Annotated in this window: 55 protein-coding genes, 1 tRNA gene and 1 pseudogene (2 of these 57 only partly in view); 26 read left to right on the top strand and 31 right to left on the bottom strand. The window is 72.6% G+C overall.

Going from position 1 to position 54723, the window contains the following annotated elements:
• Positions 1 to 303, top strand: partial view of a DUF5685 family protein gene (locus ACZ4M8_RS18655; RefSeq protein WP_467608592.1) — the 3' portion only. The gene continues 1128 nt to the left of window position 1, outside the view; only the last 303 of its 1431 coding nucleotides appear in the window; the start codon falls outside the window, past its left edge; its stop codon occupies positions 301 to 303.
• 112 nt (positions 304 to 415) lie between these two features.
• Here the strand turns inward: ACZ4M8_RS18655 and ACZ4M8_RS18660 are convergent, their stop codons facing one another.
• On the bottom strand, positions 416 to 964 hold the full coding sequence (locus tag ACZ4M8_RS18660; RefSeq protein ID WP_467608594.1) for a SigE family RNA polymerase sigma factor: 549 nt from the start codon (positions 962 to 964) through the stop codon (positions 416 to 418).
• A gap of 544 nt (positions 965 to 1508) precedes the next feature.
• On the opposite strand from ACZ4M8_RS18660, the gene ACZ4M8_RS18665 reads away from it, so the two are divergent.
• The 7 genes from ACZ4M8_RS18665 to ACZ4M8_RS18695 all read left to right on the top strand — a co-directional run bounded on the left by ACZ4M8_RS18665 (position 1509) and on the right by ACZ4M8_RS18695 (position 10829).
• Complete coding sequence (locus ACZ4M8_RS18665) at positions 1509 to 3206, top strand: hypothetical protein (RefSeq protein ID WP_467608597.1); 1698 nt, start codon at positions 1509 to 1511, stop codon at positions 3204 to 3206.
• Positions 3207 to 3404: 198 nt separating this feature from the next.
• Complete coding sequence (locus tag ACZ4M8_RS18670) at positions 3405 to 5300, top strand: amino acid adenylation domain-containing protein (RefSeq protein WP_467608600.1); 1896 nt, start codon at positions 3405 to 3407, stop codon at positions 5298 to 5300.
• Positions 5297 to 6241 (top strand): chlorinating enzyme, encoded by a 945-nt coding sequence (locus tag ACZ4M8_RS18675; protein ID WP_467608602.1) that lies wholly within the window; start codon positions 5297 to 5299, stop codon positions 6239 to 6241. The genes ACZ4M8_RS18670 and ACZ4M8_RS18675 overlap by 4 nt, the downstream gene beginning before the upstream one ends.
• Positions 6234 to 7493, top strand: coding sequence for an alpha/beta fold hydrolase (locus ACZ4M8_RS18680; protein WP_467608605.1), 1260 nt, complete (start codon positions 6234 to 6236; stop codon positions 7491 to 7493). The genes ACZ4M8_RS18675 and ACZ4M8_RS18680 overlap by 8 nt, the downstream gene beginning before the upstream one ends.
• Entirely contained in the window at positions 7490 to 8902 is a 1413-nt protein-coding gene (locus tag ACZ4M8_RS18685; protein ID WP_467608608.1) for an FkbM family methyltransferase, read from the top strand. The genes ACZ4M8_RS18680 and ACZ4M8_RS18685 overlap by 4 nt, the downstream gene beginning before the upstream one ends.
• The gene (locus ACZ4M8_RS18690) at positions 8902 to 9729 is read left to right on the top strand and encodes a thioesterase II family protein (RefSeq protein WP_467608611.1); all 828 of its coding nucleotides are present in this window, start codon (positions 8902 to 8904) and stop codon (positions 9727 to 9729) included. Before ACZ4M8_RS18685 ends, ACZ4M8_RS18690 begins: the two co-directional genes overlap by 1 nt.
• Entirely contained in the window at positions 9666 to 10829 is a 1164-nt protein-coding gene (locus tag ACZ4M8_RS18695; protein ID WP_467608613.1) for an acyl-CoA dehydrogenase family protein, read from the top strand. The genes ACZ4M8_RS18690 and ACZ4M8_RS18695 overlap by 64 nt, the downstream gene beginning before the upstream one ends.
• Positions 10830 to 11206: 377 nt before the next feature.
• Here the strand turns inward: ACZ4M8_RS18695 and ACZ4M8_RS18700 are convergent, their stop codons facing one another.
• From ACZ4M8_RS18700 to ACZ4M8_RS18720, 5 genes are all read right to left on the bottom strand, one after another.
• Complete coding sequence (locus ACZ4M8_RS18700; RefSeq protein WP_467608616.1) at positions 11207 to 12235, bottom strand: protein-L-isoaspartate O-methyltransferase family protein; 1029 nt, start codon at positions 12233 to 12235, stop codon at positions 11207 to 11209.
• Positions 12236 to 12321: 86 nt separating this feature from the next.
• The gene (locus ACZ4M8_RS18705) at positions 12322 to 12753 is read right to left on the bottom strand and encodes a lasso peptide biosynthesis B2 protein (RefSeq protein WP_467608619.1); all 432 of its coding nucleotides are present in this window, start codon (positions 12751 to 12753) and stop codon (positions 12322 to 12324) included.
• A 5-nt stretch (positions 12754 to 12758) separates the two neighbouring features.
• A complete protein-coding gene (locus ACZ4M8_RS18710; RefSeq protein WP_467608622.1) occupies positions 12759 to 13052 on the bottom strand; it encodes a PqqD family protein in 294 nt (97 codons plus the stop codon).
• A complete protein-coding gene (locus ACZ4M8_RS18715; RefSeq protein ID WP_467608626.1) occupies positions 13036 to 14871 on the bottom strand; it encodes an albusnodin/ikarugamycin family macrolactam cyclase in 1836 nt (611 codons plus the stop codon). The genes ACZ4M8_RS18710 and ACZ4M8_RS18715 overlap by 17 nt, the downstream gene beginning before the upstream one ends.
• Before the next feature lie 151 nt (positions 14872 to 15022).
• Positions 15023 to 15151, bottom strand: coding sequence for a lasso RiPP family leader peptide-containing protein (locus ACZ4M8_RS18720; protein ID WP_450957831.1), 129 nt, complete (start codon positions 15149 to 15151; stop codon positions 15023 to 15025).
• A 197-nt stretch (positions 15152 to 15348) separates the two neighbouring features.
• On the opposite strand from ACZ4M8_RS18720, the gene ACZ4M8_RS18725 reads away from it, so the two are divergent.
• Positions 15349 to 16722, top strand: coding sequence for a hypothetical protein (locus ACZ4M8_RS18725; protein WP_467608628.1), 1374 nt, complete (start codon positions 15349 to 15351; stop codon positions 16720 to 16722).
• Between the two features lie 62 nt (positions 16723 to 16784).
• On the opposite strand, the gene ACZ4M8_RS18730 is transcribed toward ACZ4M8_RS18725, so the two are convergent.
• Entirely contained in the window at positions 16785 to 17006 is a 222-nt protein-coding gene (locus tag ACZ4M8_RS18730) for a DUF397 domain-containing protein (RefSeq protein WP_467608630.1), read from the bottom strand.
• Positions 17003 to 17806 carry a helix-turn-helix domain-containing protein gene (locus ACZ4M8_RS18735; RefSeq protein WP_467608632.1) on the bottom strand — a complete coding sequence of 268 codons (804 nt, stop codon included), beginning with the start codon at positions 17804 to 17806 and terminating at the stop codon, positions 17003 to 17005. Before ACZ4M8_RS18735 ends, ACZ4M8_RS18730 begins: the two co-directional genes overlap by 4 nt.
• Positions 17807 to 17958: 152 nt before the next feature.
• Between ACZ4M8_RS18735 and ACZ4M8_RS18740 the strand changes: the two genes are divergently transcribed.
• The 3 genes from ACZ4M8_RS18740 to ACZ4M8_RS18750 are packed head-to-tail and all read left to right on the top strand — an operon-like array spanning position 17959 to position 18559.
• Complete coding sequence (locus ACZ4M8_RS18740; RefSeq protein WP_467608635.1) at positions 17959 to 18159, top strand: hypothetical protein; 201 nt, start codon at positions 17959 to 17961, stop codon at positions 18157 to 18159.
• Positions 18156 to 18362 (top strand): hypothetical protein, encoded by a 207-nt coding sequence (locus ACZ4M8_RS18745; protein ID WP_467608638.1) that lies wholly within the window; start codon positions 18156 to 18158, stop codon positions 18360 to 18362. The genes ACZ4M8_RS18740 and ACZ4M8_RS18745 overlap by 4 nt, the downstream gene beginning before the upstream one ends.
• On the top strand, positions 18359 to 18559 hold the full coding sequence (locus tag ACZ4M8_RS18750) for a hypothetical protein (RefSeq protein WP_467608639.1): 201 nt from the start codon (positions 18359 to 18361) through the stop codon (positions 18557 to 18559). The genes ACZ4M8_RS18745 and ACZ4M8_RS18750 overlap by 4 nt, the downstream gene beginning before the upstream one ends.
• Before the next feature lie 66 nt (positions 18560 to 18625).
• Here ACZ4M8_RS18750 and ACZ4M8_RS18755 read toward each other — a convergent pair whose 3' ends face one another.
• The 6 genes from ACZ4M8_RS18755 to ACZ4M8_RS18780 all read right to left on the bottom strand — a co-directional run bounded on the left by ACZ4M8_RS18755 (position 18626) and on the right by ACZ4M8_RS18780 (position 24345).
• Positions 18626 to 19810 carry a lipid-transfer protein gene (locus ACZ4M8_RS18755; protein WP_467608642.1) on the bottom strand — a complete coding sequence of 395 codons (1185 nt, stop codon included), beginning with the start codon at positions 19808 to 19810 and terminating at the stop codon, positions 18626 to 18628.
• Positions 19807 to 20253 (bottom strand): MaoC family dehydratase, encoded by a 447-nt coding sequence (locus ACZ4M8_RS18760; protein ID WP_467608645.1) that lies wholly within the window; start codon positions 20251 to 20253, stop codon positions 19807 to 19809. The genes ACZ4M8_RS18755 and ACZ4M8_RS18760 overlap by 4 nt, the downstream gene beginning before the upstream one ends.
• Entirely contained in the window at positions 20250 to 21449 is a 1200-nt protein-coding gene (locus ACZ4M8_RS18765; RefSeq protein WP_467608647.1) for an acyl-CoA dehydrogenase family protein, read from the bottom strand. The genes ACZ4M8_RS18760 and ACZ4M8_RS18765 overlap by 4 nt, the downstream gene beginning before the upstream one ends.
• A 1-nt stretch (position 21450) precedes the next feature.
• Positions 21451 to 22434, bottom strand: coding sequence for a bifunctional MaoC family dehydratase N-terminal/OB-fold nucleic acid binding domain-containing protein (locus tag ACZ4M8_RS18770; protein ID WP_467608650.1), 984 nt, complete (start codon positions 22432 to 22434; stop codon positions 21451 to 21453).
• Positions 22431 to 23588 (bottom strand): acyl-CoA dehydrogenase family protein, encoded by a 1158-nt coding sequence (locus ACZ4M8_RS18775; RefSeq protein ID WP_467608652.1) that lies wholly within the window; start codon positions 23586 to 23588, stop codon positions 22431 to 22433. The genes ACZ4M8_RS18770 and ACZ4M8_RS18775 overlap by 4 nt, the downstream gene beginning before the upstream one ends.
• A 187-nt stretch (positions 23589 to 23775) precedes the next feature.
• Positions 23776 to 24345 (bottom strand): GNAT family N-acetyltransferase, encoded by a 570-nt coding sequence (locus ACZ4M8_RS18780; protein ID WP_467608654.1) that lies wholly within the window; start codon positions 24343 to 24345, stop codon positions 23776 to 23778.
• A gap of 409 nt (positions 24346 to 24754) precedes the next feature.
• Between ACZ4M8_RS18780 and ACZ4M8_RS18785 the strand changes: the two genes are divergently transcribed.
• On the top strand, positions 24755 to 25075 hold the full coding sequence (locus tag ACZ4M8_RS18785) for a hypothetical protein (protein WP_467608656.1): 321 nt from the start codon (positions 24755 to 24757) through the stop codon (positions 25073 to 25075).
• Positions 25076 to 25171: 96 nt separating this feature from the next.
• Positions 25172 to 25432, top strand: a complete 261-nt coding sequence (locus tag ACZ4M8_RS18790; RefSeq protein ID WP_450959556.1) for a hypothetical protein — start codon at positions 25172 to 25174, stop codon at positions 25430 to 25432.
• A gap of 76 nt (positions 25433 to 25508) precedes the next feature.
• On the opposite strand, the gene ACZ4M8_RS18795 is transcribed toward ACZ4M8_RS18790, so the two are convergent.
• The gene (locus ACZ4M8_RS18795; protein ID WP_467609152.1) at positions 25509 to 27092 is read right to left on the bottom strand and encodes an MFS transporter; all 1584 of its coding nucleotides are present in this window, start codon (positions 27090 to 27092) and stop codon (positions 25509 to 25511) included.
• A gap of 420 nt (positions 27093 to 27512) precedes the next feature.
• Here ACZ4M8_RS18795 and ACZ4M8_RS18800 point away from each other — a divergent pair, with 420 nt between their 5' ends.
• Positions 27513 to 27941: a helix-turn-helix domain-containing protein gene (locus ACZ4M8_RS18800; protein WP_467608659.1), complete on the top strand. Its 429-nt coding sequence runs from the start codon at positions 27513 to 27515 to the stop codon at positions 27939 to 27941.
• Positions 27942 to 28029: 88 nt separating this feature from the next.
• Here ACZ4M8_RS18800 and ACZ4M8_RS18805 read toward each other — a convergent pair whose 3' ends face one another.
• From ACZ4M8_RS18805 to ACZ4M8_RS18825, 5 genes are all read right to left on the bottom strand, one after another.
• On the bottom strand, positions 28030 to 28632 hold the full coding sequence (locus tag ACZ4M8_RS18805; protein WP_467608661.1) for a ClpP family protease: 603 nt from the start codon (positions 28630 to 28632) through the stop codon (positions 28030 to 28032).
• A 1-nt stretch (position 28633) separates the two neighbouring features.
• Positions 28634 to 29272, bottom strand: coding sequence for a ClpP family protease (locus tag ACZ4M8_RS18810; protein WP_467608665.1), 639 nt, complete (start codon positions 29270 to 29272; stop codon positions 28634 to 28636).
• 328 nt (positions 29273 to 29600) lie between these two features.
• On the bottom strand, positions 29601 to 31919 hold the full coding sequence (locus tag ACZ4M8_RS18815; RefSeq protein ID WP_467609154.1) for an ATP-binding cassette domain-containing protein: 2319 nt from the start codon (positions 31917 to 31919) through the stop codon (positions 29601 to 29603).
• 213 nt (positions 31920 to 32132) lie between these two features.
• Complete coding sequence (locus ACZ4M8_RS18820; protein ID WP_399088140.1) at positions 32133 to 32546, bottom strand: VOC family protein; 414 nt, start codon at positions 32544 to 32546, stop codon at positions 32133 to 32135.
• A gap of 10 nt (positions 32547 to 32556) precedes the next feature.
• Positions 32557 to 33027: a helix-turn-helix transcriptional regulator gene (locus ACZ4M8_RS18825; RefSeq protein WP_467608670.1), complete on the bottom strand. Its 471-nt coding sequence runs from the start codon at positions 33025 to 33027 to the stop codon at positions 32557 to 32559.
• A 249-nt stretch (positions 33028 to 33276) separates the two neighbouring features.
• Between ACZ4M8_RS18825 and ACZ4M8_RS18830 the strand changes: the two genes are divergently transcribed.
• Entirely contained in the window at positions 33277 to 34200 is a 924-nt protein-coding gene (locus tag ACZ4M8_RS18830) for a phenylalanine 4-monooxygenase (RefSeq protein ID WP_467608672.1), read from the top strand.
• A 58-nt stretch (positions 34201 to 34258) separates the two neighbouring features.
• Here the strand turns inward: ACZ4M8_RS18830 and ACZ4M8_RS18835 are convergent, their stop codons facing one another.
• Positions 34259 to 34870 carry a DUF6461 domain-containing protein gene (locus ACZ4M8_RS18835; protein WP_467608674.1) on the bottom strand — a complete coding sequence of 204 codons (612 nt, stop codon included), beginning with the start codon at positions 34868 to 34870 and terminating at the stop codon, positions 34259 to 34261.
• 148 nt (positions 34871 to 35018) lie between these two features.
• Positions 35019 to 35981, bottom strand: a complete 963-nt coding sequence (locus tag ACZ4M8_RS18840) for an alpha/beta hydrolase (RefSeq protein ID WP_467609156.1) — start codon at positions 35979 to 35981, stop codon at positions 35019 to 35021.
• Positions 35982 to 36149: 168 nt separating this feature from the next.
• Between ACZ4M8_RS18840 and ACZ4M8_RS18845 the strand changes: the two genes are divergently transcribed.
• Positions 36150 to 36461, top strand: a complete 312-nt coding sequence (locus ACZ4M8_RS18845) for an FkbM family methyltransferase (RefSeq protein ID WP_467608676.1) — start codon at positions 36150 to 36152, stop codon at positions 36459 to 36461.
• Between the two features lie 241 nt (positions 36462 to 36702).
• Here the strand turns inward: ACZ4M8_RS18845 and ACZ4M8_RS18850 are convergent, their stop codons facing one another.
• Both ACZ4M8_RS18850 and ACZ4M8_RS18855 read right to left on the bottom strand, forming a co-directional pair.
• Entirely contained in the window at positions 36703 to 37329 is a 627-nt protein-coding gene (locus ACZ4M8_RS18850) for a hypothetical protein (protein WP_467608679.1), read from the bottom strand.
• The gene (locus tag ACZ4M8_RS18855) at positions 37326 to 37700 is read right to left on the bottom strand and encodes a hypothetical protein (RefSeq protein WP_467608681.1); all 375 of its coding nucleotides are present in this window, start codon (positions 37698 to 37700) and stop codon (positions 37326 to 37328) included. The genes ACZ4M8_RS18850 and ACZ4M8_RS18855 overlap by 4 nt, the downstream gene beginning before the upstream one ends.
• Positions 37701 to 38281: 581 nt before the next feature.
• On the opposite strand from ACZ4M8_RS18855, the gene ACZ4M8_RS18860 reads away from it, so the two are divergent.
• Positions 38282 to 38692: a hypothetical protein gene (locus ACZ4M8_RS18860; protein ID WP_467608684.1), complete on the top strand. Its 411-nt coding sequence runs from the start codon at positions 38282 to 38284 to the stop codon at positions 38690 to 38692.
• Positions 38693 to 38809: 117 nt separating this feature from the next.
• Here ACZ4M8_RS18860 and ACZ4M8_RS18865 read toward each other — a convergent pair whose 3' ends face one another.
• Positions 38810 to 39997: a hypothetical protein gene (locus ACZ4M8_RS18865; protein ID WP_467608687.1), complete on the bottom strand. Its 1188-nt coding sequence runs from the start codon at positions 39995 to 39997 to the stop codon at positions 38810 to 38812.
• Between the two features lie 318 nt (positions 39998 to 40315).
• Here ACZ4M8_RS18865 and ACZ4M8_RS18870 point away from each other — a divergent pair, with 318 nt between their 5' ends.
• Positions 40316 to 40699 (top strand): hypothetical protein, encoded by a 384-nt coding sequence (locus ACZ4M8_RS18870; RefSeq protein ID WP_467608690.1) that lies wholly within the window; start codon positions 40316 to 40318, stop codon positions 40697 to 40699.
• A 333-nt stretch (positions 40700 to 41032) separates the two neighbouring features.
• Here ACZ4M8_RS18870 and ACZ4M8_RS18875 read toward each other — a convergent pair whose 3' ends face one another.
• Positions 41033 to 41788 carry a glycosyltransferase family 2 protein gene (locus ACZ4M8_RS18875; protein ID WP_467608693.1) on the bottom strand — a complete coding sequence of 252 codons (756 nt, stop codon included), beginning with the start codon at positions 41786 to 41788 and terminating at the stop codon, positions 41033 to 41035.
• 41 nt (positions 41789 to 41829) lie between these two features.
• Between ACZ4M8_RS18875 and ACZ4M8_RS18880 the strand changes: the two are divergent.
• A pseudogene (locus tag ACZ4M8_RS18880) lies at positions 41830 to 42075 on the top strand (transposase); the annotation flags it as partial.
• 67 nt (positions 42076 to 42142) lie between these two features.
• On the opposite strand, the gene ACZ4M8_RS18885 reads toward ACZ4M8_RS18880, so the two are convergent.
• Both ACZ4M8_RS18885 and ACZ4M8_RS18890 read right to left on the bottom strand, forming a co-directional pair.
• Positions 42143 to 42230, bottom strand: a tRNA-Ser gene (locus ACZ4M8_RS18885).
• Positions 42231 to 42273: 43 nt separating this feature from the next.
• Complete coding sequence (locus ACZ4M8_RS18890; protein ID WP_467608695.1) at positions 42274 to 43848, bottom strand: S1C family serine protease; 1575 nt, start codon at positions 43846 to 43848, stop codon at positions 42274 to 42276.
• Positions 43849 to 44218: 370 nt separating this feature from the next.
• Here ACZ4M8_RS18890 and ACZ4M8_RS18895 point away from each other — a divergent pair, with 370 nt between their 5' ends.
• The 3 genes from ACZ4M8_RS18895 to ACZ4M8_RS18905 all read left to right on the top strand — a co-directional run bounded on the left by ACZ4M8_RS18895 (position 44219) and on the right by ACZ4M8_RS18905 (position 47221).
• Entirely contained in the window at positions 44219 to 45067 is an 849-nt protein-coding gene (locus ACZ4M8_RS18895) for a glycerophosphodiester phosphodiesterase (RefSeq protein WP_467608697.1), read from the top strand.
• A gap of 149 nt (positions 45068 to 45216) precedes the next feature.
• Positions 45217 to 45966 carry an ATP-binding protein gene (locus ACZ4M8_RS18900; RefSeq protein ID WP_467609158.1) on the top strand — a complete coding sequence of 250 codons (750 nt, stop codon included), beginning with the start codon at positions 45217 to 45219 and terminating at the stop codon, positions 45964 to 45966.
• A gap of 286 nt (positions 45967 to 46252) precedes the next feature.
• Positions 46253 to 47221 (top strand): DUF5926 family protein, encoded by a 969-nt coding sequence (locus tag ACZ4M8_RS18905; protein WP_467608700.1) that lies wholly within the window; start codon positions 46253 to 46255, stop codon positions 47219 to 47221.
• Between the two features lie 569 nt (positions 47222 to 47790).
• Here ACZ4M8_RS18905 and ACZ4M8_RS18910 read toward each other — a convergent pair.
• Complete coding sequence (locus ACZ4M8_RS18910; RefSeq protein WP_467608705.1) at positions 47791 to 48495, bottom strand: bifunctional DNA primase/polymerase; 705 nt, start codon at positions 48493 to 48495, stop codon at positions 47791 to 47793.
• A 653-nt stretch (positions 48496 to 49148) separates the two neighbouring features.
• Here ACZ4M8_RS18910 and ACZ4M8_RS18915 point away from each other — a divergent pair.
• Both ACZ4M8_RS18915 and ACZ4M8_RS18920 read left to right on the top strand, forming a co-directional pair.
• On the top strand, positions 49149 to 51014 hold the full coding sequence (locus ACZ4M8_RS18915) for a PP2C family protein-serine/threonine phosphatase (protein WP_467608708.1): 1866 nt from the start codon (positions 49149 to 49151) through the stop codon (positions 51012 to 51014).
• Positions 51015 to 51266: 252 nt separating this feature from the next.
• Positions 51267 to 52724, top strand: coding sequence for an aminopeptidase P family protein (locus ACZ4M8_RS18920; protein WP_467608711.1), 1458 nt, complete (start codon positions 51267 to 51269; stop codon positions 52722 to 52724).
• Positions 52725 to 52935: 211 nt separating this feature from the next.
• On the opposite strand, the gene ACZ4M8_RS18925 is transcribed toward ACZ4M8_RS18920, so the two are convergent.
• Together ACZ4M8_RS18925 and ACZ4M8_RS18930 are read right to left on the bottom strand one after the other, a co-directional pair.
• On the bottom strand, positions 52936 to 53214 hold the full coding sequence (locus tag ACZ4M8_RS18925; RefSeq protein WP_467608713.1) for a DUF1876 domain-containing protein: 279 nt from the start codon (positions 53212 to 53214) through the stop codon (positions 52936 to 52938).
• 58 nt (positions 53215 to 53272) lie between these two features.
• On the bottom strand, positions 53273 to 53929 hold the full coding sequence (locus ACZ4M8_RS18930; protein ID WP_467608716.1) for a TetR/AcrR family transcriptional regulator: 657 nt from the start codon (positions 53927 to 53929) through the stop codon (positions 53273 to 53275).
• A 464-nt stretch (positions 53930 to 54393) separates the two neighbouring features.
• Here ACZ4M8_RS18930 and ACZ4M8_RS18935 point away from each other — a divergent pair, with 464 nt between their 5' ends.
• Positions 54394 to 54723 carry the beginning of a glycosyltransferase family 87 protein gene (locus ACZ4M8_RS18935; RefSeq protein ID WP_467608719.1) on the top strand. The gene runs 999 nt beyond the window's last position, so the window shows 330 of its 1329 coding nt (coding positions 1-330); its start codon is at positions 54394 to 54396; the stop codon falls past the right edge of the window.

The raw sequence follows: 54723 nt of genomic DNA on the forward strand, positions 1-54723 counted from the left end.
GGCGGCGACGGTCACGGGAACGGCGGTGGGCACGGCGGCGGGCACGGCCACGGCGGCGGGTCCGCGCACCGGCCGCCGGAGCCGCCGAAGCCGCCGCGCGGGCTGCTCGCCGGGTGCGTCGTCGCCGTCGGGCTGTGCTGCTCCTGCCAGGTCTGCTGCGCGAGCAGCTACGAGGGCCCGTGGTCACGGAAGAAGCACGAGGGCTGCTGCCACTCCGCGTGCGACGGCTGCGGCGACGGCTGCTGCTGCGACGGCTGCGGTGACGGCTGCTGCTGCGACGGGTGCTGCTGCGACTGCGGGTAGCGCCCCACCGCGCCGCTCACCGCCACGTCCCCCACCGCCCCGCGGACCCGTTCCGGCCGGTCCGCGCGGTGCGGGGCCGCGGCTCCCGGAGGCCACCGGCCCCGCCCCCCGCTCACCCGAAGAGCGCCGGGGCCAGTTCCTCGTCCTCGCGGAGTTTGGCCAGGGCGCGGGAGACGGCGCTCTTGACCGTGCCGACCGAGACCTCCATGACCTCGGCGGTCTGCGCCTCGCTCAGGTCCTCGTAGTAGCGCAGGACGACCATGGCGCGCTGGCGGGGCGGCAGCCGCATGATGGCGCGCCACATCGCGTCCCGCAGGCCCTGGAGTTCGGCCGGGTCGGGCGCGGGCACCGGGTCCGGCTCGGGCAGTTCGTCGCAGACGAACTCGTCGACCTTGCGCTTGCGCCACTGCGAGGTGCGGGTGTTGAGCAGCGCCCGGCGGACGTAGCCGTCCAGCGCGCGGTGGTCCTCGATGCGGTCCCAGGCGACGAACGTCTTGGCCAGCGCGGTCTGGAGCAGGTCCTCCGCGTCGTTGGGGTCGGTGAGCGACCGCGCCGCCCGCATCAGCACCGGGCCGCGGTCCCGTACGTACGACGAGAACGACGGGTACGACGGGCGCTTGGCGGTGGGCTGCGCGGGGACTGTGCACACTGGCGTGGTCATGGCTCCACGCTAGGAGCGGCCCACCCCCCGGCGGATCGCCCCAAGGTGCCGAAGCGCCGTCCGTCTGAAGTTGTACGGGACGGCGCCCGCCTCCCCCCTCCGGACGGAGGGGCGGGCCCTGAGCCGTAGGGGATCCCCGGGCGGGGGCGTCCGGGCGGGGCCCCGGAGCGGCGGCGGCGCCGTGCGTCGTCGGAGGACACCGCGCCCGTGACGGCGGGCCGGCGCCGGCGAGCGCGCCCCACGGCCCCGCCCCGGAACCCGTAGGGGTCGTCCCCGGCCCCCACCCGGCCTCCGCACCCCGCACCCCGCGCTCCTCGGCCACTTCGCGGCGTGCTCCCGCGGACCGGGCGGCGGCGTGGTTACGGTGGCACCGCCCGTCCCGCGGGCACGAAGGCGCGGTCCCCGGGCGTCCGCGGGCCTTGCCGTCCGCCGCGCACCGGGGCGTCGGCCGGTCCGCCGTACGCGGCGGCCGGCCCCGCGCGGCCCGCACTCTGCCGCCCGCTCGCGGCGCACACCACGTTCGTCCACTCTGACCAGGAGAAACGTGTTGCAGACCCAGACCGTCACCCATGCCGGCCGCCCGCTCAGCTGGGCGGGCTTCTGCACCGGCCCGCAGGTGCTCTCCACCGAGCAGCTCGACGCGCTCGCCACCCGGCTGCTCGGCACCGGGCTCGCCGGGGCCGAGGCCGCGGCGCGCACCGAACTCATCCCGTACCCGGCGGCCCGGGGCGCCGTCCCGGCGATCGTCCTCGGCTCCGCCACCACCCTGAAGAAGTGCTACGAGGCCGACCTCGCGCATCTCGTCGAGGGCACCCCGCCCGACGACTTCGCCACGTACAACGAGGCCCGCGCCGTCCATCTCGCCGCCCCCGGGGACCTGGTGGTGGGCCGGACCGAGCCGTGGCGGCAGGCCGTCGCGGGCAGCCGGGCGGAGCCGGTGGACGCCGCCGAGCTGGACCACTACTACCTGACGCACGCGCTGCTCGTCCTGGCCGCGCGGTACCCGGCCGACGCCCCGGCGCCGCCGCTGGCCCGGCTGCTGCGGCAGTTGCGCGAGGCCCCCGGCACGATCGTGCGGCTCTTCGCCCTCGACCCCGAGGCGCGGGTGCTGCTGCTGTGGCTCAAGCGCACCGCGGGTCTTGACCGGCTGCGGGTGGACGCCAACGGGCAGCAGGTCGCCGAGCGGTGGAACCGCAAGACCACGCTGTACCCGACGGTCGAGGAGGCCGCCGAGCTGCCGCCGCCCGCTGCCGCCGCCGACCCCTACGACCTGCTGGCCGCGGAGTCCCGGCTGACGCCGTTCACCCGGGAGTTCGGGACGCTGCTGCCCCGGCTCCCCGGCTACTCCGTGACCCGGGCGGGCGCCGACGCGGCCGGGATGCGGCGGCGGGTGCACGGCGCGGCCCGGCTGCTGCGGGAGCGCTACGGCCTGCCGCTGGGCTGCTTCAAACCGGCCGAGGCGCTCACCGGCAGCCGGATCCGTACCGGCGTCCCGCTCGGCGACGGCGAGGCGCTGGACGCGCTGGCCCGGCAGGCCATGGAGACCGAGGAGGACTACGTCCTGGAGGCACACACCGACTACCTGCGGCACTCCGTGGAGGGGTACGAGTTCATCCTGGCGCCGTCCACCCACGTCGTGGCGGGCGAGCTGGCCGAGGGCGGCACCGTGCAGATCACCCGGGGCAGCGTCTGGGAGGGCAGCGTCTACGTCGACGAGGAGACCTGCGGGCGGTTCGGTATCGACCCGGAGGTCTTCCGGGGCGTGCGGGCGGGCATGGCGGGGCTGCTGGACGCCTTCGAGGGCGGCGGGCGCGGGCTCGGGTTCGTCAAGGGCGGGGTGGACTTCGCGATCGCGAGGATCGGCGGGCGGTTCGGGGACACCCCGGTGGTCGGGATGCAGGATCTGAATCTCTCCTCCAACGGCGCGGAGTACGTCCGGGCGTTCCTCGGGCAGGCGCGGGAGGCGCACGGCGGGGACCGGCGTATCTACGCCGCCACCAAGGTGGTCCGGCCCCTGCCCGGCACCGATCTGCGGCGGCTGAAAGCCGCCGCGGAGCAGGACGCTCCGGGTCGCTGGACGCGGGTGCTGACCTCCGTGCCCGGGTGCTGGGGCATGGTCGGGGTCGCCGGGCCGTGCCCCCGGCAGGCGGCCGAGGATGTTCTCGCGCTCGAACAGCGGTTGCACACGGACGGGTTGCTGCGCACCAGCCTGCGGCAGGCGCCCGAGCCCTGCGGCGCCTGACCGCCGCCCGCTCCACCGCACCGTCCCCCCGCCCGGGGGGCGGTGTTTTTTCTGGGGCGCACGGGATGCCGGAGGTATTCGGGAAATCGCTTTCCGGCCTTACTCCTTCTTGGCCTGCATGACCCCTTTCGCGGGGTTGACGCTCGAAAACACGGATGTCACTGTGCTGGATGTCGATTGCCGGGCGAAGGGTTACGCGTGAGCATATTCAGCGACCTGAACGACCCCAAGGACATTCCGCACTCCGTCCTTGACCAGCAAAGGGACACCTCCCCCCAGAAAAGCGCACCGCCGGATCTGCCACCACAATCCGGCCTGACCAGCCTGTTTGCGACGGTCGCCGCGGAATTTCCGCAGCGTACGGCGGTGACCGCACCCGACGGGAGCCTCACCTACAGCGAATTGAACGAGAAATCCGACCTACTGGCCGGAAAGCTTCTCGACGCGGGCGCGGAAAACGGAAAAACGATAGGTCTCCGCACCCACCGCACCACCGACCTGATCACCGGAATCCTCGGAATTCTCAAGACCGGCGCAGCTTATCTGCCGCTCGACCCCGGATATCCGGACTCCCGTATCCGCTGGGCACTTTCCGATGCGCAATGCCCGGTGGTGGTCACCCCGCCGGACCTCGCCGCCGCCCTCGACGGCACGGGCGTCACCGCCGTGGACCCCGCCGTGGGCCCCGCCGCGCCGGGCGCCGGACCGCGCCCCGCGCCGCCCGCCGTTCCGGGCGACGCCGCCGCGTACGTCATCCACACCTCCGGCTCCACCGGCGAACCCAAGGGCGTCGAGGTCGAACACCGCAACGTCGGCGGGCTGTTCGCCGCCGTCCGGCCGTGGTTCTCCTTCGGCCCGGACGACGTGTGGACGCTGTTCCACTCCGCCGCGTTCGACTTCTCCGTCTGGGAGATCTGGGGCGCCCTGCTGCACGGTGGCCGGCTGGTCGTCGTCCCCCGGGACACCGCCCGCTCCCCCGCCGCCCTCCACCGGCTGCTCCGGGACGAGGGCGTCACCGTCCTCAGCCAGACCCCCGGCGCGTTCGTCCGGCTCGCCGCGGCGGACGCCGGGCGGGAGCCGCTGACCGCGCTGCGCACCGTCGTCCTCGGCGGCGAACGCCTCGACGTGGCGGCGCTGCGCCCCTGGCTGGAGCGGTACGGCGACGACCGGCCCCGGATCGTCAACATGTACGGCATCACCGAGGCGACGGTGCACGCCTCGTACCGCCCGATCCGCCACGCCGACCTGGACGCCACGGGCCCCAGCCCGGTGGGGGTGCCGCTGCCAGGGTTCACCTTCCACCTGCGGGACGCCGAGGGCCGGCCGGTGGCCGACGGGACGCCCGGTGAGCTGTATCTCGAAGGTCCGGCGCTGGCCCGCGGCTATCTGGGCCGCCCCGGGCCGACCGCCGAGCGGTTCGCCGCCGGTCCGCCGCGCACCTTCCGCACCGGCGACCGGCTGGTCCGGCTGCCCGACGGCGGCTACGGCTACCTGGGCCGCACCGACGACCAGCTGAAACTCCGCGGCTACCGCGTCGAGCCGGGCGAGATCGAGGCGCTGCTCGTCCGCCACCCGGAGGTCGGCGCGGCGGCGGTACGGACCCACGACCACGGCGAGGGGGACGTCCGGCTCGTCGCCTACGTCACCGCCGCCGCCCGGCACCGGGACGCCCCGGCGCGGCTGACCGCCGAGCTGACCGCGCTGGCCGGCGCCGAACTGCCGCCGCACATGCGGCCGTCCGCCCATGTCGTCCTCGACGCGCTGCCGCTGACCGCCAACGGCAAGACCGACCGGGCGGCGCTCCCGGCGCCCCCGGCGACCGCGCCGGACGGCGGGCGCGAGGCGGCGCCCGACGCGTCCTCCGGGGAGCGGATCACCGCGATCTGGCGCACCGTCCTCGACGTCGACGACGTCGCGCCCGACGCCGACTTCTTCGACCTCGGCGGCACCTCCCTCACCCTGCTGCGCATGTTCGAGCGGGTCAACGCGGCGTTCGGCACCGATCTGGACGTCACCGTCCTCATCGACGGCGCCACGGTCGCCTCCCTGACCGCGCACATCGACGCCGCCCGGACCACCGAAGGAGACGCATGACCACCGAAGCCACCCGGTTCCGGCTCAGCGACGAGGAGCTGAAGAACTTCCACGCGCGCGGCTACGCGGGCCCGTTCACCCTCTACGAGCCCGACGAGATCAAGCGGCGGTGGGCCCAGGAGCGGCTGCGGCTGCTGGACCGCAGCGCCGCCGTCTACCAGGACGAGGCGGCCGTCTCCGGCGGCACCAACATCGCCAACTACGACCGCCACCTCGACCAGGAGTTCCTCGCCGACCACATCACCCGCCCGGAGATCGTCGACCGGGTCTCGTCGATCCTCGGCCCGGACGTGCTGTGCTGGCGCTCGGAGTTCTTCCCGAAGTACCCGGGCGCCGAGGGCACCGACTGGCACCAGGCCGACACCTTCGCCAACGCCTCCGGCTCCCCGCAGATCCTCTGGCCCGGCGGCTCCGACTTCGGCGGCACCATCACCGTCTGGTGCGCCTTCACCGACGCCACCGTCGACATGGGCTGCCTGCAGTTCATCCCCGGCACCCACCGCACGATGTACTACGACGAGACCAAGCGGATGCACTACGACCCGGACCTCGCCGACGTCGAGAAGGGCGGTGTCCGCCGCGGCTTCTTCGGCTACGACTACCGGGAGCTGCAGATCGACCCGGACTGGACGCCCGACGAGTCGCAGGCGGTCTCGATGGAGATGCGCGCGGGCCAGTTCATCGTCTTCTGGTCGACGCTGATGCACGCCTCCCACCCGCACCTGGGCACCACCCGCGACATGCGGATGGGCTTCGTCGGCCGGTACGTCCCCACGTCGGTGCGGATCTATCCGGACACCGACGCGATCGAGGAGTACGGCGGCCGGGTCGGGCTGGAGCGGTACGGCGCGGTGCTGGTGTCCGGCGAGGACCGCGAGGGCCACAACCGCATCGCCACCCACACCACCCGTAACCACCCGTTCCGGCGACGCGATGTCTGAGCCGGGTGCCGCCGCCACCGGCCGTGGCGGCGGCCCCGGCACGCCGCCGGACGCCGCCCTGCACACCCTGGCCGCCGCGCTGCGGGACACCTCGTCGCTGCTCTGCTCGGTGCCGGGACCGCTGCGCGTGGCCCCCGCGCCCGGCACCGCGCCGTGGACGACGGCCGCCGGGGACGTCCTGGACCGCCTCACCGGACGCCTCGGCCTGCCCGGTATCGAGGTCGTCCCCGACACCACCGGACTGTGGGCCGCCGAGGTGGCCGTGGGCCGGCGGCTGGCGCTCGACGCGGCGGCGCTGACGGCGGCGGCCGGCAGCCCGCTGGCCGGGCCGGTGCGGGCGGCGTCCGCCGCGCCGCCCGGCGAGCCGGTGGTGCTGCCCGCGTACGACGGCACTCCGCTGCGTGCCTACGCCGCCGGGGAGCCGGGCCGCCCGGCCGTCCTCGTCGTCGGCGCGTGCGGGATGCCGGTGGGCCTGGCCGCGCCGTGGCTGCGGGCGCTGTCCGGTGCGTACCGGGTGCTGACGTGGGAGAGCCGGGCGCTGTTCGCGCCGCGCGCCAAGGCGGGGCTGCCGCCGCTGCTCGGCCACGATCTGGCGGCGCAGAGCAGCGATCTGCTCGCCGTGCTCGACGGGTTCGGGGTGAGCACGGCCCACGTCATGGGCGTGTGCGGCGGCGCTCCGCTGGCGCTGGCCGCCGCCGCGGCCTCCCCGCGGCTGACGTCGCTGAGCCTGTGGCACGGCGATTTCGAACTCGGCGGCGACGCGCCCAAGACCGACCATCAGCGGGACGTGGCCGCGCTCCTCGCCAAGGCCGGTCAGGGCACCGCGCAGGCGGAGGGGTTGTACCGGCTGCTGCGCCGCCCCCGCTCGCTGGCGAAGCTGCGTCCGGACGTCGCCCACCATCTGGTCCACCCGTACGCCTCGACGGAGCTGCTGCGCCGCTACGGGCTGCTGAACGGCGCGATCATGACCACCGACTGCCGTCCGCTGCTGACCGCGGTGGACCGGCCGGTGCTGGTCGTCACCAGCCCCGAGGACACCACCGCGCACCCGGACGGCTCGGTGCACGCCGCCCGGCTGCTGCCCCGCGCCACGCTGCGGTGGCTGCCGCACGGCGACCACCTCACCGCCTTCGACGCCGGGCCGGAACCGGTGCGTCTCGCCATGGAGTTCCTGCGCGCGCACCCACCGGAGCCCGCCCCCGACCGTCCCACCGCCCGTGACCGTTTCGGCGACCGGAAGGGCCGCTCATGACCGCACCGACCCGCACCGAGCAGCACGGCCCGCCCGCCGCCGCAGGCGACGCGGTGGCGCGGGCCCTCGCCTCCCACCCCGCGGTCGCCGCGAGCGCCGTCCGCGGCCCGGCCGGCCACCGCACCGCGTACGTGGTGCCCGATCCGCGCCACGCCCCGCAGCTGCACCGCGCGGCGGTCGCCGGCGAGGCGGCGCTCCCGACCGGCCTGGAGTGGCACGAACCGGCGGACGACCTGCGGCTGGCGGGCGTCAACCGCACCGAGTCCGCCTTCCTGTACCGCGAGATCGTCACCGACCGCGCCTATCTGCGGCACGGCGTCACGCTCCCCGACGACCCGGTGATCGTCGACGTCGGCGCCAACATCGGCATGTTCACCCTGCACGCCGCCCGCACCCGCCCCCGGGCGAGGGTCCTCGCCGTGGAGCCGGTCGCCGAACTCGCCGCCGCCACCGCCGCCAACGCCGCGCTCTACGGCCTCGACGTCACCGTCCTGGCCTGCGCGCTCGGTGCCGTACCGGGCCGGGCGGAGCTGACGTACTACCCCGGCAACAGCGTGATGTCCGGCCGCTACGCCGACGCCGGGGAGGACCTGGAGGTGCTGCGCGGCTATCTGCTGACGGGCGAGGGCGCCGGGGAGGGCGGGCAGCTGGACCGGCTGGCCGCCGGGCGGATGGCGGGCGAGCGCCGCGACTGCGCGGTCCGCACCCTGACCGAGGTGGTCGCCGAGGCGGGTCTGGACCGCATCGACCTGCTGAAGATCGATGTGGAGAAGGCCGAGGCCGATGTCCTGGCGGGCATCGACGAGACGCTGTGGGCGCGGGTGCGCCAGATCGTGCTGGAGGTCCACGACCTCGACGGACGGCTGGCCCGGATCGTCGGCCAGCTCCGCGAGCGGGGCTTCACCGTCACCCACGACCAGGACCCCCGCCTGCGTCTGACGCCCTGTCACAACGTGTACGGCCGCCGCCCGGACGCCCGCCCCGCGCCCGCCGCTCAGGCCCCGGCCGCCCCGCCGCTCGCCACCCTCCGCGCCCTCGAACGGCAGCTGCGGGAGCATCTGGCCCAGTGCGCCCCGGACCTCCCGGCGCCCGACCGGTTCGCGCTGGTCACCGAGGTGCCGGAGGAGACGGCGGCGGACGGATCGCCCCCGGCCTCCGCACCGCAGGCGTCCGGCGCACCGTCCTCCCGTACCGCCGTCTTCACCGCCATCTGGACGGAACTTTTCGGGCCGGGCTCGGACCGTCCGGACGCCGACTTCTTCGACCTCGGCGGCGACTCACTGACGGCGGTACGGATGCTGACGCTGCTGGAGGAGCGGCTCGGCGAGGAGGCGCTGGCGCCGGACGCGGTCTTCGCGGACGGCACCTTCGCCGGGCTCGCCGCCGCCGTCGAGGCGTCGGCGACCTGATGGCCGCCGCCCCCGCCGCCCGCTGGTTCCACCGCCCGCTGCCCCGCCCCGGCGCCCGGCTGCGGCTGGTGTGCCTGCCGTGCGCCGGGGGCGGCGCGTCGGCGTTCCGCGACTGGCCGGCGGCGCTCCCCGACGACGTCGAGGTGGTCGCCGTCCGGCTGCCGGGCCGGGAGAACCGCACCGCCCAGGCGCCGTACGACCGGTGGCCGCCGCTCGTCGCGGCGCTGGGCGCGGCGCTCGCCGAGGCGGTGACGCCGCCGTACGCGCTGTTCGGGCACAGTCTCGGCGCGATGCTCGCCTACGAGCTGACCCTCACGCCGGGCCCGGCGCCGCCTCCGGAGCGGCTGTTCCTGGCGGGGTGCCGGGCGCCGGACGTCCCGCTGCTGGTGCCCGCCGTCCACGATCTGCCGGACGCGGCGTTCACCGAGGGGCTGCGGCGGATGGCGGGGACGCCGGAGGAGGTGCTGCGCAATCCGGCGCTGCTGGCCCTGCTGACGCCGATGCTCCGGGCCGATCTGCGGCTGGCGGAGACCTGGCCGCCCGCCGGGGCACGCCCGCTGCCGCTGGCGCCGACGCTGTTCGGCGCCGCCGACGATCCGATGGCGCCGCCCTCCGCCGTCGCCGGGTGGCGCCGCCACGCCCCGCCCGGCGTCCGCGCCCATCAGCTGCCCGGCGGGCACTTCTTCCCCCAGGAGCACGCCGCGCGGTTCCTGCGGCTGCTCGCCGGGGAGCTGCGCCCCCGCCACGGGAGAGGAAACGCACCATGCGCTCCGTCTACTTCACCGACGCCCACGAGGAGTTCCGCGACCGGGTCCGCACCTTCCTGACCACGCATGTCGCCCCGTACGCCGCCGTCTGGGAGGAGGAGCGGGCGCTGCCGCGTTCGCTGTGGCGGGCGCTGGGTGCGGAGGGGCTGCTGGGTCTGGCGCACCCGCGGTCGGCGGGCGGCGGGGAGCACGATCTCTTCACCTCCGTGGTGTTCCTGGAAGAGTTGGGCCGTCTCGGCTTCGGCGGGCTGCGGGCGGCGGTCTCCGTCCACGCCTACATGGCCACCCACTACCTCGCGGCGTCCGGCGGCCCGGAGCTGTGCGCGGCGTATCTGGCCCCGGCGGTACGCGGCGACAAGATCGCCGCGCTGGCGCTGACCGAACCGGGCGCCGGCGCGGACCTCTCCCGCCTCGCCACCACCGCCGAACGCGACGGCGACCACTACGTCGTGAACGGCACGAAGACGATGGTCTCCAACGGCACCACCGCCGACTTCCAGGTGGCGGCGGTCCGCACCGCACCCCCGTCCGGCTCCGGACGGCGCGGCGCCACCGGCCTGTCCCTGCTGGTCATCGATGCCTCGCTACCCGGCGTCACGGCCCGCCCGCTGCCCACGCTCGGCTGGCGCGCGGCGGACACCGCGACGATCCGGTACGACGCGGTACGGGTCCCGGCCGACCGGCTGATCGGCCGCCGGGACAGCGGTTTCTACTACCTGATGCGCGGCCTGGAGCGGGAACGGCTGGTCGCCGCGGTGCTGGCGCTCGGCGGGATGGAACGGACCCTGGACGACGCCCGCGCCGCGGTGGCCGGAAGGGAACTGTTCGGCGGCACCCTCGGCGATCTCCAGGCCCCCCTGCACCGCCTCGCCGACCTGGCGACCGAGCTGACCGCCGCCCGCCACCTCGTCCACCACGCCGCCTGGTGCCTGGAACAGGGCGCCCCGCCCGGCACCGCCTGCTCCATGGCGAAGCTCCACACCACCGAGTTGGCCTGCCGTATCGCCGAGGCCAACCTCCACCTCCAGGGCGCCCGCGGCTACCTCGACACCTCGGACGCCGCCCGCGCCCACCGCGACGCCCACGCCGCCACCCTCGCCGCGGGCCCGAGCGAGGTGATGCGCGACCTCATCGGCCGCTCCCTGCTCCGGGACCCGTGAGGCCCGCCCGGGTCCCGTACGGCGCCCCGGCTCCCCCACTCTCAGAAATCACCCAAAAATTCCCACAGGGGGCTTTTCACCCATAGGGGTCGCGAGTACTATAAATAACAGCCTGCGGGGCGAGCGAGGGAGCTCGACCGGAGCGCGTCCGCAAGAGAGGGCGGTGACCCTCTCGAACACGCAAGGGCCGGGCTGAGAGGCCGGAAGGTCGGGGAGACCGGAAGGCGACCTCCACCACCTGATGCGGACAATGCCGCCGAAGGAAGCCCACCTCGCAGGTTCACACGTTCACAGAAACCCGACGCCCGGGGCCGCGAGCCGGCACCGGGCGTCGTTGTGTGTACGGGGGAGCTGGGCTCTCCCATTCCAGGCTCCGTCTACCGGTACAGCCGGAGATCCCAGCCTGTCGGCTCCTCACCGCCACCCGTGCGGATCAAGGCCGGGGTATAGGTCTCGGGCGCCGGCCGTCCGGCCGCCTCCCATTTCTGAAGCCAGCCGCGCAGTACTTCCAGGGATGGGGAGCCGGGCCGGTCGGCAAGGATTGTGCCGTCCTGCTGGATGACGGCCGCCGTAGTTTCTGTGGTGTGCCCGATGGCCCACAGGCCGGGGCTCAGCCCAGCCATGGTCAGCCCGTGGTCGTCCAGGGCAGCGACGAACGTCCGCCAAGATTGCCAGTCGATCCCGGAGCCGCAATAAGCCTCGGTGTACGCGTCCTTCAGCAGGAGCCCCAGCGCCGTCCGGGCGCCACTGTGCAGCGCATCGTCCTCCTGGCGCCAGGAGACGGAGATCCAGGAGGAGGTGGGAACACGGTTCTCCCAGTCCACCCATCGGCCAGGCAGGTCCAGGTCGGTCTTCGGCGAGATGGTCGCGTCGATGTATCCGCCGTTGAACACTGCCTCCACGACCGGTGTCCCACCATCCACACGGATCTTTACGACGACCGTCATGCTGGGCACCTCGGCAATCGGCAGCGGGGCGACGATCAACCCGCCATCGGCAACCTGGTCCACCCACGCCTTCGGCAGCAGCGGCGGGGTGCACCAGGCCACCATCCGGTCGTATGGAGCCCGTGCAGCGAATCCGCCTGTGCCGTCGGCGGTGTGACATCGGACGCGATCCAAGCCGCGCTGGTGATGGATGAGCCCCGCCCAGCGGCTGAGGTAGGCGTCGATGTCGAGGCTGGTGACCTGCCCGGTGGGGCCGACGAGTTCGGCGAGCAGCGCGCCCGAATAGCCGGAGCCGGTGCCGAACTCCACGACGTTCATGCCCACTTCAACGTTGAGTGTGGACAGCTCGCGGTGGATGACGGCGGGGTTGGAGCGGTGCGGGGTGGCTCCCCGGCCTTCGTGGTGGGTGTAGTGGCGCTCGGGAACGTTCTCGGCGGCCTGGGCGACGACGCTGCGCAAGGGTTCACTCCTCGGGGTATGAGCGGGCACGTGTTTCTCAACTGCTCCGGACGGGTGGGGACACGTATCCGGAGCAGGGCAGAGGGTCAGGTGGTCAGCGCGGTGCGGTGGTGCCAGCCGGCGTCGGTGTATTCGCCGACCGGCCCCTGGCCGGGCAGTTCGGCCCATGCGTGGTACTCGACGGGCGGCGGGGAGAACCGGGCCCCGAGGCACCAGGTCAGGCGCCGTCCCATGAGAGCGGCGGCCAGCACGGTGCCGAGGGAGGTCTCCATGCAGGCAGCACGGCCGGGCCATAGGCGGGCCGTGTGCCGTACGGCGTCCACGAGCGCTTCGGCCTGCGCCGGGTTCAGCGGACGTCGACCGGCCCGGCGGGCGATACGGGCACCGCCGACGGTGTAGCGGAAGCGGCCCGCCTTGCCGACGGGGAGCCGTAGCAGGATGAGGGCCAGAGCGAAGCCCGCGGCTGCCGCCAGCCGCTCGCCGAAGGTGCCGGTGCGCGTCGTGGAGTAAGCCTCCATGCTCGTCACCTCCACCACCTCCGCCTGCGACGGTGGTCGGCCGGTTCCGTGGCGGTGAGACCCTGTGCGGTCAGCGCGTCGGCGACGGCGCGGACGTCGGTGCGTGCCTGCGCGGTGCTGATTCCGTAGCGCTCCGCGTACTGCCCGGCGGCCTCTTCCTCGGTGGCGCCCGCGAGCAGGAGCATCACAACGGCGGCTGCGGTCGGCGTCAGGTGTGTCCACCGGCCGGTGCGCTCATTCAGGATTGCACCGCCTTCGTCGGTGAGGACGGGATGGGCGGTGTCAGCGAGCCGCAACACGGGCGTTCACCTCCCACCACGTGCGGGCGGAGCCGTCGATCTGGCGGAGCCAGATCTCGGCGGAGACCGCGAGGTGCAGGGCGCCCTGGGCGGTGGGCTGTCCGGCGGCGGCCCGTGCGAGCATCCGCGCCACCGGCTGCCGGGTGATCAGCCCGGCCGCGGCCAGCCGCGAGGGGGAGCCGAGGAGATCGAGCAGCACGGGGGCTTGGTCGCGCAGCCCCGCGTAGGCGAGGGCGTTGAAGCCGCCCTTCGTGGTGCGGCTGAGTACGAAGTCGGGCAGCACTCCGGATTCGGCGAATGCCGTGGTCAGGAGCGGCTTGTACCGGCCGGGGGCGCCCCGTTGTTCTGCCGGGACGGACAGGCAGGCCCGGATGACCTCGTTGTCCAGGTACGGGGCGACCAGGTCGATGCCGTACTCGGTGGACGCGAGGTCACGCCAGCCGGTGGTGTCGGCGCCGAGGCGTGCCAGGGCCTGCCGGTCCGCCCACGCGGCGAGACGTACGGGGACATCGTGCAGCTGGCCGGCGGCCCCTTCCAGGGCGATGGCGAGTTGGTGGCGGACGTCGGGGCACATCCAGTCAGCTGTGGCCAGCAGCGGCGACCACGACACCGGGCGGGACGCCTGCGGCACCCACTGACGGGCGGGGCCGCGGAGTTCGGCGGCCGTCTGCCGCATCGCACCGACCAGGCCGGTGCGGGAGGCCGGGCGCGCCCGCCGGAGCATCGACCATGTGGAGGTGTGCCGTAGCCGGGCGTGACCGAGCGCGTGTTGCCAGGCACGACGGTAGTGCTTCTCTCGCAGCAGGTCGGCGAGATAGGAGGAGGGGGCGGACAGCACCGCGTCCCCGGCCGACCCGGTCAGATGCAATCCCGGCGAAGGGTGGCGGGCGGCGACGGTGTCCAGCACGGCCCGTTTGATCGAGGCGGTGACGGCGTACGCGTTCGGCGCATCGGTCACCGGTAGTTTGCTCAGGTCGTCCAGGCCGTCGTAGTAGACGGTGGCCGCCGTGCCCGGAACCGCGTGATGCTCCAGTCCCGGTACCGCCGAGGCGGTCCGGGTCGCATACGGGAGGTCGTCGTCGCGCAGGCGCTCGTCGGCGAATGTCACGGCTGTGACCGGGCCGCGCTGTGCGGCGAGGCAGGCCAGCGTGGTGGAGTCCAGTCCGGCCAGGTCGGCGCTGACCGGACGGCCGTCCAGCCGGGTCGCGACGGCCTCGGTGAGAGCAGCGCGCACCCTCGCCGCGGCGAGGGGCAGGTCCACGCTCTCGTAGGCGGTCGGCTCGAACGGCACCGTGCGGGCCCCTGTGGTGTCGATCAGCAGCAGATGACCGCCCGATACGCGTTCGACGTCCCGCAGGAGGCTGCGCTGCGCCAGGATGTCCGGCTGGGCGAGCGCGAGGTGTGCGGCAAGCGCGGTTGGGTCGCATGGCGCCCCGTCGAGGGCAGCCAACGCCAGCGCGGACGTCGCCCACCATGTCGTGCCGATGTGGCGGCGCCAGTACACCGGGTGCTGCCCGGCCAGATCACCGATCACCGCCACCGTCGGCCCGCTGCGAGCGAGGACCAGGTACGAGCCAGGCCAGCACGTCAGGTCCCGCCACCGTCCCGCCTGCACCGCTGGCAGCCGCGCGTCGAGCTGGCTGCCGTCGGCCCCGCAGTCTCCGATCACGGTCAACCGCACGGGCCCGTCGCCCACGCACCGCACCCGCGACGTCGGCCATCCGGCGGTCCACGTCGCTTCCACACCGGGCACCGCACGCCCGCCCCGGGGAAGCCTGGTGTCTCCCGTCGGCCCGTATCGCCCTGCGCTCCATTTCATCGGCCCTGTCCCTTCCGTTGTGCCGGTTCCGAGATGAGAAGCGGGGCGCCGGGCCGCCCGTCTGCGCCTCAGCACAGGTGTGGCGGCTCCGGCGCCCCGGCCGGTCCGGGCGAGGTCGCGCGCATCGCGCCCGGACCGGCGGGCCTGAAGGTCAGGCGTCCTTGTACTGGGTGTCGTCAGCGGTGTCGAAGGTCTGGGTGCCCAGCGTCACCTCGACGACGTCGCCGGCGTCCTGTACTACCGGCGCCTGGTAGACCGGAGTCTGCGTCTTGCGGTCCATTTCGGAACCTCCTTGGTGTTCCGCCCCTGGGCGCCCGGAAGTGGACGCGCAGTGAACGGCACTGCTCAGTCCGGAAGTTCGGCGTTCCGGAGAACCAGCCGCCAAGCTTCCGGACATGACCAACAGTCAACCGCCGATCACACGGCGTCGGTACGGTGAGGAAGGACTGATGGGTATACGGGGTATACGGAGCGGCCATGGGACAGCGCTTACCGAACGTCAGGCTGAAGGAAGCCGTCACCGAGTCGGGGTGGACATACACGGCGCTCGCCCACGCGGTCCGCCAGGTCGCGGCCGAGATGGGCGACTCCTTGCGGACCAACAAGTCGGCGGTGGACCACTGGATCGCCGGAGTGGTGCCCTCGGAACAGACACGCCGCTATCTCGCGATCGCGCTCTCACGACGCCTGGGACGCGCGCTGACGCCGGAGGACCTGGGGCTACCGGCCCCGGCCGGCTGGGAAAATGACGGTGTCGGGCTGTCCATCGGAGAAGACCCGCTGGACGCGCTGATGCCGATCTGGAGGGGTGACTTGGACCGCCGAAACTTCCTGTCCGGCGCCGCGTACTCGGTGGCCGCGGCCATTCTTCCGTTGGAGCACGTCACCGATATCGCCGCCCGCGCGGCTAAGGCCCGCACGGGCGCCCGGGTCGGGCACGCGGATGTAGCCGCAGTACGCGACATGATCGCGATGTTCGGAGTGATGGACGAGCGCCACGGCGGCCAGCACGGCCGCTCCGCACTGGTGCAGTATCTGATGTCGGACGTGGCATCCCTGTGCCGTGGGCGGTTCAGTTCCGAGGACGACCACCGGCACATGCTCTCCGTCGCTGCCGTCGGCGTTCACCAGGCCGGTTGGCGGGCGTACGACGGCGGGGAACAGGGACTCGCGCAGAGGTACTACCTCCAGTCGTACGCCCTGGCCCACGAATCCGGAATCGTCGGGCACGACGCGTTCGTCATGAGGACCATGTCGCAGCAGGGTATGAAGCTGCACCATCCGGAGCACTGTCTGTCCCTGGCCGCCTCCGCCGTCACCAAGGTCCGTGGTCGGGTCGATGCCCAGACCGAGGCCCTGTTCGCCGTCACCCACGCACACGCCCTCGCCAAGGCGGGGCAACGGCAGGAAGCCGTCCGGGAGGTCGAGCGCGCCCGTGCCGCCATCAGTTCCGCGAAGGGTGACGATGTGCCGTTCTGGGCGTTGTCGTGGGGGCCGCCCGCTGCCACCGTTCGCAGCCGGACGGCCAAGGTTTTCGAAACGCTCGGCGACCGGCGTCACGCCGCGGCGATGTACGGTGCGGCGGCAGCAAGCCGACCGCCCGGAACCTACGCGCGTATCGTCGCGCTGGACCTGGTGGCGCAGGCCGAGATGCAGGCCGCCGGAGGCGGCATCGAGCAGGCATGCGCCACCTGGGGCCGGGCGATGGATCACATGGACGGCGTACGCTCCGCGCGTACGGCCAAGGCCGTACGCAGCATGCGCCGGGACCTCGCCCGGTACCGTGCCCGAGGCGTACGGTGCGCCGCCGAACTCGACGCACGCGCCACCGATTTCCTCGCCCGTGCCTGAAACCCGACGCCCGGGGCCGCGAGCCGGCACCGGGCGTCGTTGTGTGTACGGGGGGAGTTGAGCTAGATCTCGGAGCCCTTGGCGAACTCCACGAACGAGGACCACGAGGCCACGGGGAATGCCAGTGCGGGACCGTTGGGGTCCTTGCTGTCGCGGACGGGGAGGACGCCCAGCTCCGGGACGAGGTTGCGGGCCACCTCCACGCAGTCACCGCCGTGCTGGTCGCTGTAGCTCGACTTTATCCAGTCCGCCCCGGCCAAGTTGTACTGCGGGTTGGTGCTCATGATGCGTACCCCTCCATTGCGCGCCGGATGGTTGACGCTGACTCCTCGGGGCTGAGTGCCATCGTCTGGACGCGATCGTAGATCAGCCCGTACTGAGCCACCCTGGCCGATTCTTCCACCAGGTTGCCCAGTCCTGAGCCCTCCAGATAGGCCACGCTGGGGCCCTCCGGCAGGGCGAGCACGGTGAGCTGACCGCCGAGGGCCGGGTGTGCGCCCACGGAGACGGGCAAGACCTGGACGAACACGTTGGGGCGGGTGGCCACGTCGAGTATGTGGCCGAGTTGGTCGGCCATCACAGCGGGCCCTCCCACCGGCCGCGACAGAACGGCCTCATCGATGATGAACCATGCCGGGGGCGGCTCCTCCGCACGCGTCAGGATCTCCTGTCGCGCCAGTCGGCCCGCAAGTGCGATCTCGACTTCGTCCGGCGTGAGCGTGCCCGCATGCAGCATGGCGCGGGCGTAGTCCTCGGTCTGAAGCAGCCCAGGAACAACGCTTGTTGAATACAGGCTGATCGAAGCGGCGATCTTCTCGAACTGTACGTACCGAGCGAACCAGTTCCTGACAAGCGGCGCTTCCTCCATGAACCGCCAGAACCTCTCGAAGAACCCTGGCGCAGGGTCACCGAACGCGCGGTCGATCTTCTGGAAGTTCTCCAACGTGCCAGGCACATGGGCCCGTTCGATCTGTGCGATCCGGCTGGGGGACATGCCCGCCTGTCGTGCCAGGTTCTTCTGCGCCCAGCCGCGCTCCTCCCTGCGGCGGATTAACTCGCCGCCGATGTAGTGCGCGGGCGTCATCGGAGTATCGGCCAAGACGTCATCACCTCATTAACAGGCCCGGATAAAGCTTTAACAGCGCCTCGTAAAGAGTTTCACCCTCCGTATGGTCCGGGCGCCCCGTTCAGCCCGTGTAGACACTAACCACCCACCAGGGGAACGGAGTTACGGAGGTGCGCATCATGAAGGCGTTCGCCGAGAACGAGCTGGCGACGGACACCAAGCTAGGGCAATCCGGTTGGCCCGTCAGCCAATCCACGAGAAAGGAAAAGAAAGCCGCCGGGAGCACCAAAGACCTCGCGGACAAACTCAAGGAGACGAACAACGCCCGGCGCGCGAACCGTGCGGCGCACGACGGGAGGCCCCTCGCATGAGCGAGTACACCGCGTGGACCGACGCCCCCTTCGGCACCCACGGACTCCCGGTCCACCCGGCCTGCCCCGCCTGCGTCGCCGCAGGCGAACTGCTGCGCGAAGCCGCCAGGACCCGCGACCCGTCCGCCGCCGTGGACGCCCGCATCCACCTCCGCGAACACCCCGGCCACCGATCCGGACACGGCCGGAGGACGGCGAAGTGACCCCACGTACCACGTACGAAACAGCGCCCACCCGCGCCGGAACCGTCGGCGAGGACGTCCTCCGCGTCCACGAACTCACCGACGACGCCGACCCCCGACCCAAATGCGGCGCCGGAGAAGGCGAAACCGTCGACGAATGGCTGCGCGCGGTCAACTGTCCGGACTGCACGCGCCGAACTCCTCACCCGGCCAGGTGAATACGGAAAGATCGAGCGGAAAGGCGGAGGACCGGAAAGCGGGGAATTCGTACGCCCCGCTCACCCTCACTCCCCGTCGCGCCCCAGAATCAGTCCCGACGTAGGCACTCCCGTGCCCGCCGTGACCAGTACGCGGGCGGCGTCCGGGATCTGGTTGACGGCGCTCCCCCGCACCTGGCGGACGGCTTCGGCGATGCCGTTCATACCGTGCAGATACGCCTCGCCGAGTTGGCCGCCATGGGTGTTGAGGGGGAGGGCGGCGTCCGCGACGAAGGCGGGAGCCTCGCCGGGGGCGCAGAAGCCGAATTCCTCCAGTTGCATGAGGACGAAGGGCGTGAAGTGGTCGTAGAGGATCGCCACGTCGATATCGGCGGGGCGGAATCCGGAGGTGCGCCACAACTGGCGGGCCACCACGCCCATTTCGGGGAGACCGGCGAGGTCGGACGGGTAGAACTCGTCGCGGTAGTAACTGGTCATCTGCTCCTGGGCGCGGCCGGCGCCCTGCGCCGCGGCGGTGATCAGGGCGGGCGGTCGCCGCAGGTCACGGGCGCGTTCGGCGGTGGTGACGACGAGCGCCTGCCCGCCGTCGGTCTCCTGGCAGCAGTCCAGCAGCCGCAGCGGTTCCACGATGGGGCGGGACGCGGCGTGGTCGGCGAGGGTGATCGGGCGGCCGTGGAAGTACGCCGCCGGGTTGGTCGCCGCGTACCGGCGCCCCGTGACGGCGACGTGGCCGAACGCCTCCGGGGTCAGCCCGTAGGTGTGCAGATAGCGCTGGGCGGCCATGGCGACCCAGGAGGCGGGGGTGAGGAGGCCGGGCGGGAGGTTCCAGCCGAGGGCGGCGCCTTCGGCGGACGGTTCGCGGTGCTGGACACCGGAGCCGAAGCGGCGGCCGGAGCGTTCGTTGAAGGCGCGGTAGCAGACCACGACCTCGGCGACGCCGGTGGCGACGGCGAGCGCCGCCTGCTGCACGGTGGCGCAGGCGGCGCCGCCCCCGTAGTGGACGCGGGAGAAGAAGGAGAGTTCCCCGATGCCGGTGGCCTGGGCGACCGCGATCTCGGGACTGGTGTCCATGGTGAACGTGACGAGCCCGTCGACGTCGGACGGAGCGAGCCCGGCATCGTCGAGGGCGGCGCGTACCGCCTCGGCGGCGAGGGTCAGCTCACTGCGCCCGGAGTCCTTGGAGAACTCGGTGGCCCCGATCCCGACGACGGCGGCCCGGCCGCCCAGGGTGTCCGCGCGGCGCACGCTCATGGGGCGGCGCTCCCTCCGGTGACAGGCACCGTGAGGGTCACGGTGCCGGTGACGTGGTGCCCGAGCCCGTTCGCCCCGACCACCCGGACCCGTACGGTCGCGCCGTCCACCTCGGTCACCGTTCCCGTCAACTCCATCGTGTCGCCTGGATAGTTGGGCGCGCCGAGGCGGATGGCGACCTTGCGGAGGACGGCGCCGGGGCCGAAGTGGTCGGTGAGGTAGCGGCCGACGAGGCCGTTGGTGGTGAGGATGTTCATGAAGATGTCCGGCGAGCCCTTCGCACGGGCGGCCTCCGCGTCGTGGTGCACGTCCTGGTAGTCGCGGGAGGCGACCGCTCCGGAGACGATCAACGTGCGGGTGATCGGGATGCGGAGGGGCGGGAGGGTGTCGCCGGGGGCCGGCGCGCCGGGCGGCCGGGCCGGTTCCTCGTACGCGTCGCTCATGCGGCTGCCTCCTCGTCGTCGACGATCAACTCACCCAACTCTTCGAGGAGTTGGGCGCCCGCGCCGAGGTCGGTGGCGAGGTGGCGGCCCCAGAGGAAGTGCCGGTGGACGGGGTGGCCGAGGTCGGCGCCGAGGCCGCCGTGCAGATGCTGGACGGCGTGGACGACGCGGGTGCCGGCCTCGGCGGCCCACCAGGCGGCGGTCAGCGCGTGCGGGGCGGCGGCACGGCCGGTGTCCCGCCGCCAGGCCGCCTCGTACGCGGTGACCCGGATCGCCTCGGTGTCCAGGTGCGCGTCGGCGGCGCGCAGCAGCACCGCCTGATGGGCGTCGAGCGGCTTGCCGAACTGCTGCCGCTCGGCGGTGTGCGTCACGGCCCGCGCGAGGGCGCCCGCGCAGACCCCCGCCTGAAGCCCGGCGTACGCGGTCCGGGCGCAGGCCAGCACCTCCGCGTACGGACCGGGGCCGACCGGGGCGGAGGCGCCGCCGAGCCTTTCCGCGGGCGCGCCGGTCAGGTCCAGGCGCCCCGCCGACCAGGGCGCGGTGGTCGCGACAGGCGTGACGGCCACCCCCGGCGCATCGGTCCGCAGCACCCACAGCTCCCGCGCGGCGTCCGGCACCAGCACGACATCGGCGCAGGTCAGCCAGGGCACGACGGGCACGGTGCCGGTGAGGCGGGCGGTCGCGCCGGGGGCCACACCGGTTCGTGGGGCGGACGTTCCGCCGGGCGGTACGGCGGACGGCTCACCGGGCGGTACGGCGGACGGCTCACCGCCTCGTACGGCCGACGGCTCGACGCCCCCGTCGTCCCCCGTCTCCCCCTCGGCCCGCACCCCCGGCGGCCCCCCGCTCCCGAAGGCGCCGGTCGCGACGAGACCCCCGTCGGTCAGCTCCGGCAGCAACCGCTCCCGCTGCTCCGGTGAGCCGTGCGCGGCCACCGCGAGGATCCCGTACGCGCAGGTCGCGGCGAGCGGCACCTGCGCGGTGGTGCGTCCGGACTCCTCCAGCAGCAGCACCAGTCCGAGCAGCCCGGTCTCGGTGACGGAGCCGGGCACTCCGGCCCGGCACAGTGTCTTCCACAGGTCGGTGTCGGGGTCCGTGCCGAGGGCCGTCAGCCGCTCGGGCGTGGACCGGTCGCCGAAGATCTCCGCGGCCAGTCCGGCCGCCGCCCGCTGCTCCCGCGTCGGCGTGAAGTCCACCTCAGCCCTCCTCCCCCGGCGGGCGCGCCGCCCCCGGCTCCGCGCGGAACACCGGCAGCTCCCACGCCCCCTTCTCGTCCCTGACCTGCTGGAACTCCAGCCGTACCGGCATCCCGATCCGCACCTCGTCATGCCGCACGCCGGTGACGCCCGCGACCAGCCGCACCCCCTCGTCCAGCGCGATCAGCGCCACCGCGTACGGCGGGTCGAAGGCGGGGAACGGCGGATGGTGCAGGACGACGTACGAGTGGACCGTGCCGCCCCCGGACGCCTCGACGGTGTCCCACTCCGGCGATCCGCACCGCGCGCACCCCGGCAGCCAGGGCATCCGCAGCCGCCCGCAGCCACCGCACCGCTGGATCAGCAGCCGGTGCTCGGCGACGCCCGCCCAGAACCCGGCGTTGTCCCGGTTGATCACCGGCCGGGGCCGGGCGGGCGCACCCCCGGACCTTTCTCCGCCCTCTGAACTCTTCTTCTTCGGCACGTACTTGAGGATGCGGAAGCGGTGCGTCCCCGCCAGCTCGCCGTTGGCGCGCACATCCATCCGCGTCGTGACGAAGTGCCCGCTGCCCAGCTTCGTCGTCTTGCGCGGGGAGACCGACTCGATGACCGCGTCGAAGGTGATCTCGTCGCCGGGACGGAGCGGACGCAGGTACTCCTGCTCGCAGTCGGTCGCCACGACCGCGGTGCACCCGGCGGCGTCCAGCAGCGCGGTCAGCTCGTCGTACGCGGGTGAGCGGCCCTCGTGGCCGGAGAGCCCGCCCATCGTCCACGCCTGGAGCATCGTCGGCGGGGCGACCGCGTCCGGCCCCCGGTACGCGGGGTGGGCGTCGCCCATCGCCTCGCACCAGTGGCGGATCATCGCCGCGTTCACCGGGTCCTTGCCGCGCCCGCCGGTCGCCGCCGGACGCCCTTCGAACGCCTGGAGTCGTACGTACAACTCCCCATCATCACGGGCTACTTGGACCTGCTCCCGACCGCTCACCGCCGCCCCCTCCGCATCCCCAGCCGCATCGTCGCGACGATCTCCCGCTGGACCTCGCTGACCCCGCCGCCGAACGTGTTGATCTGTGCGGCGCGGTTCATCCGCTCCAGCGCGCCGTCCCCGAAGGCGCCGGGCGATCCGGCGCGGATCAGGGCGGCGTCCCCCACCGCCTCCTGGCAGAGCCGGTAGACCTCGACCGCGCTCTCCGTCCCGGCGAACTTCACCCCGGCGGCGTCGCCCGGCGCGAGCGTCCCGGCGCCGACATCGCCGACCAGCCGCCAGTTCAGCAGCCGGGTCGCGGCGAGCCGGGCGTACGCCTCGGCCAGCCGGGAGCGCACCCACGGGTGGTCGGCGGGCCGCCGCCCGGTCGCCGGATCGGGCGTGCGGGCGTGCGCGAGCGCCGCCGCGTGGACGTCCTCCGCCTGCATGCCGATGGCGGCGAGCGCGACCCGTTCATGGTTGAGCTGATGGGTGATCAGCCGCCAGCCGGTGTTCTCCTCGCCGACGAGGTGGTCCGCCGGGACGCGCACCCCGTCGTAGTACGTCGCGGTCGTCGTCAGCCCGCCGACCGTCTCGATCGGCGTCCAGGAGAAGCCGGGCGCGTCCGTGGGGACGAGCAGCAGGGAGATGCCCCGGTGTTTCGGCGCGCCCGGGTCGGTGCGGCAGGCCAGCCAGATCCAGTCCGCCTGATGGGCGTTGCTGGTGAAGATCTTCGATCCGTCGATCCGCCAGTCCCCGCCGTCCCGCACCGCGCGGGTCCGCAGCGACGCCAGGTCGGTGCCCGCCTCCGGCTCGGTGTAGCCGATGGCGAAAACCGTCTCGCCGCTGAGGATGCGCGGCAGGAAGTACGCCTTCTGCCGCTCGGTGCCGTACGCCATCAGCGTCGGGCCGACGGTGTTGAGCGTGACCATCGAGACGGGGGCGCCCGCCCGGTACGCCTCGTCGAAGAGGACGAACTGCTCGTCGGGCCCGCGCCCCTGCCCGCCGTACTCCCGGGGCCAGCCGAGCCCGAGCATGCCGTCCGCGCCGATCCGCCGCAGCACGGCCCGCTGCGCGGCGGCCCCTTCGGGCGGTCCGTCCGGCATCAACTCATGGAAGTACGCGCGGAGTTCGGCGCGCAGCTCTTGCTGGCGTGCGGTGGGCGCGAGGTGCACGTCGACGGCCTCCCCTTCGGGACGGTGGCGGAGCGCGGCGCGGAGGGCGGACCGGGTGCGGGCCGCGACTCCAAGGTTTCTGACTGTCCGTCAGAAACGTTGGAGGTGTCAAGAGCGGGGCGGCGGGCCGCCTGGCAGCCCCGGCCCGCGCCCCGGCCCGTGCCCTCCGGACCGCATCCGGCGGCCCTCAGCCCGTCGGCCCCTCGGGCTCCCCCACCTCGATCACCAGCTCGGGACGGTCCCACGGCACGGCCGGCGGGCGCGCCCGGACCGTGCCGACCGGGCGGGCGCCGACACTGCGGTAGAAGCCCTCGGCGGGCGGGTGGGAGACGACCCGCACCCGGGCGAGACCGGCGCCGCGGGCCTCCTGGCGGAGGTGGGCGATCAGTAGCCGCCCGATGCCCCGGCCCTGCGCCTCGTCGGCGACGAACAGCAGGTCAAGCTCGGGCGGCGCGAGCAGCAGCGCGTAGAACCCGAGCACCCGCCCGCCGCTCCCGTCCGGCCCCCGGCCCGGCTCCCCCGACTCCCGCCCCGGGTCCGCCGGCTCCGCCGCCTCCTCCGCGACGAACACCCGGTGCGTCTCGATGTAGTCGGGGCCGACGCGGTACCCGGCGACCATCGACGCGTACGGCCCCTCGTACGCGCGCGAGCCCCGCACCAGGCGGGTCAGGCGACGGGCGTCCCGGGGCGTCGCCCGGCGTACGGTCACCGCGCCGGGACGCCGCCCCCGGCCCGTTCCCCGCTGTATCGGTCCCACCCCGCACACTCATTTCCGGCCGCGCGGTGCCTTCCGGCCCGCCGCGCCCCGTCCGCCGGTCCTTTTCGCAGAACCGATTCCGCCGTTCCACCGTACCGCCCGGATCAGCGACGCGAGCGCTCCGCCCGGAGCAAACCCCCACCCGTACCGACTTTCCCCGAAGCCACCGCCCGGCGTGTTTCCTCCGAACGCGTACGAAGAATTCCGGCGGCACCGGACACCCGGACGAATATCTTCACCGGACGCCCGCGGAAGATACCTTCATCCGCCCGCCCGCGGCGTCCCGGGAAATTCCGCAAGGGCGGGGGAACCGCCATTACCGCACTCTCGGCCAAAGAACCCCCGGGCCGTTCCGCACCCCGGACGAAAGGAGTTTCCTGGTGCCCTCGGACCAACTCAGGGGGTTTTCATGACCACAGGCATCAGGGGCTGCGACAACCAGTCGAACTCCCACGTCTCCTTCGTCAACCAGGAACACCCCGGGGACAGCACCTCGGTGAGCCCCCGGTCGTACAGCGAGGCGTACGCCTGGATCTCCCAGCACAAGGACAAGCCGCTCACCGTCCAGACCGGGCGGGGGCACTGCATCCTGTGGGACGACGACTGGAAGGTCAAGGGCCAGTGGGACGACGGAAAAGGGGAGTTCGTCCTCGCCGACGTCGAGCACAGCCCGCAGGATTACCGCATGACGGTCAGCATGACCGGCGACATCTCCCTTTCCCCGGTCTGATCCGCACCCCGCGGGTGAAGCGACCGCCCGGCCGCTTCACCCGCGATCCGGCCGCCACGCGCCACACCGTCCCTGAAAGGGAGTACCGCCGTGTCCATGTCGGACTGGAAAATCAGCAACTCCAGCGAGAACAACACGGGAAACTGGGTGTACTACGTGTGCACCGTCCTCGCGCAATTCGCCAACATCCATTTCAGCCGGCACGTCGACAATCCCGCCGACGACCATATGGCGACCAACGACAATCAGTATTATTACTACGGCGTCACCGGCACCTTCAACGCCGCCGCCCAGCACGCCCCGCAGGCCGTCCGCGACACCCTCGTCCAGGCGTGGCAGAACTACTTCTCCCGCTGACCGGCGGTTTCCGGCGCCGCCGCCCGCCCGGATTCCCGGCAGGCGGCGGCGCTCCGCACGACGGCGGTGCCCGGCCTCAGCCCGCCGCGCCGCCCTCCGTACCGTCCGCCCCGCCCCCGCCCCGCCGCCGCCCGGCGAGCGAGAGCCCGGCGAGCACCAGCAGCGCCGCCACCGCCACCCCGGCCACCAGCCACATCGCCGCCCGCGTCCCGCATGCGAACATCTCCCGGAAGACACCGGTGGCCTCGGCGGGCGTGAGCGAGGTGTGCTCCGCCAGCAGCGCCGTGGCCCGCTGCGGATCCGCGGCCGCCTCCCGCGCCCAGGCGTCGCCGGACACGCCCCGGACCGCCGGCGCCGACGTCAGATACGCCTCCGACCCCGCCCGCTGGAGGACGACGCCCAACGCGAGACCGATCGCGCCGCCGAGGTTGTGGAACGTCCAGGACGAGCCCATCGCCAGCCCCGCCTGCCGCTCCGGCACCGACGACAGCGCCGAGACGGTCGCCGGACCCAGCACACAGGCCCAGGCCGCCCCCATCGCCACCAGACCCGCCACGATCACCGCGAGCGGGACGGCGGGGGTGAGCCGGGTGAACAGCAGCGCCGCCACGGTGAACAGCCCGAAACCGACGATCAGCAGCGGACGCGGCCCGAACCGGTCGGTGAGCCGCCCCACGAACGGCGACAGCGCCGCCATCACCGCGGTGCACGGCAGCAGCATCGCGCCGGTCGCATACCCGCCGAACCCGCGGACGTCGGCGAGATAGAGCGGCAGCAGGAACAACACCGTCGCGTAGAAGCAGGCCAGCGCGGCGTCCGAGACGATCGCGGCGAGGAACGCGCGGCGCCGGAAGAGCCCGAAGCCGACGATCGGGTCCGCCGCCCGCCGCTCCACGAACGCGAACGCGACGAGCGCGGCGGCGGCGAAGGCCAACAGCCCCAGCGTCCGTCCGCTCCCCCAGCCCCACGCCCCGCCGAGCGTGAACGCCAGCACCACCGCGGGGACGCCGAGGCTCAGCAGCACCAGACCGGGCAGATCCACCCCCGCCGCCGGCCCCTCGTCGCGCGACTCGCGGACGCTGAACGAGCAGAGCGCCAGCGCCACGACGACCAACGGGACGTTGAGCCAGAACACCCACTGCCGGCCCGCGGCGGCGACCACCACCCCGCCGAGCAGCGGGCCGACCGCCAGCCCGACACCGTTGACGCCGTACAGCGCGCCGATCGCCCGGCCGCGCCGCTCCGGCGGGAAGGCGTGCTGCACGATCGCGCCGGTGGCGGTGTAGAGGACCGCCCCGGCGGCGCCCTGGAGGAAGCGGAACGCGATCAGCCACCCGGTGGTCGCCGCGAACCCGGCGCCCAGCGAGGCGAGCCCGAAGACGACGGTGCCGAGATACAGCACACGGCGGCGCCCGTAGGTGTCGGCGAGACGGCCCGCCGTCACCATGAACATCGACAGCGCCACGAGGAACACATTGACGATCAGCTGGAGACCGGTGACGGACGCCCCGAGATCCCGCTGGATCCGCGGGGCGGCCGTGTTGACGATGGTGAGGTCGATACAGCCGAGGAAGCTGATCAGGCTCACCCCCGCGAACGCCCACCACCGGCGGTCCTGTGCGGGCCCCGCGGCACTCCGGGCGGCGGCGGTCGATGACATCACGGTGCGGCTCTCCTCCGGCCTGACGGCGGTACGGGCGGGGCGGGACGGACAGGCCGGCCGGCCCGCCGGGCCCGGCGGGCGGCCACGCCCCGCATCCGTCCGGAGCCCGCTCCTGCGCCATGCCACACGGCCGCCGGAACCGGGTCAATCAGTACCGGGACCACGTCATACAGCGTTAAAACTCCTATGACAAAAGGGAGTTGGAGAGACGGAGGAGAGTGAGGGAGCTTACGGAGTCGGCGGGAATACGGCGGGAGGCCGGGCCGCAGAAGCGCCCGGAGCGCGGACGCGAAAAAGCCCCGCTCGGCCCCCGTTGTTCCTCCCGGGGAGCGCGGACGGGCCCCGGGACCCCCCGCTTCACCCAGGGCGGAACGTCGCTCCCTTCCCCCGGCGGCCCGGATCCCCGAGGCTGAAGGGGTGAGCACTCATGCGCTGAACGAAGCCCACGTCATCCCCCTGCGTCCGCAGACCCCGGCGCCCGGCACCGGCCCGGCCGCACCCGCGCGGCACCCGGTCGGCGCGCCGCCGGAGCCCGCGCCGAAGGAGCCGCTGTGGCGGGACCTCGTCGGCCGGGCGTTGCGGCGCGAACGGCTGGCCCAGCGGCGCACGTTGAAGGAGGTCGCGCAGGACGCGCGGATCTCGATGCCGTACCTGTCGGAGCTGGAGCGCGGCCGGAAGGAAGCCTCCTCCGAGGTGCTCGCGGCCGCCGCCCGCGCCCTCGGCCTCGACCTCGCCGACCTGCTCTCCCGCACCCAGGACGAACTGTCCCGGTCCACCCGCACCCGGCCGCGCCGGGCCCGCACCTCGCCCTCCGCCCGGTACGACGTGCTCGACCTCGCCGCCTGACGACCGGCCCGGGACCGTACGGGGCCCGTACCGGTGCGGCGGTGGCACACCCCCGCTGCCACCCCCGCACCGGTCCCGGCCGTACGGCTCAGGTGAACGGCAGCCGGTGGCTCAGCACCTCGTCGGCGAGCCCGTAGGCGACGGCCTCCTCGGCGGTGAGCACCTTGTCCCGGTCCAGGTCGGCGCGGAGTTTCGCCACGTCGTGGCCGGTGTGCCGGGACAGCACCTCCTCCGCCTGCGCGCGGATGCGGGCCATCTCCTCGGCGGCGAGGCTGAGATCGGAGACCGTGCCCCGCTGACCGCCGCTGGCCGGCTGGCCGAGCAGCACCCGCGCGTGCCGGAGCAGGAACCGCCGCCCGGGATCACCGCCGGCCAGCAGCACCGCCGCCGTCGACGCCGCCTGCCCGACACAGCAGGTGGAGATCGGCGCCCGGACGTACGTCATCGTGTCGTAGATCGCCATCAGCGAGGTGAACGAGCCGCCGGGCGAGTTGATGTACAGCGAGATCTCACGCTCCGGACCCGCCGACTCCAGATGCAGGAGCTGCGCGATGACGACGTTGGCGACCCCGTCGTCGATCTCGGTGCCGAGGAAGATGATCCGCTCGTTCAGCAGCCGGCTGAAGACGTCGGAGGAGCGCTCACCGTGCGGGGTCCGCTCCGTGACGTAGGGAACCGTGTACGCGCCCATGTCAGAGCCCCGTCCGTCGGTGGGCCGTGACCGGGGTGATGTCGGCGAGCGACTGCGCCACCCGGTCCACCATCCCGTACTCCCGGGCCTGTTCGGCGGTGAACCAGCGGTCCCGGTCGCTGTCGCGGGCGATGGTCTCCTCGCTCCGTCCGGTGTGCGCGGCGGTGATCCGCGCGATCGTGTCCTTGGTGAACTGGAGGTTCTCCGCCTGGATCGCGATGTCCGCGGCGCTGCCGCCGATGCCCGCCGAGGGCTGGTGCATCATGATCCGCGCATGCGGCAGCGCGAACCGCTTGCCCGGCGCCCCCACCGTGAGCAGGAACTGCCCCATGCTCGCGGCGAAGCCCATCGCCAGCGTCGCGACGTCGTTCGGGATGAGGGTCATGGTGTCGTAGATCGCCAGGCCCGCGGAGACCGAGCCGCCGGGGCTGTTGATGTACAGGCAGATGTCGCTGCGCGGATCGTCCGCCGACAGCAGCAGGAGCTGCGCGCAGACCCGGTTGGCCGACGCGTCGTCGACCTCGGTGCCGAGGACGACGATCCGCCGGGCGAGCAGCTGCGTGGCGAGATGGTCGTCGAAGGGGCTCGGCGGTGCGCCCTCGTCCGCCGCACGGGGCGGGAGGGTGGCGAGTGGAGTCATCGGTTCTCCTCGTCGGAGCGGGAATGCCGTCGACTTCACTCTTGGCCGCCGGAGCCCCCCGGGCACCGTTTCTCTGCCCGCCGCAGATTCGCCACGGGCAGAGCGGAGGCGGGCCCCGGTGGGCCGGACCGGTGGGCCGGTGGGCCGGGCATGGTGCGGCGATGGGCGCCGCCGGGGCCCGGTGCGCGGGCGCGGGCGGGGGTCCGGGCCGATGCGCGGGCAGCCCGAGGCGCCCGGGGTACGGGCGGCCGGAAGCACGGGCGGCCCGGTGCGCAGACGGCGCCCGGACGCCTCCGACGCAGGTCAGCCCGGGTCCCGGCCCTCTCCCTCACTCCCCCACGTACGCCGCCAGATGCTCGCCGGTGACGGTGGAACGCGCGGCGACCAGCGCGGCGGGCGTCCCCTCGAACACCACACGGCCTCCGTCATGGCCCGCGCCGGGGCCCAGATCGACGAGCCAGTCGGCGTGTGCCATGACCGCCTGGTGGTGCTCGATGACGATCACGGACTTGCCGGAATCCACCAACCTGTCGAGCAGTCCGAGGAGTTGCTCGACGTCCGCCAGATGCAGCCCGGTCGTCGGCTCGTCGAGGACGTAGACACCGCCCTTGTCCGCCATGTGCGTCGCCAGCTTCAGACGCTGGCGTTCGCCACCGGAGAGCGTGGTGAGCGGCTGGCCGAGGGTGAGGTAGCCGAGACCGACATCGGCCAGCCGCTCCAGGATCTTGTGCGCGGCGGCTATCCGCGCCTGACCCGCGGCGAAGAACTCCAGCGCCTCGGCGACCGGCAGCTCCAGCACCTCGGCGATGTCCCGCCCGCCGAGGCGGTATTCGAGCACCGCGGCGTCGAAGCGCCGCCCCTCGCAGTCCTCGCAGGTGCTGGCGACCCCGGCCATCATCGCCAGATCGGTGTAGATCACCCCGGCGCCGTTGCAGGTCGGGCAGGCGCCCTCGGAGTTGGCGCTGAACAGCGCCGGTTTCACACCGTTGGCCTTGGCGAACGCCTTACGGATCGGGTCGAGCAGCCCGGTGTACGTCGCCGGGTTGCTCCGCCGCGATCCGCGGATCGGGCTCTGGTCGACGAAGACGACGCCCCGCTCCTCCGGTATCGAGCCGTGCACCAGCGAACTCTTCCCGGAGCCCGCGACACCGGTGATCACCGTGAGTACCCCGAGCGGAAGATCGACGTCCACGTCCTGGAGGTTGTTGGCGCGCGCACCGCGGATCTCCAGCACCCCGTCCGGCTCCCGCACCGCCTCCTTCAGCGCGGCGCGGTCCCCGAGATGGCGCCCGGTGACGGTGTCGCTGCCGCGCAGCCCCGCCACGTCCCCCTCGAAACAGACCGTGCCACCGGCCGTACCGGCCCCCGGCCCCAGGTCCACGACGTGGTCGGCGATCTCGATGACCTCCGGCTTGTGCTCGACGACCAGCACGGTGTTGCCCTTGTCGCGCAGCCGCAGCAGCAGCCCGTTCATCCGCCGGATGTCGTGCGGATGCAGCCCGGCGGTCGGCTCGTCGAAGACGTACGTGACGTCGGTGAGCGACGATCCGAGGTGGCGGATCATCTTGACGCGCTGCGCCTCACCGCCGGACAGCGTGCCCGCGGGCCGGTCCAGGGAGAGGTACCCGAGGCCGATCTCGGTGAAGGAGTCGAGGGTCTGCCGCAGCGCGGTCAGCAGCGGGGCGACGGACGGCTCGTCGAGTCCGCGCACCCACTCCGCCACATCGCGGATCTCCCTCCGGCAGACGTCCGCGATCGAGACGTCCCCGATCGTCGCGGAGCGCGCGTGCGCGGCGAGCCGTGTCCCGTCGCACCCGGGGCACGGCGTGAACGTCACCGCCCGCTCCACGAACGCCCGGATGTGCGGCTGCATCGCCTCCTTGTCCTTGGCCAGCATCGACTTGCGGATGCGCGGGATCAGCCCCTCGTAGGTCATGTTGATCCCGGCGATCTTCATCCGCACCGGCTCGTGGTGCAGCAGATCGTGAAGCTCCCGCTCCGTGAACTTCTCGATCGGCCGGTCCGGGTCGAAGAACCCGGACTCCGCGTAGAGGCGGGAGTTCCAGCCGCCGCCGGTGTAGCCGGGGATGGTGAAGGCACCCTCGTTGATCGATTTCGTGGCGTCGTAGAGCTGCGCCGGATCGAGGTCGGAGACCGAGCCGCGGCCCTCGCAGTCCGGACACATGCCGCCCACCTTGTTGAAGGTGACCTTCTCCTTCTTGCCGTTGCCCACCGTGATCGCGCCCGCCGCCGACACCGACGGCACATTGAACGCGAACGCCCCGGGCGGCCCGACGTACGGCGTCGCCAGCCGGCTGAAGAGGATACGCAGCATCGCGTTGACATCGGTGACGGTGCCGACCGTGGAGCGCGGATCGGCGCCCATCCGCTGCTGGTCGACGCTGATCACCGTCGTCAGCCCGTCCAGCACATCGGCCTCGGGCCGCGCCAGGCTGGGCATGAAGCCCTGGACGAACGCGCTGTACGTCTCGTTGATCAGCCGCTGCGACTCCGCCGCGATCGTGTCGAACACCAGCGAACTCTTCCCCGACCCGGAGACCCCGGTGAACACCGTGAGCCGCCGCTTGGGGATCTCGATCCCGACATCCTTGAGGTTGTTCACCCGCGCACCGTGCACCCGGATCATCCCGTGGCTGTCCGCGAGATGCCCGGCGCCCTCCGGCCCGCCGCCGGTGCCCGTATCCGTACCCGCGCCCGCGCCCGTGCCCGCGCCCGTCCTCATGCTCATCCCCGTGCCCTCTCCCGCGTCCACGCCCGCTCTGCTTCCCTTGGTCGGCCGCTCCACCGCCCCGACCTCGTCCGACCCTGTCCGACCCCGCCCGACCTGCGACTTCGCCCGCTACGACCGCGCCTGGGTGAAACGCAGCATGTTCCCCGCCGGATCCCGGAACGCGCAGTCCCGGACGCCGTACGGCTGGTCGACCGGCTCCTGGAGCACCTCGCCGCCCGCCGCGCGGATCCGCTCGAAGGTGGCGTCACAGTCGTCGGTCGCGAAGATGACCCCGCGCAGCAGCCCCTTGGCCAGCAGCTCCGCCATGGCCTGCCGGTCGGCGGGCGAGGCGTTCGGATCGGCGAGCGGCGGTTCGAGGACGATGTTCACCCCCGGCTGCGACGGCGACCCGACCGTCACCCACCGCATCCCCTCGAACCCGACGTCGTTACGCACCTCCAGCCCGAGCACGTCCCGGTAGAAACCGAGCGCCCGCTCATGATCGTCGACCGCGATGAAGCACTGCGAAAGCGTGATGTCCATACGCCCGACGCTACGGTCCACCGCGCACATCCGCTTCTCCATTCGTGACGGGCTCGCCCGCGCCCCCGGCCCCGACCCCGGCGGCCCGGCCGGCCCGCACCGGCCGCGTGAAGATCTTCGCCAGACAGGGCGGTACCGCCTCCCCCGGTGTGTGATCGCGGGCCCGGTAGGCGCTCGGGCTCTCCCCCACCAGCTCCGTGAAGCGCGAGCTGAACGACCCGAGCGAGGTGCAGCCGACCGCGAAACAGACCTCCGTCACCGACAGATCCCCCCGCCGCAGCAGCGCCTTCGCCCGCTCGATCCGCCGCGTCATGACATACCCGTACGGCGTCTCCCCGAAGGCGGCCCGGAAGCTCCGCGAGAAGTGCCCCGGCGACATCAGCGCGGCCCGCGCCAGGGCCGGCACGTCCAGTGGCCCGGCATACTCCCGGTCCACCAGATCCCGCACCCGCCGCAGCCGCACGAGCTCCTCCAACGTCATGGCTTCAGCCTCGCACGGACCACTGACAACCGACCGGGACCGGAAACAGCCGGCCCGGCCGCGGCACCGCCCCACCGTGCGCTCGGCCCCCACCGTGCGCTCGGCCCCCACCGTGCGCCCGGCCCTCACAGCGGCGGGGCCCCACGGCGGCAGGGCCCGCGCCCCTCCGGGCGGGCGCTCACCGCATCACGGCACTCCCCAGCGGCACGCGGCACGCGGTCGTTGCCCGGCCCTCCAGGGAGGCGGAGGATGACCGCCGTGATCGACTGGCTGAACGGGACCCCGCTGGACCCGCAGGGCACGCGCCTCGGACGCGCCGAGGACCACCCCTCCTTCGCCGATCCCGGCTACCTCCGCCGCCGCAACGCGATCACTGCCGCGGCCGAGGGCCACCGTGTCGGCGCCCCCTCGCCCCCGGTCGCGTACGACGAGGCCGAGCACGCGACCTGGCGCACCGTGCACGCCGCCCTCACCGAGGCACAGCAGGGCCGCGTGTGCCGGGAGGTCCTACGGGCACGCGGCACGGCCCCCATCCCCGCCGACCGCGTCCCGCAGCACGAGGAGATCTCCGACCGGCTGGAGCCGCTGACCGGCTTCCGCTTCACCCTCGCCGGCGGCATCGTCCCGAACAAACGGTTCCTGGGCGCCATGGCCGACGGCTATTTCCACGCCGTGCAGTACGTCCGCCACCCCGCGATGCCGCTCTACACCCCGGAACCCGACATCCTCCACGACGTCTTCGGCCACGGCATCCACCTCTCCGACCCCTGGTTCGCCGACCTCTACCGCACCGTGGGCCGCGCCGCCGCCCGGGTGACCTCCGCCGACGCCCTGGACCTGATCAGCCGCGTCTACTGGTTCACCCTCGAATACGGTGTCGCCCTGGAGGACGGCCGCCCGAAGGCGTACGGCGCCGCCCTCCTCTCCTCCTCCGGCGAACTGGCCCACTTCCCCCGGGCCGATATCCGCCCCTTCCGCCTCCCCGACCTCGTCCGCCTCCCGTACCAGGTGGCCGGCTACCAACAGGTCCTCTTCGCCGTCGACTCCCTCCCGCACCTCGCCGAGGCCCTGCACGGCTTCCTCGACGACTTCGACGAGGGCGCCCGCGACCGGCACGGCTTCCCCCCGCTCGCCGAACGCGGCTTCATGGGCCGTCCCGCACAGTCCGGATGAGCCACGCCGGCCCCCGGCAACGGCGCGTCCCCCTCCGCCTGTTCCGCCGCGAACGGCGCTACATCCCGGGCATCGGCACCGACCCGCAGCTGAACTCCGCCCGCTCGAACAGCTCCGGGGAGAGCCGCACACCGGTGAGGCGATGGGCGAGCGCGAAGGCGGCTTCGGTGTGGCCACCGATGTCGCGGTCCTCCGCGTCACTGAGGTCGAACCCCGACTCCCGCATGGCGTCGACGAGTTCGTCCGGATGCGTGCCGTCGCGATCGTGGGCGAAGAGCGGCTCGAAGTGCAGCCGTATCGCACCGTCCCGATACCAGGAGAAATGGTCCACCGCGTTGACGTTACGGAAGTGCGAGACCACCGTCCGCCCCCGCGACAGCGGCAGCACCGCCTCGTCCGTGACGCCCAGATAGCCGTTGTACTCGACCATCAGCGACCACTCACCGACCGCGGCGACCCCCAGCAACAACCGCTCCTCATCACCCGCTTCGTACGCCGGCTCGCTCAGCGCCGCGACCCCCGTCACCCCCGGCGCGGGCCCCGCACCGAGTGCCCGCAGCACCTCTTGGGGAGCGAGCCCGTGGATCAGGGTGACGCAGTACGCCTCCATCAACTCTTCGTACCGCTCACGCAGCCAGGCGTAGTCGGCGGCCGTCGTCGTATCGGTCATGAACGCAGCATCGCATCCACCACTGACATCCCTCCCCGCCCGCGGCGCCACCCGCCCTCAGCACCGCGTTCACCGTGCCCACCGCCACAGCGTGCCCACCGCCACGGCGTGCTCGCCGAAGGCGGCAGGGCGCGGGGCCCGTGCGCGTTCAGCGGGCGAGGATACGGCGCAGCCAGCGGACCCGGGCCTCGCGGGCGTCGCGGGCGACGGCGGCGTCGGGCGCGATCTGGTCGAATCCGTGGAACCCGCCCGACCAGACGTGGAGTTCGGCATCGCCGCCGGCCTGCCAGAGACCCGACGCGTAGGCGACGGCCTCGTCGCGGTAGGTCTCGGCGCCACCGGCGTCGATGTAGGCCGGCGGCAGACCGGACAGATCGGCGGCGCGGGCGGGCGCCGCGTACGGCGGCACCCGCTCCGTGCCCCGCGCCTCACCGAGCAGCGACGCCCAGCCGGCCCCGTTGGCACGCCGGTCCCACAGACCGCGACCGGCCATCTGCCGGGCGGAGAAGGTGTCGCGGTCGTCGACCATGGGGCACATCGCCAACTGCCCGGCGAGACGCGGCCCGCCCCGGTCACGCGCCATCAGCGCGACGGCCACGGCCAGCCCACCGCCCGCGCTGCCACCCGCCACCACGATCCGCCCCGGATCGCCGCCGACTTCCGCGGCGTGCCGCGCCACCCACACCAGCCCCGCGTAACAGTCCTCGACGCCCGCCGGATACGGATGCTCCGGCGCCAACCGGTAGCCGGCGGACACCACGACGAGCCCGAGAGGCACCGCCCACTCCCGCAGAATCCCGGCCACCCCCGTACGCTCCGTCCCGCTGATCATGCCGCCGCCGTGCAGGTGGTAGACGACGGGCGCACCCTCGGACAGCCCCACCGGACGCGCGATCAGCAACGGCACCTCCGGCGCCCCCACCGGCCCCGGAACCGCCCGCTCCACCACCTCGAACCGCCCGCCCTCCCGCAGCTCCTCCACCGTCGGATCAGGCGCGATCCCGGCAAGCCGCGCCCGCCACCGCGGCACCTCCCCGGGCGACGCGGGCTCAGCGGCCCGCAGCCCCGCCAACCCGCCGAGCACCCCCGCCGCCTCCGGATCGAACGGCACGGGCACCGGCCCCTCCTCCGAAGCCGCCGGCCCCGCCACCCCCGAGGCCGTCCCGGGGACCCGCTGCGGACCGCCGTCCGGCACAGGACGAGTGTTCATGGCTTCCTTTCGGGACGGGTACGGAAAATGCGCGCCGGCACGTAACCCCGTCGCGCCAGCTCACACAACATGGGGGCGAACAGAGTCGTGCCGTACGCGGGCGAGGCGGAGTCGACGTTCGAGGCGCGGGCCCGGCTGCTGCCTGATGTGCTGACGTCGGACGAGATCGCCCGCACCCGCGTCATCAAGATCGATGTTGAGGGGGCGGAGGGTGCGGTGGTCCGGAGCTTGGAGCCGGTCCTGGACCGGCTCCGGCGGGATGCCGAACTGGCCGTGGAGGTCACGCCGCAGCGGATGACGGAGCTAGGGTTCTCGGCGGATGAGCTTCTGGGGGCCTTCACGAGTCGGAGGTTCCGCGTGTACCGAATGGCCAATGACTAGGCGGTGGGGAGCTATCCGGGGGCGCTGCGGCGGGGGTTCCAGGCGCCGGTTCGGCGGTCAGGGCCGGTCGTGGAGGAGAGCGAGTTGGTGTTCTCGCGGATGGATGCGGACACTCTGGAGTGATGGCTTCCGATCCACAGCATCACGGCCCCATCGCCCCTCTACCGTCTCCATAGCGCACCCATGAAGCCGCAGGCCGGGAGGGTTTTCGCGGTTGCCACCCTTATACGTTGCGACGCTCCTACCGTCGCGTCGCAGCACGGGCGCGTACGGCCTCCACGGCAGCGTTATTGCGCGCGATATTCGCCCGTTCTTGAACGTTGCTCCCGAACTCCCCCCAAGCGTAGAAAACGGCTATCAGACCGGCCATCATCGCCGTCACAGAGGCCAATGCCGCCAGGGCCCGGGTAACACCCGCAGGCAGATAGGTCAGAGCCCGTAGTTGGGTTTCCTCTGTGATGTCGGCGCACTGTGCTGCCCACAATTCGAGAGCCTGCGTGGCCCGTGCCAGGAACGCCGCGATGCATGCGAAGAAAGCCACGATGAACAGGAACCCGAAGACCCATCTATGCGAGGTCTTGGGAGCCGGAAAGTCGTGGGCCCAGCGCACTCCGAGGACATAGTAGGCAACGCCCATTCCACACACGAGGCTCACGAATGCTACATCCAGCAGGTAGCCGAGCGCATTGTCGTAGTCGTCATCGGGCACACCGCGGCCACCCTTTCTCTTCTCGGTGGTAGACGTGCGCTGGCGCTGTGTCGGCACGAGGTGCTGGATGATGTTTCCGAAGACGCTGCCATTCACGAACAGGCCCGAGCCGCTGTTCGTCTGGTTGACGACCTTCTCCTCGGATGGGTGCTCAGTCACGCTGCAGGCCCGCCCTGATTGATAGTCAGGCCACCGTGGTTGTCACCGTTGATAAACATGCCACTGCCGCTGTTGGTCTGGTTGTAGATCGTGGACCTAGCTTGGGCCAGAGACTTGAACTCGCCGCTCGCCTCGGGATGCTCGGCAAGGTGCCGCTGGATCAGGAGGGCCAAGCGGCGCGAGAGCTCCTCCGGAGTGACGTTCTTGTCATCGAGAACGGCGATCATGGCGTCTTGTTCGGCGAGCGTGCCGCGGTGCGCGAGCTCGCGCACCTTCGTACGGAACCAGACGGCTCCACCGGTGAAAGCTCCGCTGACCAAGATGCCCGCTGCTCCGGCAGCAACGTCGTTAGCAAACTCCGGAAGACTCACGGAAGTTGACCCCCTTGTTTACGCGTCAAAGGGCAACGGTACTGCCGCGGCCAGGCCTCAGGAGCCCGTTTGAAACATGGCGTCGGTCACCCTTCGGGCCGACTCGGCTTGCCCTCTCCACTACGCGGATGCACCGAGCCACCCAGCCTCCCTCACCACGTGCTCTGAAGGCGAGCCAGCCTCTGAGCGCACCAGACAGTGGCCTCGTTACGTCACCGCCACGACTGCCAGCAACTTTCCCCTTCAAGGGCTCCAGCGAAGGGGATCGGCAAAGGGGCCCGCCAGCACGGCGAGCCCCTCTATCGATGCCGGAACCGTTACCGTCAGCCTTCTGACCGTAGCTCGACATGGCCGCCGGCGCCCGAGCCCGCACCCGCACCACTGCGAACCGGACCTCCCGCTCCCGCTCATCGGCGTGCGCCGACTGGCTCGCCACCTGCCCAAGCCATCCCGATAGAGCAGCCCGGTCTCCGCAGGGAACCAGCCGCAGGAGACCAGTGGCGCCGTACTTGTATGTTCGGAGGGCGTCACTGCCGGGCTCACCCCGCACGGAATTCGAACACTTCACCGGAGGAAGAAACGTGGCTGAACGTCCTGGTTCAGAAAAGCAAGTTGATGACTCCGAGTTCATGGACATCGCCAAAGACCCGGCGCAGGCACGCATCTTGCGCAAGGCACTTGAGCGCCTTGCGGAAGGCGGGGCAGGGGACACGCTGAAGGAGATGGCTCAAGAGGTTCTGTCCGGTCGCGTCGGGCTGCGGGAGGCAACAAAAATCTCGGCCTACTCCGAGGCGCTGGTGACAGGCATGCAGCCCTTCAAGGGGAAGTGGGATGAAACCTCCGACAGTGAACGTCAGAACCTCGCCGCAGAGGGCGAACGCCGCCTTGAGGAAGAGCGCCAAGAAATAGCGAAAGAGCAGCGAGAGGCGCAACGGGAGGACCGAGGGACTCGTACGGGGCCCAAGCACGGCGGGCAAGGCTGGTGCCTGTAACGGGAGTTCGTGGCTATCGGATCATTTTTCTGCGCCTGCGCCCCTTGTCGTGCACATCGTTATGCGCACGACAAGGGGCGCCCTGACCTCAAGGGCCCGGGAGATGCAGAGGCGGCGCTACACTGCGGTCGCGCCGGTGTTGTCGTAGCTTTCCTTGGGGACGGGGAACGACTTGATCGCGGAGAGAGCTGCGAGCACCTCGGACTGGCCTGAAGCCTGCGCGCCCTGGAGGGTCAGGTAGAGGCCGGTCAGCGCGGTCGCGATTTCGTCCGACAGCTGGATCATCTTGGCGACCTTGAGCCCGATGTCAGCGGCGGCAGCAGCGGTGACGACGAGCCCCACGCCGGTAACCCCGGAGGCGGTGCCGGCGGCTGCTTCCAGGGCGGCCATAAGAGCCAGGTCGGAGATCGTCGATATCGCAGCCTTGAGCATGTTGACGAACGATGCGATTTCGGCGCCGATCTTGGCGTAGCTCTCGTCGAGCTTTTTGAAAGTCTCCTGAGCCTTTTCGAGCTTTTCCGCTATTGCATGGAAGTAGTCCCATGCAACGTCAGCCGCTTGCCCCTGCCACGTCAGAGTCAAGAGATCGTTTCCAAACGAAACATTCGTGGAGATGGCTGAGCACAGTTCCCCCAGCTTTCCCCAGGCTTTGGCGCATTCGCTGAATGTTCCCCAGTCACCGGCAACACAGTTCGCCAGTTCACCGAAAAGATCCCAGCCGAAGGCCAGCTTGAGCCCTTCGTTAACCAAAGCGGAAGGGCTGGTCAAGTCCAGGACGTCGCCGACGAGTTCCCCGATTACCCCCAGGGCGCCATTGGGGTTGTCGACGATACCGTCAATACGGGGTTTGATGACGAGATCGTACCGGGACTGGATGAAGCCTGGTTCGGGGTCCGCTTCAAGGCGTGACCGCGCATCAACGCGGTCGTTGAATCCTTTTCCGAAGATGTCCATTCCGGCAGTGAGGCCGGTTCCGGGCGGGGCTCCTCGACCTCCTCCGCCGTCGACCATGTCTACTGCGGCAGCCTCTTGGGTGTCGGTGTCCCTGTAGTACTGTGCGGACCTGATCAGTTCTCTGCTGGAGGAATTCAGTATCCCTCCATACCCCTTGAGCGCCTTATCTGCGAGATCAACATGGTCCTTGTACAGGGCGACGATCTTGCTCCAGATCCCTTCTGCGCCCCCAGAAGTTTCGATCTTCACATTGCTACGCAGGAATTCTCCACCCGCGAGCATGTCATGCTCCGCCCGGTCGACCAACTTCCCGAAGCTGCTTATGTCGTCAGGCTCGACGCGAAATTCCATCCTGCCCCCCGGCTCGATATCTTGCGGAACTTGACCCTTGGCTTATCAGGCAACGGTTCCGGTCTCCGTCGCCCACAAAAAGAGCCATTTTCAGAAAGCGCGACGACCTGTGGCCCCAAGCGCCTCCCCGAATTCCCTCGGCTATTCGCCGCGCCGACTTGGCCAGGGAGTTTCGATTCCACGGTATCAACTCTGCATCGCAGCGCCCTGGAAAACTGGCCACACTCTGGTCGTCACGTAATCGCGGGCCCTCGCACTCGCGGAGCTTGTGTGGCAGACTCCGCGCCGGAGATCTGCGGCAGGTTAGGGAGGGTAGCCATGTCGTCGGCCAAGCACGGTCAGGGCGAGCACGTGGGCAATGACCCTTACCAGCAGCCCGGTCAGCAGACCGAAGAACCAATGCCTCGGATGAACGTGGGCTGGGCATACAGAGGCGATCCGCACAAGGCGCTCGACCCCGACCTCAACCACACGCAGCGTGTTCTGACCGTTCGCGTCCACAACAGCACCAGGGCCTTCTTCCAGTCGCTGATTTTCGGTGCCGTGCTCCTCTTCTTCGGCATCGCCTACCGCAAGCTCGATGCCGCCCTCGCAGCCGTCGGGGCCCTCGCGGGAGTCGGCACGCTTGCCTTCGGCGTCCGATCCCTGGTCAAGTCGATTCGCTTCCGGCGTGAGTTGCGCCGGATCACCCCGGGCAGCTGACACGAGAGCGGAAGGCAGCACCTCATACCGCCTACACAGCCACCGCCGATCTCCCGGCCAGGTCAATGCCGTCCCGAAAATCGACCCACCGGGGAATGCGTACATCGTTGCATCCCGCCCAGCCGCACCTTGCGTCCCGCCAGACAACGGCGTCCGTCACCATTCACGCCAGATCGGCTCAACCTCTCACCGCGCGGCACACCTGGATCAGCCAGCCTTCGTCGCTGTGCGCTCCGAACATGCTCCTGGCTCACCTGGCAGGGCCTCACCTTGCTACCACGTCAAAGGGGCTCACCGTCGCGGTGAGCCCCTTTGACGACGTGCCGCTACGCGTCAGCCTCCGAACCGCCAGTTCCCCATAGCCGCCAACGCCCGAGCCCGCGCCTGCACCACCGCGAACCGGGCCTCCCGCTCACGCTCGTCAACGTGCGCCGCCTGGCTCGTCACCTGCCCCGGCCACTTCCGGTAGAGCAGCCCGGTCTCCGCGGAGAACCAGCCTCGGGCCACCGCACTCAACGCCAGCAGAAGCCCGGTGTCTTCAGAAGCAGGCAGAGCCATCCAGCCACCGAGCGCCAGAAGTAGACCCCGGCGGACGCACAGAGTCGCCGGATGCACCTGCGTGCGGAAGTTGTGCTCCTCCCAGTGCTCCAGGACGGCGCCCCGCTCGATGACGCCCTCCGGCGGATCCTGGTCGAAGCCGACGGTAAAGCCGTCGGGCATCAGGTCGAGGACGCGGGACGTGGCCCAGCCGATCGCCGGATCAGCGGTGAGGGCCTTCACGTCGCGGGCCAGGGAGCCGGGCGTCAGCATGTCGTCGGCGTCCAGGACGCGGATGTACTCGCCCTTCGCCCGGGAGAGCGCGAGGGTGCGGGCCATCGCGGCGCGGCCGTGGCGGCCCTGGCCGAAGCTGATGCGCGGGTCGTCGGGCACCTGCGGGCGGACCTCGTCCGTCTCGCCGTCCTCCTGGATCACCCACTGCCAGTCCCAGCCGTCCGGAAGCTCCTGCTCCAGCAGCGACTTGTAGGCGTCGGCGAGGTACTGGGCGGCCGGCGGATGGACCGCCGTCATCACCGTGATCACGTTCGTCATCGTCACCATCGGGCCAGGGGCGTCGTGAAGACCATCTCGGTGTGGACACCGGGCATGAGGTTGTTCGGGAAGGCGCTCGGCAGATGCTGGCTGTCGCTCTGGAGGCCGAAGTCAACGAATCCCAGTTGGCCAAAGAGGGCGACGACAAGGGGCGGCGTCTGGTGGTCCGCAACGGCTATCACCAGCCCCGGAAGGTCACCACCGCGGCCGGCGTGGTCGAGGTGAAGGCGCCGCGGGTGAACGACAAGCGCGTCGACGAGGCCACGGGCGAGCGCAAGCGGTTCACCCTCAACGCAAAAGGGGCGCCCGATCCACTCGGGCACCCCTTCTGACCAGCTACTTCGCTGACCTCTGCGGAGGCTGTGGGATTTGAACCCACGGTGAGGGATCACCTCACGACAGTTTTCAAGACTGTTCCCTTAGGCCGCTCGGGCAAGCCTCCCCGCGGCAGCGCCGGGGCGGTGCCGCGGGGTCAGGGTAGCGCGTCACTTGTCTCCTGTGCGCTGGCCCAGGTTGACTTCGGCGGTGTGCTCCTTGCCGTCGCGCTGGAAGGTCAGGGTGATCTTGTCGCCGGGCTTGTGCTGCCAGATCTCGCTGATCAGGGTGGGGCCGCTGTCGATGACGGTGTCGTCGAGCTTGGTGATCGTGTCGCCGGGGCGCAGGCCCGCGCGGTCCGCCGGGCCGTTCGGGGTGACGGAGTCGGAGCCGCCGTTGCCGGTTTCGGCGATGGTCGCGCCGTTGCCGGTGTCCTTCATGGAGACCTGGACGCCGATCTGGGGGTAGACCGGCCGGCCCGTACGGATCAGGTCCTGGGCGACGCGGCGGGCCTGGTCGATGGGGATGGCGAAGCCCAGGCCGATGCTGCCGGACTGTTCGCCCTCGCCGCCCATGCCGCCGTTGCCGGCCGACTGGATGGCGGAGTTGATGCCGATGACGTTGCCGCCGGCGTCCATCAGGGGGCCGCCGGAGTTGCCGGGGTTGATGGACGCGTCGGTCTGCAGGGCGCTCATGTACGAGGCGCTGGAGCCGCCGCCGTCGCTGGAGGCGACCGGGCGGTCCTTGGCGCTGATGATGCCGGTGGTGACGGTGCCGGAGAGGCCGAAGGGGGCGCCGATGGCGATGGTGGCGTCGCCGACCTGTACGTCGGAGGACTTGCCGAGCGGCAGCGGGTCGAGCTTGGCGCCCGAGGCGTTCTTCAGCTTGATGACGGCGACGTCGTAGCCCTGGGCCCGGCCGACGACCTCGGCGGCGTACTTCTTGCCGTCGGAGAACGTCGCGGTGAGCTTGCCGCCGTCGGCGGCGCTGGCGACGACGTGGTTGTTGGTGAGGATGTGGCCCTGCTTGTCGTAGACGAAGCCGGTGCCGGTGCCGCCCTCGCCGGTGACGCCCTGCGCCTCGATGGTGACGACGCTGGGCAGTGCCTTCTGCGCTATCCCGGCGACGGAGGTGGGCTTGCGGTTGAGCGCCCCGGCGTCACCGGACGCGGAGACCGTCGTCGAGGTGTGGTCGTCGCGGCCCGCGGCCCAGAAGCCGATACCGCCGCCGACACCGCCCGCGACCAGCGCGGCGACCAGCACCGCGGCGACCAGACCGCCGTTGCGCCGGCGGGGCGGGGGCGGGGCGCCCCAGCCGTCACCGCCACCGCCGTACGGGGGCTGCTGTCCGCCCCAGCCACCGCCGCCGTACGGGGGCAGCTGGGTGGTCGGCTCACCACCGGGGGCGCCCGCGGCGCCGTACGCGCCGGGGGCGCCCGGACCGGGTGCGCCGGGTCCCGGCGTACCGGCGTGCGGTCCGTGCGGCGGTTGCTGCCCGGAGACGGCGGGCCCGGAAGGCACGGGTCCGGCACCGGGCGCCGGAGCCGTGGGCTCTCCGCCCGGGGCGGGCGCCCCCGCCGTGCCCGGGGCGTGGCCGGGGGCGGGGGGCGCCGCGGGCGGGGGCGGGGTGCCCGGGGCCTGCGGGGCGGCCGGGGCGGCGGACGTGGGTGCGCCGTCCGACGCCTGGGGCGCCGCTTGCGGCTCGGCCTCCGGCGGGACGGAAGCGCCCTCGTTCTCGGTGCTCACAGCTCTCTCCTCGCTCACGACTGTGCCGGCCCGCCCCGGGAGGCCCGCTCGGCCGGGGCGCCTCCTGCGCGCTCCGGTCCGCCGCGGTACGGGGCCGGGCTCCGGGTGGCCGGACGTTCCGGTCCTCGGTGCCGGGGACGTGCCTTGCGGACCGCGGACCGGGCTCCAGGATTCCGGATCCCGGTGACCCGGGCGAGTCCCGGCCCGGACGGACGACCTCGGCTCAGCCTTTCCCACCGTGCGTCAGCGCACCGTAAGGCGAGGCTGTGACCGTCCCCATCCTTGATGCCGGGCCCCGATGGCGCATCCCCGGTAGCCGTCCCCGGACAACGCGGGGCGGCCCCGGGACGGCGGATGGCACGATAACGCGGTGAACTGTGTACGCCCCGCCCAGGACGCCCGTCCGGACCGCCCCGCCCCGTCCGTCGTCGCCCACCGGGGCGCGTCCGAGGACGCCCCGGAGCACACGCTCGCGGCGTACCGGAAGGCCATCGAGGACGGTGCGGACGCCCTGGAGTGCGATGTCCGGCTCACCGCGGACGGCCACCTCGTCTGTGTGCACGACCGCCGGGTGAACCGCACGTCCAACGGGCGCGGCGCCGTCTCCGCCCTGGAGCTGGCCGACCTCGCCACCCTCGACTTCGGCTCCTGGAAGGCGGCGGCGGACGAGCCGGAGGCGCCGGACCGGCGGTACGCGGACCCGGAGCGGACGGGTGTCCTGACCCTGGAGCGGCTCCTGGAACTGGTCGCGGACGCCGACCGGCGCGTGGAGCTGGCCGTCGAGACCAAACACCCCACCCGCTGGGCCGGACAGGTGGAGGAGCGGCTGGTCACCCTCCTCGACCGCTTCGGGCACACCGCCCGCCCCGGACGCCCGGCGGCGGAGTCGCCCGCGATCCGGGTGATGAGCTTCTCGGCCCGTTCGCTGCACCGGGTACGGGCCGCGGCGCCGGAGATCCCGTCGGTGTACCTGATGCAGTTCCTCACCCCGCGCCACCGCGACGGGCGGCTGCCGCCCGGCGTCTCGATCGCCGGCCCCGGTATCCGCATCCTGCGGGCCCACCCGGAGTACGTCGCCCGCGCCCACCGCGTCGGCCACCGTGTCCACGTATGGACCGTCAACGAGCCCGAGGACGTCGCGCTCTGCCGCGATCTCGGCGTGGACGCGGTCATCACGAACCGCCCGAAACAGGTACGAACCCAGCTCGGCCTGGGGTAGCCGCCCTTACCGCGCGTGCGCCCGCGCCTGCGCCCTGTAGGACCACATGTCGGATGCGTCACTGCCCGGTACGTGGCCGGTTTCCGGTCCAGTCCATTGGGGAATTCATCCCGTGGCGTGGGGCAAAGGAGGTCTCGGGGGTGGCGTTGATGGTGGCGCAGGAGGTGCCGACGTCGTCGATCATGGCCGTACCCCATGGTCCGGCGGGCGTGGGTATGGCAAGGCGGCGCATGCGCGGCGAGCTGTCGGCAAGGGGAATTCCGGACACGGTCATCGATGATGCCGCGCTGGTCCTGTCCGAGCTGCTGAGCAACGCCTGCCGGCACGCCCGCCCGCTGACCGCGAAGCACCTGCCGGACGCCGCCCGCGACGGCCACGGACGCCCGGACACGACGTACGAGGCCGCTTCCCCGGGCGCCGCGTACGGGCCGTGCCACGACGGCGCCGCGTACGCGCCCGGGGACGGCCACCACGGCGGGACGCCGCCCGAGGCGGAGTCGGTGCTCGCCTCCTGGCGGGTGGACGACCGGGAGCGGCTGACGGTCGCGGTCACCGACGGCGGCGGGCCGACCCGTCCCCGCCCCTCCACGCCGTCGGTCACCGCACGCGGCGGCCGGGGGCTCGCCATCATCCGTTCCCTCTCCCTCGACTGGGGTGTGCGCCAGGTGATCGAGGGCGAGACCACGGTCTGGGCCGAGCTGTCCCTGCGGGACGCCTTCGCCGACCGCGTCGCCCTGACGTCGGCGGCTGCGGCCCCCGTCCCCGCCGGCGCCCCGGCCCCTGAGGCCGCACGCCCGGCTCTCCCCGCCCCGGCGCCCCTGTCCGGCCTCCCGGAGCTGACGGACCTCACCGACCTCTCCGGCTTCCCGGACCTCGACGACCCGCTGCCGCCACGCTGAGCCGAGCTGTCCCCGGCGGCCCTCGGGCGCGCGCACCGCGTCCCCGCGACGTCCTGTGGCCCGGGTGCCGGTCGTGGGACCACCCGGCCTCGGGGCACACCCCGTACCCCCGGATCCGGCCACACCGCGCTCCGCCCGTACGGCGTCCCTTCGGCATTCCCGTACATCCCTTTCGCGCGGCATGCGACGTGGTGCGCCCTCGGCCTGCGCGCCCGCGCGCGTACTCCTCTAGGCTCGCGCCGATACGCGTCCACACGCACCGGATCGACCAGGAGACACCGCCGCCATGGCCAAGAAGCGCCGCCCCCAGCCCCAGGCCACCGCACGTCCCACCCATGACGGGCCGGTGCCGGTCGTCGGTGCCCGGGAGCCCTGCCCGTGCGGTTCCGGCCGCCGCTACAAGGCATGTCACGGCCGGAGCGCGGCACAGGCCGTCACCGAGCTGGTGCGGCGCCCGTTCGAGGGTCTGCCCGGTGAGTGCGACTGGGTCGCGTTGCGCGAGCTGGTGCCCGCCGCGACCGTCCCGCTGACGCTCAAGGACGGGCTGCCCGAGGGTGTGCCGTCGGTGACGCTGGCGACGGTGCTGCCGATGGCGTGGCCCGCGCTGCGCCGGGACGACGGTTCGGTCCTGCTCGGGCTGCAGAACGACACGTCCTCGGGCGACCTGAGCCGCGACCTCGCCGACACCCTGCGGCGGGCGCTGGCCGCCGAGCCGGGCACCCCGGTGACCGCCGGGCGGCCCGAGGCCGACGGCCCGCGCCTTCAGGATCTGCTGGACACCGGTGCGCCTTTCGAGCCGGAGGTGCACACCGGGTTCGAGTTCTGGGTGGAGAACGCCGACCAGGCCACCGGTGAGGTCGCCGCGTCCCTGGAGCGGGCGAACGCCGCCGCGCTGCCCACCGCCCGGATCGCCGGTCTGGAGGGTGCGTACTGGTGCGAGGCGCCCGGCAAGAACCACCTGCGCTGGGTCACCGCACACCCCGAGGAGCGGCTGCTGGACGCGCTCGCCCGGCTGCACGCCGCCGGGGAGTCGTCGCTCGGCGAGGACACCCGGCTGGTCGGCTCGTTCCGCGCCCACGGACTGGTCGTCCCGGTGTGGGACCTGCCGTCGTCGATGAGCGCCGAGGACGTCACGGCGCCGGCGGTCGCGTTCGGTGAGCGGCTGGCGAAGGCGCTCGCCGACGAGACGCCGCTGACCTCGGAGGAGCGCCGGGCGCGCGGCGGTCTCACCAACCGTCAGGTGACGCTCAGCTGACAGTGACCGCCCCGGACGCCTCCGACGTGACTCCTGTCACAACACCCTCTACTTACGGGTAAAGAGGCGTCCGGAATACCGCGATCGAATTTGCGAACCGCCGATCTCTTGTTACGGTTCTGGGAGCCCGGTCGCTGGTGCATCCCCCGTCGCCAGCGACCGGGCGTTTCCATGTCCGCGGCCGGGTGTCCCGTCCCCGCCGCCCCTCGCGCCCCCGACCTCCACGTTCGGCCTCCGGCGCCCCCGCCGTCGCCGCCCTGCCGGGCCCGCCGCGTACGGCCCGTGCGGCACTCTCAGCGCCCGTGTGAGGCCCCGAACGGCCGCCGGGTTCCATGCAGTTGACCCGGACCGCGCACGGCTGCGTGCGGGCGCGCGGCCGGGTCCGGGGCCGGGGCGCGTCCCGGCGGCGCGGCCCCGGCCGTCGGAGAGGTGACGCGGCGCCAGCCGTCGTCCGGGCGCCGGGATTTCAGGGCGTACCGCTGGGCCGTCCGGGTGATTTCCCCGGCGGGTCGCCGAAGCTGCCCCGGCGCCCCGTTCCGTACCGCCCGGGGCGAGGGGGCCGCCGCTCCTCAGTAGGCGAGGCGGCTGCCGTCCGGGGTGCGGGTGCTCGCGGTGACCAGGGCGTCGACGACGGTGGTGACGTCCGGGAGCCAGGGGGCGTCGGAGGTGGCGGCGGGGGCGCGCTCCCACCGGACCGGGCCGGCGCCGGTCTGCGAAGGGGGCAGCACCAGATAGCCGCCGTCGCCGTGGAACCGCAGTGAGCTGGGCACCTCGTCCCGGGAGTACAGCAGCTCCCCCAACTCCGCGAGGTCGTACGGCCTGACGAGCAGCGCGACGCGGGTGGGGGTGGCGATCACCGGGCCGAGGCGGACGCCGAAGTGGTCCAGGGCGGCCAGCGCCCGCGCGCCGGCGGTGGCCGGGAGGCTCACCGCGCACGGCGCGCGGCCACCGGTGGCGAGGATGACCGGGGCGTCGGGGCGGTTCGTCCACCACCAGCGGACCATGCGGGCGTCGGTGGTGGCCGCGAGCAGGCCGGGCTCGAAGGGGTGCGCGCCCGGTACGACGCACCCGGCGTCGGGGCAGCTGCACCGGGGGGCCGCGCGGTCGCCGCGTCCGGGCCGGGTGCCGGGGGCCCGGTCACCGGAGCGGAGCCGTACGCCGGGCACCACCGGCCACTGCCACTCGGTGGCGCAGTGGAGCGCCGCGCCGATCAGGGCCGACTTCCCGGTGCGCCGGAACAGGTACTTGCGTCGCCTTCCGAGGATCTCGCGCATGAGCGCTCGTTCCTTTCGTTAACGCCGAGGGTTGCGTCCATCGCACTACATGCCGGTTCATCCCGCTGCGCGGCGCGTGGTGCGGGCCGGTCACCCTGCCCGGGGCCGGTCGCGCCACGTGGAGCTGTGGTCACCGCGTGGTCGAAGGGGCAGCGCATCACGCCGTACGCCGAGCGTGGAACGTGGCGGGAGGTGGCGCGCCGGGGCGCCTGCGGTGCGGTGGTGCGATCTCGCCACTTGTGGGTGCGTCGCGGTCGTCGTCCGTAATGACGCCCGTGCCTGCCGGTGGGTTCCGGTGCGGCCCCAACTGGCCCCGCATCTCTCGGAGTACGTACCCGCCATCGTGCATATGACGCGCTGCCGATCGCGGCCAGTCGACCTCAAATCGCCTTACGCGGGGCCCTTTTCAGGCCAAACGGGGGGAGGGAAAAGCGGCGACAAACCCTCGCCGAACAGTGCTGGACATCACATCTCCGGTGCGTGTAGATGTGGAGGCGCGGAGAGCTGAGCGGCACGATATGGGGGTTTGCGATGCTATTCCAGGCAGCGGCGGAGCGGCGAAGCCGCACAAAATCGCTCAACAAAAGCCTTCACTTCCCACCCCTACCGGCACTGAGCTGGGTAAATATCCGATCCGTCGGACGCCGCCGCTCGTGAGCGCCTCCCACATCCCGAAAGTGGCCGGAATCGATCCTTCTTCTTCCGGGCACACGCACACTGCCGCCGCCGCTGCGGCGCCCGCGGCCGTCGGGCACGCCTCCGCCGCCGACGCGGCGCCGCAGGCGCAGGCCCCCGAGGCACCCGCTACCGCCGCCCCGGACTCCCCCACCGAGGCCACGCCGCTCGACCGGATCGCCGTCGTCCAGGACCGCCTCGCGGGCTGGATCTCCGGGCTGACGACCCTCCACGACCTCACCGAACGCCTCACGCGCACCCGGACGCTGGACGCGGCGCTCCATGAGGTGCTGCGGGCCGGTGCCGCTCTCGTCGGCGCGCCCCGGGGCCTGTTCGTCCTGGAACCGGCCGACGGGCTCGGACCCGTCACCACCGTCGGCCTCGGACTCGGCCGTGCCGAGCTGGGCCACCTCGAAACGGTCCCGCGCTCCGCGCTGGCGTACGGCCGCCTCCTCGACGGCCTGCCGGAGCCCGCCGCCGGGCCGCGGCCCGCGCGCCCGGAGCCCGGCCCGTACGGGTCCGCCGACGGTCCGGAGCCCGAGCCCCCGGCAGCCGGCCCGTACGGCTCCGCCACCGGGACCGCCGTCCGGCCGGACGCCGCGCCCCCGGCGCACGGCGAGACCTCGCACGCCCCTGATGCCGGGGCCGTCCCCGATGCCGCGCCCGGCGGTCCGCACCGCACCGGCACCGGGCCCGTAACGCCCTCGTCCCCGCCGCCCGCGGACGGCGGGGGCGCCCTCGGGCAGGCGGCTCCCCCGGTGGACGCGGAGTTCCCCGGCGTTCCGGCGTGCCCGGGGATCGCCGAGCCCGATGTGCTCGGGGCGGCGGAGCTCGATCCGCGGGTGCGGGAGGTCGCGACGCGGATCGGGTACGCCGCGAGCTACGCGGTGCCGTTCGACGCGGCGCCCGTCGGACGGCTCGGCGTCGCCGTCTGGCTCTACGACGAACCGGCCGGGCCGGACGACCACCGCCGCCATCTGCTGGGGCTCTACCGCGCGTACGCCGCCGAGCATCTGGCCCGGCTCCTGGAGCTGCACCGGCAGCGGCACGCCACGGCGGCGCTCACCGCGGGGCTGTTGCCGCACCGGCTGCCCCGGGTGCCCGGCATCCGGCTGGCGGTGCGGCACAGCGCCGGGCCGCGCGGCGGCGGTGACTGGTTCGACGCGTTGCCGCTGCCGGACGGGGCCCTCGGGCTGGCCGTCGGTACGGTCTCCGGTTCCGGTCCCGACGCGGTCGCCGCGATGGGGCGGCTGCGGGCGTCGCTGCGCGCGTACGCGGTGATGGAGGGCGAGGATCCGGTCGCCGTCCTCTCCGATCTGGAGCTGCTGCTGCGGCTGACCGAACCGGACCGCTCCGCCACCGTGCTGTTCGCCTTCACCGAGGCGCCGGGCGGCGCGTCCGGTACGGGCGGCGCGCCCTCGGGTGCGCCGGACGGCCCGGTGGCGGCCGCTTCCGGCGGAACGTTCCCGCGCACGCTCACCGTCGCCGGGGCCGGGCACTGCCCGCCGCTGCTCACCGGGGAGCTGCGCACCGAGTTCGTGGAGACCTCGCTCTCCGCGCCGCTGACGATGCTGGCCTGCTGGGAGGCGCCGAGCGTGGAGATCGAACCGGCGCCCGGCGAGACGCTGCTGCTCTACAGCGACGGGCTGCTGCGCCGTACCGGCGACTGCGCGGACCGGGCCTTCGCCCGGCTGCGCGCGGTCGCCGCCGGAGCGCCCCGGGAAGCCCGGCAGGACCCGGAGGCGCTCGTCGACCACATCCTCGGCCGCCTGCTGCCCCAGGGGCTCGACGATCCGGCCTCCCCGGAGGACGTCGTCCTGCTCGCCGCCCGCTTCGAGGCGTGAGCCGGGGCGCGCGCCGACGGGCGCGCGCCCGGCCCCGAACCCGTACGCCTGCTGGACCGGCCCCGCGCCGGCCGCGCCGGCCCCTGCCCTCCGTATGCCGGTGGGAGCCCGGCGCGCCCCGGCCGCGCCGGGCTCCCGCCCACCCCCACACCTCAAGGCCGAAGTGCCTGGGACGTCACACCTTTCGCCCTCTGGACCGTTTTCGGTTCGCACATACGATGGAGTGCGGTTCAGTCTTAACTAGGAGGCACCGTGACGGACGAGCTCACCCCGGAGACCCCGGACGAGGACGAGCAGCCGATCAAGCAGCGCAAGAACGGCCTGTACCCGGGCGTTTCGGATGAGCTCGCCGCGAACATGCAGAGCGGCTGGGCCGACACCGAGCTGCGCGACCTGAAGCCGATCGCGCAGGCGCCGAACGCCGCGCGCCGCCGCGCCGCGCTCTCCGCGCGCTTCCCCGGCGAGCGGCTGGTGATCCCGGCGGGCAACCTCAAGACCCGCTCGAACGACACCGAGTACGACTTCCGCGCATCGACGGAGTACGTCCACCTCACCGGTGACCGGACCGAGGACAGTGTCCTGGTCCTGGAGCCCCGCGAGGGCGGCCACGACGCGACGATCCACCGGCTGCCCCGCTCCAACCGGGAGAACGGCGAGTTCTGGCTCGACGGCATGGGCGAGCTGTGGGTCGGCCGCCGGCACAGCCTGACCGAGGCCGAGGCGCTGCTCGGCGTCGCCTGCAAGGACGTCCGCGAGCTCGCCGCCGCGCTGACCGGGGCGACCGGCCCGGTCCGTGTCGTCCGCGGCCACGACGCCGGTATCGAGGCGGCGCTGCGCGACAAGGTCACCGCGGAGCGGGACGAGGAGCTGCGCGTGTACCTCTCCGAGGCGCGTGTGGTGAAGGACGAGTTCGAGATCGGCGAGCTGCAGAAGGCCGTCGACTCGACGGTCCGCGGCTTCGAGGACGTCGTGAAGGTCCTGGACAAGGCCGAGGCGACCTCCGAGCGGTACATCGAGGGCACGTTCTTCCTGCGCGCCCGCGTCGAGGGCAACGACGTCGGCTACGGCTCGATCTGCGCCGCCGGTCCGCACGCCACCACGCTGCACTGGGTCCGTAACAACGGCCCGGTCCGCTCCGGTGACCTGCTGCTGCTCGACGCCGGTGTGGAGACCAACACCCTCTACACCGCGGACGTCACCCGCACCCTGCCGATCAACGGCCGCTACACCGACCTCCAGCGCAAGATCTACGACGCGGTGTACGAGGCGCAGGAGGCCGGTATCGCCGCGGTGAAGCCGGGGGCGAACTTCCGCGACTTCCACGACGCCGCGCAGCGCGTGCTGGCGCAGAAGCTGGTCGAGTGGGGGCTCGTCGAGGGCCCGGCCGAGCGGGTCCTGGAACTGGGCCTGCAGCGCCGCTGGACGCTGCACGGCACCGGTCACATGCTCGGTCTGGACGTCCACGACTGCGCCGCGGCCCGCACCGAGGCGTACGTCGACGGCACGCTGGAGCCCGGCATGGTGCTGACCGTCGAGCCCGGTCTGTACTTCCAGGCGGACGACGTGACCGTCCCCGAGGAGTACCGCGGGATCGGCGTCCGGATCGAGGACGACATCCTCGTCACGGACGACGGCAACCGGAACCTCTCCGCCGCCCTGCCGCGCCGCTCCGCGGATGTCGAGGCGTGGATGGCCGAGCTCCGCGGCTGACCCGCGCGTACCGCCCGTGCCACGGCCGGTGGCCCCGTACGCCGGGGGCCACCGGCCGTGGCATGTGGCGGGCGCCACCCGCGTGGGCGCCGCCCGGCGCGGCCACGTCCGGACGGACCGGAGCCGCCCGGTCCCCGTGCGGCCGAGCCGTGTGCGGGCGGCCCGCTGTCAGGCGTACCGCGCTGGACGGACGGCGTCCGGACGGACCGGTTCAGACGGACAGCGGGTACGACGTCCGGCCGGACGCCTGGTCGATCTCGTCGTGGGCCTTGGTCAGCAGTCGCATCGCCAGTTCGTTGAGGGCTCGGGCGGCGGCGACCTCCTCGCCGACGCGCGGTTGGTTGGAGTCGGCCGGGTGGCGGCTGGCGTAGCCGTGCGCCCGCATCTCCTGGCCGTCCGGGAGCCGGACCAGCGCCGCGGCGCGGGTGCGGTGGGTGTCCTCCTGGAACTCCATCTCGATGTGCCAGCCGACCACGGTGTTCACCGTCATGACGTTCACCTCCGGAGGGTCTGCTCTCCCTCCAGGGTGCGCCCGTCCGCCGCGCGCGTCAGTCCGTACGGGCCCCGGGTGCCGGGCCGGCGGCGGTCGCCGCGGCCGGGGTGCGGTAGGCGCCCGCCCGGACCGCGGCCCAGACCGCGGTGGCGGTGGACTCGGCGAGGTCGGCGTCGACGGCCTGCCGGGCGATGAGGATGCGGTAGTAGAAGGGCGCGCCGACGGCGGACATCACGGCCTCGGGGTCGGTGTCGGCGGGGACCTCGCCGCGTTCGACGGCGCGCCGCACCAGACCGCCGGAGAGCCGGAGCCGGTCGTGGAAGAAGTCCGCGAGCACGGTGTCGGCCTGGGCGTCGCGGGCGGCGGAGGAGACGACGGCTTCGATGAGGCGGCGCATGGGGGCGGCGGCGTAGAAGGTGCCGATGCGGCGGCAGAGCAGCCGCAGGTCCTCGGCGAGGCTGCCGGTGTCGGGCAGCGGGATGGCGGTGGACGCCTCCAGGAGCAGATCGCAGACGAGCCCTTCGACGGTGCGCCAGCGCCGGTAGAGCGTCGCCAGGTGAATTCCGGAGCGCTGGGCGATGCGCTCCATGGACAGCGCGGCGAAGCCGCCTTCGCTCAACTCGGCCTGGACGGCGTCGAGTACGGCGGCGCGGGTGCGTGCGGTGCGTCCACCGGGGCGGGCCCCTCCGGGTGGGTGGTGCGCTGGGGTCACAGCGACTCCGTATTGCAGTGTGGGTTCATGCCGCGTATCGTCCGTGACACATTAACGCGAGCGCTTTCGCGTTAACGAGGCGAGCGTCACTCTCGCAGGGACGGGGACACGGCGGGGGATGTCCTCCCCTCCCTGCGAGAGGACGCTGTCCACCGACGGCGTTCGGCGCTTTCCGGACACCTCGGACGCCGCGTCGCGGACATGACGACTCTCACATGGCGCCCGCCCGTCACCGCGTGGTGCAATCGGGTGCGGGACGACGACGCGGGCCTGGAGCGATCGGATTTTTGTCCGGTTCATGGCTCTACACCAAGCGTATACACATTATGTATACTTGGCGCTTATAGTTGCGGTATGACCCTCCCTCTCCCCCCACTCGGCATACGCCTGCCCCGCGTCCGCCGAGCCGCCCGGCCCGTCCCGCCCGCTCCCGGCCTCCGGCCCCGCCGAGAGGCGGGTCACTGATGGCCACGGACACCACGCACGCCGACGGCACGGCGGTCCCCACCCGCCGTGGCGGGTGGCGCTGGGACTGGCCGGTCCTCGCGGGCTGCGCCATCGCGGGTCTCGGCGTCGGGCTGGCTTCGCCGCCCGACACCTCGCAGCAGGCATGGGGACTGTGCAGCGCCGTCGGGTACGCCGTCGCCGCGGTCATCGCCGCCTGCTCGGTGCGCCGCTGGGGCCGGTGGCCCGCGATCGTCTCGGTCGTCGGCGCGGGGCTGGTGCCGCTGATCTACCTGACGGTGATCGACAAGGAGCAGATGGAGGTCGGTGTCATCCAGCGCGGCGCGAAG

It is taken from the genome of Streptomyces sp. NPDC027185, from assembly GCF_055567035.1.

Excerpts from the sequence above, each read along its gene's own strand:
- ACZ4M8_RS18820 (WP_399088140.1), bottom strand. The coding sequence starts at position 32,546 with ATGGACATCACGCTTTCGCAGTGCTTCATCGCGGTCGACGATCATGAG.
- ACZ4M8_RS18830 (WP_467608672.1), top strand. The coding sequence starts at position 33,277 with ATGACCGCCGTGATCGACTGGCTGAACGGGACCCCGCTGGACCCGCAG.
- ACZ4M8_RS18845 (WP_467608676.1), top strand. The coding sequence starts at position 36,150 with ATGGGGGCGAACAGAGTCGTGCCGTACGCGGGCGAGGCGGAGTCGACG.
- ACZ4M8_RS18690 (WP_467608611.1), top strand. The coding sequence starts at position 8,902 with ATGGCCGCCGCCCCCGCCGCCCGCTGGTTCCACCGCCCGCTGCCCCGC.
- ACZ4M8_RS18785 (WP_467608656.1), top strand. The coding sequence starts at position 24,755 with ATGACCACAGGCATCAGGGGCTGCGACAACCAGTCGAACTCCCACGTC.
- ACZ4M8_RS18875 (WP_467608693.1), bottom strand. The coding sequence starts at position 41,788 with ATGACGAACGTGATCACGGTGATGACGGCGGTCCATCCGCCGGCCGCC.
- ACZ4M8_RS18715 (WP_467608626.1), bottom strand. The coding sequence starts at position 14,871 with ATGAAATGGAGCGCAGGGCGATACGGGCCGACGGGAGACACCAGGCTT.
- ACZ4M8_RS18685 (WP_467608608.1), top strand. The coding sequence starts at position 7,490 with ATGACCGCACCGACCCGCACCGAGCAGCACGGCCCGCCCGCCGCCGCA.
- ACZ4M8_RS18695 (WP_467608613.1), top strand. The coding sequence starts at position 9,666 with ATGCGCTCCGTCTACTTCACCGACGCCCACGAGGAGTTCCGCGACCGG.
- ACZ4M8_RS18760 (WP_467608645.1), bottom strand. The coding sequence starts at position 20,253 with ATGAGCGACGCGTACGAGGAACCGGCCCGGCCGCCCGGCGCGCCGGCC.
- ACZ4M8_RS18790 (WP_450959556.1), top strand. The coding sequence starts at position 25,172 with ATGTCGGACTGGAAAATCAGCAACTCCAGCGAGAACAACACGGGAAAC.
- ACZ4M8_RS18810 (WP_467608665.1), bottom strand. The coding sequence starts at position 29,272 with ATGACTCCACTCGCCACCCTCCCGCCCCGTGCGGCGGACGAGGGCGCA.
- ACZ4M8_RS18735 (WP_467608632.1), bottom strand. The coding sequence starts at position 17,806 with ATGACGCCCGCGCACTACATCGGCGGCGAGTTAATCCGCCGCAGGGAG.
- ACZ4M8_RS18910 (WP_467608705.1), bottom strand. The coding sequence starts at position 48,495 with ATGCGCGAGATCCTCGGAAGGCGACGCAAGTACCTGTTCCGGCGCACC.
- ACZ4M8_RS18725 (WP_467608628.1), top strand. The coding sequence starts at position 15,349 with ATGGGACAGCGCTTACCGAACGTCAGGCTGAAGGAAGCCGTCACCGAG.
- ACZ4M8_RS18675 (WP_467608602.1), top strand. The coding sequence starts at position 5,297 with ATGACCACCGAAGCCACCCGGTTCCGGCTCAGCGACGAGGAGCTGAAG.
- ACZ4M8_RS18720 (WP_450957831.1), bottom strand. The coding sequence starts at position 15,151 with ATGGACCGCAAGACGCAGACTCCGGTCTACCAGGCGCCGGTAGTACAG.
- ACZ4M8_RS18825 (WP_467608670.1), bottom strand. The coding sequence starts at position 33,027 with ATGACGTTGGAGGAGCTCGTGCGGCTGCGGCGGGTGCGGGATCTGGTG.
- ACZ4M8_RS18660 (WP_467608594.1), bottom strand. The coding sequence starts at position 964 with ATGACCACGCCAGTGTGCACAGTCCCCGCGCAGCCCACCGCCAAGCGC.
- ACZ4M8_RS18795 (WP_467609152.1), bottom strand. The coding sequence starts at position 27,092 with ATGTCATCGACCGCCGCCGCCCGGAGTGCCGCGGGGCCCGCACAGGAC.
- ACZ4M8_RS18925 (WP_467608713.1), bottom strand. The coding sequence starts at position 53,214 with ATGACGGTGAACACCGTGGTCGGCTGGCACATCGAGATGGAGTTCCAG.
- ACZ4M8_RS18835 (WP_467608674.1), bottom strand. The coding sequence starts at position 34,870 with ATGACCGATACGACGACGGCCGCCGACTACGCCTGGCTGCGTGAGCGG.
- ACZ4M8_RS18730 (WP_467608630.1), bottom strand. The coding sequence starts at position 17,006 with ATGAGCACCAACCCGCAGTACAACTTGGCCGGGGCGGACTGGATAAAG.
- ACZ4M8_RS18865 (WP_467608687.1), bottom strand. The coding sequence starts at position 39,997 with ATGGAATTTCGCGTCGAGCCTGACGACATAAGCAGCTTCGGGAAGTTG.
- ACZ4M8_RS18870 (WP_467608690.1), top strand. The coding sequence starts at position 40,316 with ATGTCGTCGGCCAAGCACGGTCAGGGCGAGCACGTGGGCAATGACCCT.
- ACZ4M8_RS18705 (WP_467608619.1), bottom strand. The coding sequence starts at position 12,753 with ATGGAGGCTTACTCCACGACGCGCACCGGCACCTTCGGCGAGCGGCTG.
- ACZ4M8_RS18755 (WP_467608642.1), bottom strand. The coding sequence starts at position 19,810 with ATGAGCGTGCGCCGCGCGGACACCCTGGGCGGCCGGGCCGCCGTCGTC.
- ACZ4M8_RS18680 (WP_467608605.1), top strand. The coding sequence starts at position 6,234 with ATGTCTGAGCCGGGTGCCGCCGCCACCGGCCGTGGCGGCGGCCCCGGC.
- ACZ4M8_RS18815 (WP_467609154.1), bottom strand. The coding sequence starts at position 31,919 with ATGATCCGGGTGCACGGTGCGCGGGTGAACAACCTCAAGGATGTCGGG.
- ACZ4M8_RS18905 (WP_467608700.1), top strand. The coding sequence starts at position 46,253 with ATGGCCAAGAAGCGCCGCCCCCAGCCCCAGGCCACCGCACGTCCCACC.
- ACZ4M8_RS18805 (WP_467608661.1), bottom strand. The coding sequence starts at position 28,632 with ATGGGCGCGTACACGGTTCCCTACGTCACGGAGCGGACCCCGCACGGT.
- ACZ4M8_RS18900 (WP_467609158.1), top strand. The coding sequence starts at position 45,217 with ATGGTGGCGCAGGAGGTGCCGACGTCGTCGATCATGGCCGTACCCCAT.
- ACZ4M8_RS18745 (WP_467608638.1), top strand. The coding sequence starts at position 18,156 with ATGAGCGAGTACACCGCGTGGACCGACGCCCCCTTCGGCACCCACGGA.